Genomic DNA, 57,671 nt, shown 5'->3' with positions numbered 1-57,671 from the left:
CGTTAATTCGTCAGGATGGGGCGAGGCTACCTGCATGGTACATATGTACCATTCAGATCATAACGAGTCCGTTAGGTCGTCAGGATGGTATGAGGCTACCTGCATGGTACATATGTACCATTCAGATCATAACGAGTCTGTTAATTCGTCATGATGGTGTGAAGCGACCTGCATGGTACATATGTACCATTCAGATAAAAACGAGTCCCTTTGTCATTAGGCTCCTCGACGAGTAGCTTTAACATATGTAGTAAACAGATTATCTCTGGCCCTTTATGGGCATCTAAAAACCCTTGCGGGCCCTCCATCGCGGAGCGGCCCGTTTTCATTTGTATCACTGGCACAGGTCAATAGACCAAGCCCGTGTGACGCGAGCGAAAGTGCCACTTTTTGCCGGTCATATGGGTTCCTTTCGACCTTCTGACCGGTCGCGTCAGTGTACCTTGCCCTATTGACCAGGAGGAGACCATGGCACTGGTGGGATATGCACGTGTCAGCACTGTGGGGCAGAGCCTGGATGCCCAGCTTCAGGCGCTGGCCGAGTGCAGCAAGATTTTTCAGGAGAAGGTGAGCGGGGCCAAGGATGATCGCCCGCAGCTCGCGTTGATGCTGGATTTTGTTCGTGAGGGAGACGTAGTGATGGTGACCAAGCTGGATCGCTTGGCTCGCAACACTCGCCACCTGTTGGAGATCTCGGAGTACCTACACGCTAAGCGGGTTGCTCTGAGGATTTTGAATCTGGGTATCGATACCTCGACACCTACCGGAAAACTGATGTTAACCATGATCGGTGCCATCGCCACGTTTGAGCGGGAGCTGATGCTGGAGCGTCAGGCAGAAGGGATTGCTATGGCAAAACAGCGTGGGGTCTACAAAGGTCGCAAGCCGACCGCCATGGCTAAAGGGGAGGAGGTGCTGTCACTCGCTGAACGGGGACTAGCCAAGGCCGAAATCGCACGTCGAACGGGGATCAGTCTCTCCAGTGTGCAGCGGATCTTGCGAGGACTGTCTGGCGAATGAATAGTTTTGACAACAAGGAAAACAACATGGAACAAGAGAAGACGAAACAAGAGTCCGGCCGGTTCTTCGAGCAGCGGGAAACTGCATCGGCACAGGTCGCAGGTAAGTGGGCCCGCTATCGCGATTGGCTAAAGCAATCTGTGCGACTAGAACTTCCGTCCAATTCAAGCGAGGTCAACAACAACCCTTATCTGCGGGGCGGGATCTGCAGTTATAACGCCTATCTCTCGGGCATGCTGAGGGCTCACCTGTGGGGGTTGTGGCTGACGGCACTTCTCGTGCTCGCTTGGCAGTTTCTACTGCCTCGAATGGGATTAAGCATTAACTACAAAGCAGGGCTATGGCTCATCATGAGCACAGTTGTCGTTGGGACATTGCACTGGGCCATTCTGGTCTTTATTGGCTACGAGAAACGCCTCCAGGCAGCCGCACTCACAGACCCACTGAGCCGCTTGATTGGTGTAGCGATCGTAGCGATGACAGCTGCAGGGGTGATCCTTGGGTGGTTCCTAAGCATTGAGCGGTCAGCGTGGTTCACAATGTTTGCCGAACATTCGAGAATTAATGCAGAGGTCTATGGGCGGGGCTTTGATGTGAAAGCCAAGACAGCAGAGCAGCTGTCCTCAATGGGTTACGATTCATGGATATTGGCAGGCCAAGTGATGGTCTACATTGGCTTGGCTTTGCTCTTCCTGATTCCCAGTTACCGCAACAGCGATAACCTTGCAGAAGAGGCGAAAGAGGCGCTAGGGAAGGCACAGGGCTATCCTACTCCGATCCTGTTGGTGTTCCATTTGCTTCTGCTGTTTCCGGCAGTGGCGATTCTGGCCTAAGGCATCGAATAAAAGGAGTTCAAAATGGGCTCCTTTTTTGCTTTAACTCTCACAAGTCGATACTGTTTGCGTGTTTAACTAACACTTGCTCTCTTGATTCAACTACGCTGGCGATTTTTAAACAGGAGGCATGGTGGTGGCCGATCAAGAGTGGCGTTGGGTGGTACAGCAACTGACTCTCTCTATGGGGAGTGATGTCATCATTTTGGGGGATTTCAACTGGTTATGTGATGACTTGCTTAGGCTAGTCGAGGGGGCGGCGCTGTGTGCGGAGGATAGCAGTGCATCACTGCAGTTGTGGGGGGAAAGCCTTTCACTGCTGGGACTAGATTGGTGTGCTCAGTGGCACGTATCTGACCTCGGGCTTACGATCAACTTTCTCCCGCTCAGTGAGGAACCAAATCATGGATCTTTATGGTGGTTGATCCAGCTATGGTATTTGAGTCTTCGATATTGTTATCCCGATCTTGAGTGGCGCTTACTCTGGCCGAAAGTCCGTGGTATATCTCAAGAACTTCCTTCGTTTCTTCTTTCTTGCCGTTATCACCGAACACCTACATTACACATTGATACTGTACAGGTGAATCGCATGCCTTCTGGGCCATTAATGGCAATGAAGGGGGCGTTGAGATATATGCTTCATCGTCTGTCACATTTTACGACCAAACCACAGGGAATGTTAGAGCAGGTCAAGAGTCAGCTGCTTCAGTCTCTACCTTATCCTCTTCCTCTTGCCGAGTTAGCCAGGGTTCGTCAAACCCCAGTCAGAACGTTGCAACGGCAATTGGGGGACCAAGGCACTACCTATAACCAGTTGCTCGAAGAAGTTCGGCGTAGCCAAGCTCAGAGCTTGCTCTCGGACAGGCGACTTACTACGAGCGAAATAAGCCTGCGCTTAGGTTATAAGGATGCCCCCAGTTTTCAACGAGTGTTTAGAAAGTGGTTTGGGGTTACTCCGGGTCACTATCGTCAGTGTTATTATGAGCCGCTCTCCCTAATTCAGGAACAGCATGCCGTTAGCCTCTACTACGCAATCAGTCATTCAGACATGAGAGTACAACACCATAGTCAAGGAAGCAGAGTGTGGATTTGCCTGAAAAACCTTGCCTTTGGAAAGTTGGTAACCATTCACGGGGAGGATAAGGATGGGGTATGGCGGCCCTATGAAGCGACCTTCGAACGAACCTTAGGGGATGGTTTTGAAATATGGTCTACTTCATGCTTGCCAGTGCATGATCCTTTTCGCTTCTACATAAATTATCGGGTGGACGGACAGACGTATGTTGATAACAACGGCGGTAAGGGCTATTGCCTTGATGGTCCAATATTACTCGGTTTGCACCAAGTTGTGTGCCATCAACTAATTAGTGTTGTGGCCCCTAATGGGGATGCATGTGTTTTGGTTCGTTTGTTTAGCCGATCAGGTTGGGATCGAGTGAGAGTAGTCGGATTGCCCACTCAATCTCTAGTTGGTCTAGAGCATCCTCATGGCTGGGAATGGCAAGGACTTATCAATTGGTCTGATGGGAATAAACCAATGAGCTTTGAGTTCGAAAGTAGCAATGGCCACCGCCTAATATTCGATAATGCTGGAGTAGGTTTTTTCCCAAAAAGATTGTGATTTGAGCTATATCACAAAATTTATGTTTGGCATTACATGCTAGTTTTGTGGCGTGTAATGCTAGCACCCTTTGTTTTGTACTCTGAAATACTTAATGAGGCTCCCAGTGTGTATAACTGCGGACGAGTATTTTAATAATATCACAGAGGGAAAATGATGAAACGAGCAATACTCTTGTCTTTATCGGTGTTATTGACAGGTTGTTTGAATGATAATACATCACAGCCTAATTATGAGAACCAACTCAGAAAGATGAGGTTTTGTATTGACTCTTTGCCAGACAATACACCTAGCGGCGATCTCCCTTATTTAGCTGGTACAATGAATAGCTGGAATGGTGGTGATGACAGCAGCGATCTTCAGAATAAACCACCAATGCCATTAGTTCGCGGTGATGCTGCTTGTCCCTATTTTATCGATGTTAACTTTAATCGTGTTGGAGATGTTCACCAATTCAAATTTACTCGCGGAAGTTGGGATTCCGAAGAGTTGGATGATGAGGGCTACACGATTCATACACGTAGAGTCACTTATGAGGGGCAGTCGAAAACCCTGCATTTCTCCGTCAAAAAGTGGAAAGACTTAGAAGGCGGAGCTAAGCCAAAGCCTTCAACTCAAGTCGGTATTGTTGAGACTCATGTATTCCCTACGCCACAATTGACCACAGCCAGCCGAACAATTCGAGTCTACTTGCCTGAGGGGTATCAAGATAGCAACAAGCTTTATCCTGTTCTCTATATGTTTGATGGGCAAAAATTGTTTGATGAGACCACTTCAGAGTTTGGTATGGAGTGGCAAATTGATGAATCTATGCAGCGACTCATTCGTGAGGGAAGAGCTAAAGGATCCATCGTCGTTGGGATTGACTCACCAAATCTGTGGGATGATACAGACAGTGATTCGGATTTTAGTAAAAATAAGAATACAGCTCGTTATCGAGAATATACAGCATGGGATTGGACCTTACCTGGAGAGGGGGAAATAAAATCTCTTGGCGATAAAACAAGTGATTTCATTGCAAATCAAGTAATGCCATATATAGAGAACAATTATCGTGTCGATACTTCCAGAGAGAATACATCGTTGTCGGGGAGCTCTATGGGTGGTTATATGACTCTCTATGTTGGTACTCGCCTCAAGGAGAAAATATTTAATTTGATGGCTTTTTCTCCGGTTGCACAAGATGATCCAATGAGAGGATATATGCTTAGGGATTACTTGATTCAGCAAGCTGATCCAGATATTTATCCGCAGCGGATATACATGGATATGGGTGGTCAAGAACGGCTAGGTTATGCACCAGAACCTGAAATGCTAATCGATGGTATGCAGAAGCTATGCGAAAGTGTAAAAACAGCTGGGCATAAAGATATAACTTGCAAAGTCATTTCGGGAGGACTGCATGATGAAATATCTTGGTCTCATCGCTTTGCTGAGGTTTATATGGCAACTGTAGGAAAATAAAAACGCAGCCCGGCAGATGCCGGGCCTATGCATCGGGAGCGTGAAGTTAGTCACAGAGTTGTAATTTGGCGTGGAGAGCTATGATTTTGGCACCAAATGATAATTCTACACAAGGATGAGTTGGTAACAATGCTGACGGTTTTTAACTGAGAACAGAAATAAAATGAATAAGATAAAAAAAGCCCGCCTGGGGCTGCTGGCTACTGCGATTTCTTTCGCCATAACCGGTTGCTTCAGCAGTAACGAAAGCAGCGAATCATCTTCATATCGTCATGTTTCTTCACCGGACTGGCGTGATCAAATAGTCTATTTCCTAATGATAGACCGTTTTAATGATGGGGATCCGTCCAACAATGACCAAGGAACCGGTGAATTTGATCCCACCAGTGATAAGAGGTTTAGTGGGGGAGATATCAGTGGTGTCCGTGAGAAGTTGGATTACATATCTGAACTTGGGGCCACGGCTGTATGGATGACACCTCCAGTGGCTAATCAATGGTGGGATCCAGCCCAGAACTACGGGGGTTATCATGGCTATTGGGCTCGTGATATGCAGAAGATCGATGAGCACTTCGGAGATTTGGCGACCTATCAGGCTCTTGCAGAGGATCTGCATAAGCGAGGGATGTATCTAATCCAAGACATAGTAGTCAATCATGTTGGCAACTTTTTCACATACTCAGGAACTTATGATCCATCTAAACCTTGTGAGGGCTTCGAGCTGATACCTGGGGCATTAGCTGCGGGGCAATCGCTACCATCGCCTTTGGCGCTTAATGACTGTAATTCTTCTGAGGCACAGCAGGCTGCTATATATCACTGGACTCCCCAGATCATCGATCACAATGAGCAGGAACAACAGCTGACTTACCAGCTTTCTGACCTTGATGATCTCAATACATCTACCCCTGCAGTTCGTGATTACCTCAAGCAAAGTTATCGCTACTGGATTGACAAGGTAGGGGTAGATGCTTTTCGAGTTGATACTGTCAAATTTGTTGAGCATGATTTTTATCATGATTTCTTTCACGCTCAGGATGGCATCTTGAATCAAGCCAAAGAAACAGGCCGTGATGATTTTCTAAGCTTGGGTGAGATTTTTGAGAGCTCTAGCCCTTACAAGACCGAGGGGGAGGAAAAGTTGATCTCCTATCTTGGTACAAAAGAGAAGCCAGAGCTAGAATCACTGCTCAACTTTCCGTTACAAGCGACCATGACTCAGGTATTTGCTGGTGGCCGTCCTACTGCGGAGCTAGGTTTTCGGCTGCGTAAAATGATGGAAATGTATCCCAACCCCTATCGTCTTGGTAATTTTATCGAGAATCACGATATGGCTCGCTTCCTCGCTCAGGGCAATTTGGACGACTTAAAACAAGCACTATTCACTATGTTAACTCTCCCTGGTATTCCCGTACTTTATCAGGGAACCGAGCAAGCTTTTAGCGCTCACCGTGATGCCATGTTTGAGGGGGGATATCGAGAAGATGGCCGTCAAATCGATTCGTTCAACCCTGATTCTGACATGTATCGATTTATTCAGACTCTGACAAATCTACGTAAACAGAACAAGGTTTTATCCAGAGGTGACCTAAGCATATTAGCTGAGGAGAAAAGCGGAGCGGGTGCATTTGCGTACCGTCGTCATATGGAAGGAAGCGATTTACTCGTTATCCTTAACACAGCTCCCGACCAGATTCTTCTCAACAAAATGAGCACAGGGCTGCCTGCTGGCACACGTCTACGTATCCTAAGTGCTCTCAATGTGTCTGAACAACATGAAATTGTGATCGCTGAAGATGGAACTTTGACTCAAGCCTTGCCTCCCAAGTCTGCTGTTATGGTCATTGCCGATGGGACAGCCGCAGTTCCTCCTCAGGAGCATGTTATGACATTGACTACGCCGCTTGAGGGGAGTGTGCTGAATGCCGATTTATCTTTGAACGGGACAGGTACACCTGGGACTCAACTCCAGCTAGTAATTGATGGGCAGTTAGATACTGCGTCGCGTGTCACAGTTGATGAAGCTGGGCAGTGGCAAGGGCAGCTGAGTGTTCGTCATTTCCAAGTGGGTGAGCAAAGTCACCGTTTGGCGCTTTTTGAGGAGCGAACAGGTAACTCGACCGCCGATATCCATTTCAAGAGCCTTCTCAGCTTCCCTTCAGTACCTAGTCAGACACTGGATGACAGTGGTGATGCCATGGATGGAAACGGTGGTCCAAACGGGGGATATGCTTTACCTGGTGATGCTAGCTATGAAAAAGCCGCACCGCAGATGGCGATCGAGAAGGCGAGTGTTTACCAGGTTGGTAGCAATGTTCGTCTAAGCCTGCAGATGGCTAGTGTGACGGATACCTGGTTGCCTACACTGGGCTTCGATCATGTTGGTTTCAGTATTTTCATCCATCTTCCTGGTCTCAAAGATGGCTTGCAAGTATTACCGAAGCTAAATGCCACCATGCCAGATGGACAAACTTGGGAACGACAATTGTTGGTGTTCGGTTGGCAGAATAGTCTCTATAGCAGCAAGGGAGCGACTGCCACTCGTTATGGTGATGCTGTGACGCCTGCACCGACTATCATGGTTGACAAGGCATCTCGCACTATAAACTTGGATTTTCCCAGTGCTTCGTTGGGGCGGCCTGATTCCCTAGATGGTATTGCATTCTATGTAACAACGTGGGATTTGGATGGTCTATCAAGTACTTATCGTCCCTTGCAGCCAACATTTGGTCTTTGGAATTTTTCGGGCGGAACTGAGCAAGACCCTTTGATTTGGGATGAGCTTCCTGTACTTCGTCTGCAAGAGTGACATCTATTTAGAAAACTGAACAGGTGCCAGCAAATGAGCTGGCACCGATTTAACCCTGAGTTCTGACTCCACAGTTTTGGTTGATTACTAGCTTGTTCACTTACGGCGGTTGTCGATTTCTTTGGCTACCCCTTTGAATGGCTCCCCACCTTGTTTCTGCTCGATAAACTTGCCGCTATCCGTATCGCGTTTCGTCCAGTTCCCATTAACCGGGTTCTGAACTTGGGTACGGTCGTTGACGGAACCTTGTCGATAGCCTTTGCCTGTGTTCGTAGCCATATGTAACCTCGGGTTTAAGTGAGACCCAAAGCTGCCGTTAGATTTCATTTTGCCCAATATTGGGTTGATTGTTGAGCTATTGAGGGAGGGGATGGGGCCTGTAATGAGGTGCTTGCAGTGTACGGGAGAGGGCGAGTAGGATTGGCCTGTTTGTTACCAATTTAAGCATGTCCACTTGATGTGGATGACCGTACTTCCGGCGGATTCTCGCTTGTTGAGGTTTCAGAACACTGTGATGGCAATCAGTTCCATCCCTAAGTGCCTGATTTATTTGGGCTCGCATTGATAACCCGTCGACCTGGTCAGGACCGGAAGGTAGCAGCCAAGGCGGGGGACTCGAGTGCCGGGATGTGGCTGGTAGGGCCACCACTTGTTTCTGCCATTCAATAAGTTACAGCTAATTTCCCCCTTCAGACCTCTTGGTAATCCACTTTGTGTGGACGACGAGGAGCTCATCGATGAATCTCTGGCTCAGTCCCCACGGCATCTGGTATTACCGGCAAGTCACCACGCTCCCCTGTGGTCGTCGTAAAGAGATCAATAAATCCCTGCGTCCCCGAGACAAGCAGACGGCCCGTGCAGCTGTTGTGAAACTGCGTGCGTTCGAGACCCAAGCCCATTCAGTTGCCTGCAGACGTCAATGTTGCCCCACATGAGCAATCAGTAGCCCGGAATCAGGGGGGCGATTATTGCTTGGTGACACGCAGGGTGGCGTTGTATTTGAGCCGCCCATGGGAAATATGTCTGTTTATCTCGCTCAGTAGCGTCTCTTTATTGATGGGCTTGGTGATATACCCGTTCATGCCATGGGAAAGATAGTATTGCTTGGATTCCGGCATCGCATCCGCCGTCAGGGCGATGATGGGGATATCTGCCCAAGGCATCTGGGAGGTGCGGATCCGGGTGGTGGCCACCAGGCCATCCATCACTGGCATCTGGACATCCATCAACACCAGATCAAATTCGGTGTGCCCCAGTTTCTCCAGCGCCTCTTCTCCCTGAACGGCCAATGTGACCTGATGGCCCACGGAGTCGAGCATGGCGCCGATCACCTTGCGGTTGGTGGCATTGTCATCAACCAGCAAGATGCGATAGCTCTCCTGATCCAGCGGCTTGGACGGCAGGCAAACAATCGAGGGGGTCGTGGCTCTGGCGGGCCAGATGTAGGTAAAAGTACTGCCATGTCCCTCGCTGCTCTCTACCGAGATATCGCCACCCATCAGGCGTGCGAGGTTACGTGATATTTCAAGACCCAGGCCCGATCCGCCATATTGGCGGGTGATCGAGACATCTGCCTGGGCGAAACGTTGAAACAGGTTTTTCAGCTGACTTTTGCTCATGCCGATCCCGGTGTCCTGGATCGAGATGCGTATCGAGTGGCGATCCTGCTCCAACAGGGTGCTATCAACATGGATCTTTACTTCCCCCTGATGGGTGAACTTGATGGCATTGCTCACCAGATTGAAGAGGATCTGGCGCACTCTCAGCGGGTCGATCATCAACCACTCCGGCGTATCGGGGGCAACAGTCAGGGTCAGCTTGATCCCTTTTGCATCGCAGTTGCTCTGCATCAGGGCCCGGATATCCTCCAGCAGCTGGGGCAAGTGATGGGGGGCCAGTTGCAGCTCGATCTTGCCCTCTTCCAGCTTGGATACATCCAGAATGTCGTTGAGCAGACCGAGCAGATGGTTTGCCGATTCGCGTGCCGTCTCCAGATAGTCTCGCTCCCTCGGGTCCATATCCCGGTCGGCCAGCAGTGAGAGCATGCCGAGAATGCCATTCATGGGGGTGCGAATTTCATGGCTCATGTTGGCCAAAAAGCTGCTTTTGGCTCTTGTGCCGGCCTCTGCCGCCTGATTTGCCCGCAGCAGTTTGTCATTGAGCTGCTGCATCAGTTTGTGCTGCAGAAACGAGATATTCATTTGCCGCCAGATCAGCAGGGCGAGCACAAAGAGCAGCGCAAATTGCAGGGTTGCGATGAGTGTCGTCGTGATGATCTGCTCCCTCACGCTGTCGCGGCGTGCCACATCAAACAGGGTTGCCTGCTGGTTCACCTCCAGAGTCAGCTGATGGAGCAGGGGAAGCAGGGAGGCGAGCTGTTGGCGCAGCTCCTGATGGGCAAGATTGTCCAGCGGCTTGGTGGCTTCCGGGCCGAGCCAGATATCCGCCAGAGAGATGTAGGAGCGAATGGCTTTGCTTGCCTGCTGGTAGATCTCTGTTTGCTGAAGCAGGCTGCGATCCTTGCTCTCCAGCACCAGATCCATGCGGCTGACCAGAATATCGTATCTGAGCTGGAAGGTCGGTTGCGACTCATGGAGCAGCGAGCTTTGAAAACGCAGCGCTTCGTTATAGAGCTGGAAATAGTTCCACATCACGTTGTCTTCGCCCTGACTGGTACTGCGCTGCAGATCCTGAAATTGCCGGTACTGGATGGTACCAATACCGGCAAAGGCTAGGAGCAACACACAAAGCACCACAAACAAGAAACGTTGACTGGCCGCCATGGAACGCATGATGGGATCTACTCCACTTTTATCGCACTGATCTGCCAGATAGCCCGACCGTAATAGAGCTTGTTTTGCAGTTCGGGATATTGATCGAACGGATAGACAAGGAACAGCGGCCCTTTGTCACGCACCGACAGTGGCTTGCCATTGATCGTGCGGGCGAGGATGACCCGATACTGCTCGGCATCGCTTGTCGGCACCTGTACCGAGTAGTCATTGAGCGCGGTAATGGTGAGCTGTTTGCCGGTTGCCCCGACCTTGGCCAATACATCTTGCAGCAGCGGGCCGCGAAAGGTCTTGGCTTCGTCATACCAAGGGGTATGGGTTTTGATTTCGTGTACCGGCAGTTGATCCAGCATAGCGCTGTCCCACAGGGCCAGAGCCTGATGAGTGGGGCTGCTGATGGCGCCTTCAACCTTCAACACGGCGCTGTCAGGGGAGGGGGCTGCGTATGCGGTGCCGCAAAGGGCTGCTAGTAGTGGTGCGATGTAAAGGCCTGCTTTCATGATCTCTCCTTCCTGGAAAATGGCGGCATGGGGGCCGAGCCAACGGTGGCTTGTGAACTGTGTCCAAGGGCAAGCAATAATCGGGCCCGGTCTAATGGGCTTGAATTATCAGTCATTTAGCCTGTTATCGGGCGATCTCGGCCAAGGTGAATTGCAGTTTGCAATGAGTGGGGGAGGTTAATTGCAATTTGGCAATCAAAACGAGGAGTGGGTGTCGGCGAATAAGGCGCAAAGAGTATCATTTGGGGAACAAGTGCCGTGGCACTGCCCGGCATAACATTTGCAGCGTGCTGAATGCCGTGACAGCAAATAGTCTGAGAATCGACAAGGAGCTAGCGATGGAAAGCATGACTTACACCCTTAATGATATCCAGGTAGTGGTACTGGAAAATGAGTTTGACGCGATGGCCGTCAGTGAGCTCCGCCCGTTGTTTGAAACCCTCTCGACCCACCCGGGAGATATCCTGGCCGATATCAGCGATGTTCATTTTATCGACTCGTCGGGGATCGGAGCCTTGGTATTTCTCTATAAAAGATTGATTATGAACGGGCATCAGATGGCCCTTGTCTGTGGACCCGGTCAACCTCATGACCTGCTGGAGATGTTGCATATCGACCGGGTGATCCCCTGCCATGAGAGCATCAAGGCCTATATGCGTTCACGTGGCATGATGGCCGCTGCATCATGAAACGCTTTGGTATCCTGCTCTCGTCCATTCTGCTGTCGGGTTGCGCGCAGTGGCCGCCGGAGGGATATGGCGGCATGGCCGAGGCAAGACCCACCCGTATTCCGGTCAATGAGGATGAACGGCGGGTCTGGTCTCGTTATGATGAGCGTCAGAAGGAACTCGACTTGCAGCTGACGGAATTAAAGCAAGCGAGTCTGCAGGGGTGTATGCCTGCCGAGTTGAAACGACTACAATCTCAACGTATTGATATCGAACGGGATATGCACGGACGGCTCTGGTCGGATGTAGCCTGGCGTCAGACCGTGTTGGCACAATCACTACAACAAGTACGTTTGCGGCTGCAACAGACAACAGCGGATGGCTGTCGTGCTGATTGGTCAGGGCTCCCCTTACGCCAATGGGGGCAGACGTAACAGACGAAAAGGATGTCTATGAAACGGGGCGCTCTCGAAGGATTGATCTGTGTTCTCTTGCTGTTGTTCACCTGCCCGTTACTGGCCTCCACCTTGTTGGCTCCCGGTGATCGGTTGGCCATAGTGCAACCCGGTGAGCCTGCTTTTGATCAGCCTTTCCAGATCAACAAGCAGGGGGAGATTGCACTGCCTGAAGTTGGAAACGTCGTGGTGGGGGGGAAGACCCTGCAACAGGCGGATGAGCTGATCCGCACCGCCCTCAAACCTGTTTACAACAACCTCTCTCAATTGACCGTCACCTTGCTGGAGAAGCGGCTGCTGATCAGCGTGATGGGCTATGTCAAAAAACCCGGCAGTTATGATCTGGCGCCCGATGGCAACGTGCAGATGGCCCTCGATGCCGCTGGCGGGTTGGTGCCCGGTGCCCAGCTCAACAACATGCAGGTGCGGCGCGGCAGCACGGTATCTAGCTTCGACTACAAGCGTTATCTCGATACCGGCGATGCCAGCGTGTTGCCGCCATTGCAATCCCTCGATGTGGTGTTCGTACCCGCCTCTCCGCTGATCGGCAACGTGCAAATAGATTTTGATGCGGCAACCCTGGCGGCAGGCGGGGATGGCGATACCGGCAAGGCGATCAAGGTGTTTGGCGAGGTCAACAGCCCGGGCGCTTTCAGTTTCAAGAGCGGCAACTCCATCGTGGATCTGCTGATGCGAGCCGGTGGGGTGACCCGTTTTGCCGGGGTGGAGCGGATCCGGGTGATCAATGGTGATGCCCCCGAGCTGTTCGATCTCAAAGCCTATCTCGACTCCGGCAACAACAAGCTGCTGCCCAATCTGGCGCCGGGCGCCACCATCTTCGTGCCCAAGGATGAAGAGCAGATAAAACGGGGGGCACGCACCATCTACATCATGGGCGAGGTGTTCAAACCCGGCGCCTATGAGGGGCGGGAAGGGGACTCCTTCCTCGATATTCTGGCCAATGCCGGTGGCCCGACCCGCTATGCCGAGAGTCGCCAGATCCGTTTGCTGCGCACCGATGGCACGATCGAACCCATCGACTTGCAGGCCTATACCGAAGGGATGCAAAAGGCGCTGCCCCAAGTCAAACCCGGTGACGCCATCTTTGTGCCGGAAAAAACCGATATCAACGAGAAGTCCTGGTTGAAAGTGGCACCCGGGCGGGCGGTGATGGTGATGGGGGCGGTGCGGATCCCGGGCCGCTATGAATGGTCTGACGAAATGTCGCTGCTGGATCTGATCGCCCACGCCGGTGGCCCCAACGAGCGGGCCGATATCGCCAAGGTGCAGATCCTGACCGCCGAAGGGGGGCAGGCCACGCCGACCCTGTTTGATCTCGACAAGTTTCTCCATCAGGGGGGGGCGCTCGCCAGCCTGCCAAAGATCCGGGCCGGATTCACCATCATGATCCCCGAGCTGCCCACCGATCCCAGTGACAACAAGTCCCAGTGGGTGCGCCAGTCACCGGACAGTTCCATCTATATCTTCGGTCAGGTCGGGGCCCCCGGTCGCTATGCCTTCAATGAGCAGATGGGCTTTATCGACATCCTGTCGGCTGCCGATGGTCCGACTGCGGCGGCGGATCTGCGCAATGTGCGCATCGCCCATCGCAGTGGCAGCACCGCGCGGGTCAGCAAGCTCGACCTTGCCCTCTACTTTGAAACCGGCGATGAAACCTTGCTGCCCAAGGTGCTGCCCGGCGACTCCATCTACCTGCCGGAGAAGAATCGCCCCTGGCTCGACGAGCCGAAGGAGAACACCATTCGGGTGCTGGGGGCGATCGCCCGCCCCGGTCGCTACCGTTTTGACTCCTCCATGACCCTGCTGGATCTGCTGGCCGAGGCGGGGGGCCCGACCAGCAGCGCCTATATCAAGAAGATTGTGGTGATCAACATGGCTACCAGTGGTCAGGGGGATCAGGCCCGCAGCTTCGATCTCGACGGCTTTGCCAAAGAGCCCGACTTTAGCCAGTTACCGGTGCTGCGCGCAGGGGACACCGTCTTTATCCCTGATAGCAAAAGCAGCAACTGGGCCATTTTCATGGATGGCATGCGCGACATTCTGACCACGATCTCGGTGGTGGCCCTGGTCGGGACGCTTTGATATGAGCATCCCCATTCAATATCTGGAGCTCGAATCCCTCTACGCGGCGACGGTCGCCCGGGGGATCCGCTCGCTGGCGGTCACCTCGTCGGAAGGGGGAGAGGGGGTGAGCTCCATCTGCGATGCGCTGGCAAGGCGCTCGGAGGCGGATGGGCTGCGCACCCTGCTGGTGGATCTCAATCTCTATCACCCCGGCCGCGCCACGGCGGTTGCCTGGGGTCCCAATGATGTGCCCGAGCCTGTGGCCACTGGCCGCTCCTTGTCCTTGCTCCCGGCGCCGGGCAAGGATCTGATGGCTTTTCGCAACAAGGATACCTTGCGCCAATTGCTGGTTCGTTGGCTGGAGCATTACGATGTGGTGATCTTCGATACCTCGCCGCTCACCGCCCTCAATCGGGGCAATATTCCGGCCGATCAGGTGTGTGGGGCCTGTGAAGGGGCACTGCTGGTGGTGCTGGCGGGAGTGACCCCGACGACCGTGGTACAAAGTGCGGTGGATAAACTGACCCGTGCCGAGGCCAATCTGATTGGCGCAGTCTATAACGACAAACTCAACCCGGGGCTGGCCAGCGAGATCCTGCGCGAGCTCAACCGGCTGCCCAGCAACCGGGTGACCGAATGGCTCAAGCGCTGGTGCCGGCGCAGTGCCTTGCTCAATTTCCGGATCTGATCGCCCGCTGATGGAGGCCCGATATGGATGACTGGTTGCGATCTGCTCCGGCAACCCTGCAGTCGGTGCGCGAACTGCGCAACCGGCTGGCGCAGGGACTCTCCCTGTTTCAGGTCTCCCCAAAGGATCAAGCCAACTGGCTGCTCTGTTTCAGTGAGCTGGCCACCAATAGCGTCAAACACACAGCGCCTCCCGCGACCCGGCTCTGGCTCACTCTGAAAGAGGATGAAACGGGCTTGAGTTTGATACTGGAGGATGATGGCGGCCCGCAACCCGGTCTTGCCAGCGCGCCGTTACCCGATGAGCTGCAGGAGGGGGGATACGGGCTGGCGCTGGTGCACCAGCTGTTTGCCGAGGTGCACTTCTCTCGCGACAATGATCGCAATCGCGTGACCCTTCGCCAGCAGGGCCCGGTCAACCAGCTGCCGGTGATCGCGGTGATCGACGATGACAAGGTGATGCGTGCCCTGCTCACCGCCTATCTCCATGAGCACTACCGGGTTGAAAGTTATGCCGACTCCCATGCCGCCCTGCTGGCGCTTGGAAAGCAGCCCCCCGCGCTGGTGCTCTCCGATATCGAGATGGAGGGGATCGATGGCTTTGGGCTGCGCCAGCAGTTGATGAAGGATCCCAAGATGAAGGGGGTGTCCTTTATCTTCCTGACCGGTCATCAGGATCAGTGGACCCAGAGTCGGGCGGGGGCGCTGGGGATCGATGACTTTCTGGTCAAGCCCATCACCAAGCAGGACCTGTTGCTGGCGGTTTCGCGGGTGCTGCAACGCTCGGAGCAGCTCAAGTCGCAATGGGGCGAACAGCTGGATCAGCGCATGACCTCGGCGCTGCGCCCGTTATTGCCCGCCACCTCCATAGGGGGATACCAGCTGGCGTTGCAAACCCGCGCGGCCACCGTGGGGGGCGGGGACTTTCTGCTGGTCAAGGATCGGGTGCTGTGGCTCGGGGATGTGATGGGCCACGATGCGGAAGCCAAGTTCTTTGCCCATGCCTATGCCGGTTATCTGCGCGGTTTGCTGACGGCGCACGATCTGGAGCGCGCCCCCGCCCGTTTGCTGACCATCTTGTCCAATGCGGTTCACAGTGATCCGCTCCTTGGTGCTACCCTGCTCACCACCCTCTGTATTGAGCTCGGCAACGAGGGGCGGGTGCAGTGGGCCAGCGCGGGCCACCCGGCGCCCTGGCTGGTTGGGCCCGGCACCATCCGTCAGGTCGGCGTGACCGGCCCCTTGCCTGGTTTGCGCCCGGATCCCCACTTCGTGACCAATGAGCGTCAGCTCAAGCCCGGCGAGATCCTGCTGTTCTGGACCGACGGCCTGCTCGATAGCCGTGATGCCGCAGAGCGCCAGCGCTGGGAGTCGCAGCTCAAGGCGATCTGCCTGACTTCGGGGCCCGGTCTTGAGCAACTGGCTCATCGCATCGCCCGCTGGTTTGATGAGCGCGTCAATGATGCCGCCCTCGATGACATGACCCTCCTGCTGGTCGCCTGTCCCGGCACCTGATCCAGCCCCTCTTTGCCTGACTGGCCCGCTCTATGCAGCGCCTCATTTCAGGTGGCATGGAGCCACGGGAGGAGGTGCCTATGTTACCCATGCAGCAGATCTGGCTGGCCATCGATGCGCGTCAGGTCGGTGGAATAGAAGTTCACATTATCCACTTGGCCAACGATCTGCTGGCCAGGGGATTTCGCCCCACCATAGTGCTGGTGAGCAACCACGGTATGACCCCCTTTACGACCCTGCTCAAACAACAGGGCTTGCCCTACGAGGTGTGCCAAAACAGCCGCGATTTTATGCGCCGTCTGGCCCGCCAGCCAGCCTCTGTGCTGATCCATACCCACGGCTACAAGGCCGGGGTGCTGGGGCGGCTGACAGCCTGGTTCACCGGTAAATCGGTGGTCTCGACTTTTCACAGCGGGGATGACGGGGAGGGATTGCTGAAGTTTTACAGCTGGCTGGATCGCACCACAGCGCGTTTTGCGAAGTGTATTGCAGTAAGCGAGCCCATCGCTCGCAAATTGCCTGTGCCAAGCACGGTGATCAGCAACTTTGTCCCCATGCCTGCGACGTCGGCAGCGGTAACTGGCAACCGGATTGCCTTTGTCGGCCGCCTCTCGCCGGAAAAGGGGCCGGAGGCGTTCTGCCAGCTGGCCGCCTTCTGCCCGGATGGGGCGTTTCATCTCTACGGGGATGGCCCCATGAAAAGTGCCTTGTTGCAGCAGTATGGTGATCGCGTCCAGCTTCATGGTTTCCAGAACATGGCCAATGAGTGGCACAACATCGACCTGCTCTGCATCACCTCCCGCTTTGAAGGGTTGCCGCTGGTGGCCCTGGAGGCGATGGCTCACGGTATACCGGTTTGTACCTTTGCGGTGGGGGGCCTGGTCAATCTGATCGACCATAAATCCAATGGCTGGCTGGTGGAGCCCGGCCATGTGCGGGATATGGCGGAGCTGGTCAATTACTGGCTGCGCAGCGATGGGGTGGTGCGCAGCAAAATGAGTCAGGCGGCCCGCAACACCATAGCCCGCGGGTACAGCGTGAGCAACAGAGTGACCGATATTCTGGCTGTCTACGGCGCCTGAATCCCCAAGGGGAAACCCGCCAAAAACGAGTGGCCGCTGGCTACTCGTTTTTTTATGTGCCGGTGTTAGGGGGAGCAGGGGGCGGATTGCTTCTGTGATCACAATTGATGTGCCACAAAGATGCGCCATAAAAAAGGCCATTGCAGTGACAATGGCCTGATGGGCGTTGAGATGTGATTGAGGTTGGTGCGGCGGGATTAGCGCCCCTTCTTGCCAACCATGATGGCGATCGTCTTGCCGATGATATGCACATCCTGCACCAGCCAGCGCCAGGGGTGGAGCAGGGCGACCGAGTAGGCCAGGTCGAACGCCAACTTGCTGCGCACATCATCGAGCGACTCGTCGTAACCCTGATTGACCTGCGCCAGACCGGTAATGCCGGGGGCCACTTCATAGGTGCGTTCGATAAAGTACGGCACCGCATCTTCCAGCCGGTTGGCGATCCCGGGTCGCTCCGGGCGGGGGCCGATCAGCGACATCTCCCCTTTGAGCACATTGATAAACTGCGGCAGCTCATCGAGCCGGGTTTTGCGCAGAAAGTCGCCGCTGCGGGTGATCCGGCTGTCCCCCTTGCCACACCAGACCGGCCCGGTAGCCGCCTCGGCGTCGGCGCGCATGGTGCGAAACTTGATCATGAAAAAGAGCTCGGTATGGGTGGCGTGGCTGCGCCCGATCCGCAGCTGACGAAAGAACACAGGCCCCGGGCTATCGAGCCGGATGGCCAGCATGATCAGCGGCCACAGTGGCAGCGTCAGCAGCAGGCCAAGAGCGGCGCCGAGCAGATCCATGCTGCGTTTGACCACCAGGGTCAATCTTGGAATGGGGTGTGTCATACGGCTTTCTCCTGTGACATGAAACGTATGGGGGCGCGCAGGCAGTAGCGCAGGGTGCCCATGCCGTTGTACCAGTGTCCGAGTACCAGATAGTGGATCTTGCGAAACAGATTGGGCCAGGGGTGCACAGGGGTCAGCTGGATCAGGATGACCAGCAGATACCCCAGCAGTTGCAGCCCCAGCAGCAACTGAAACAGCAGGGATTGGGTGGCCAGCGGGATGGCGCAGAGCCACAGCAGGGTCAGGCAGAGCGGCATCAACACCCGCAGCCCCTTGCCACTGGCAAAGTTGAAGGCAACCCAGCCGAACTTGGGGTGCAGCAGGGGCAGCAACCGCAGCAGCTGCTGGGTGTTGCCGGCCCCGATCCGCTTGCGCCGTGTCGCCTCCAGCGCGGCATCCGAAATTTCCAGCTCCAGTGCGGCGCAGCGATTGTCATAGACAGCGCGATACCCCTTGGCGATGGCCTGCATCGGCAAGATGAAATCGTCGTTGATGGTATCGGCAGCCAGCGGGGTGAGGCACTCCCGGCGCATCATGTAAAAGGCCCCGTGAGCCCCCAGCATGCCGCCAAGGGCCGACTCGCAGAGTTTGATCTGGCTTTGATAGTGCCAGTAACTCTCCTCGCCCTGAGAGCCCGGTTGCCAGAAGCGGTATGCTTCCCCGACCACCCCTACCTTGGGATCGGCAAAATGGGCGACCGCCAGCAGCAGGCTGTCGATGGGCAGCAGGGCCGAGACATCGGTGAGGGCCACCAGATCGCTGTGCACCCGGGTCATGGCCTCGTTGAGCACGGCGACCTTGCCGCGATTGCGGGGGTGATCAAACAGCCTGATCTGCAACTGCTGCAGGGCGGGATCACCGAGCTGACTTAGCGCTATGGGGTAACTGTTGTCGCTGCAGCCGTCGAAATGCACATGCACCCACAGCTTGTCGGCGGGGTAATCGAGGCTGGCGAGGTTTTGCAGCTTGGCCGCGATGGTCGCCGCCTCGTTGTAGACCGGCATCAGCAAAGTGATGGTCGGCAGCGCCTCATCGGCGGCCTCTGCTTTGAATCCCCGATCCAGAGGGCGGGGCGGATTGGCTACCTTGCGTGCCTGCCGACCACCGAATTTGAGCAGCAGGGGATAGCCGACATGGTGGTAGACCACCAGTACAGCACACAGCCAGAACACGATCATGATCCATTCCATGGGATGCTCCTCTGGTCATCGGGTCGCTTGATCAGCGGCTGTAAAGCTGCTGATAGGCCTGAGCCATCCGGCTCAAGCTGCTTTGCTGGCACACAAACTCACGGGTGACGGCACGCAGGCTATGGCACTGCAGCAACCCTTGTGCCAGAAGCTGGGCAAGGCGGCCGGGATCCCGCTCCGACAGGATATGGCCGCTGGCCTGACAGACGATCTCTCTTGCCGCCCCCACGTCGCTCATCACCACCGGCACCCCGCACGCCTGTGCTTCCAGCACGCAAAGCGGCATCCCCTCCGCCAGTGAGGGGAGGCAGAAGAGATCCAGCCCCTGATAGAAGCGCGGCATGTTTTCGACCAGCCCCAGAAAATGGACCCGATGGGCGATCCCCAGCTGCTGACACTGTTGTTGCAACGCATTTTGCAAACTGCCGACCCCTGCCAACGCAAGATGCACCTCCTGCGGCAGGGCGCGGATCGCCTCCAGTAGCAAGGTGTGACCCTTGACCGACTCAAGGCGGGCGGCGCAGCCAATCAGTTTGACCCCTTGCGGCAATCCCATCTCCTGACGGGCGAGGGCGGCGGCGCCCGGGGCAAAGCGCTGCTCATCGATGCCGTTGGGGATCACGGTTGGCGACAGCTGGCCCAGCTTGGCCAGCAGCTGGTTGGCCACCGGCGTGGCATCGGCCACCAGAATGGGTTTGAAGGCGCGCAGCCCCCACAGGGCCAGCGTGCGCTGATGGGGATCATCGAGATACCAGGCATCGTGCTCTGTGTGTACCAGGGTGGGCACCCAGGCCAGCCGACTGGCCAGACCGCCATAGAGCATGGGCCCCAGATGGTGGGTATGTACCGCGGCGGGCTTGAGTTGGCGCAGCAGCCGAGTGAGCCGCCAGAGGGTTGCCAGCGACCAGCCCGCGGGCTTTTCCAGACAGTGAATATTGCCAGCAAAGGGATGCAGGGCGGGCCACGCCCTTAGCACATCCCCTTTGCGCCCTTCGAGGGAGATGATATGCACCGGTTGATCGGCAGGGCTTGCCTGAGTGAGGTTGAGCACCATGGTCTCCAGCCCGCCGGGGTGCAGGTGCTGCACGATTTGTACGACAGGTTGCATGACAGGCTGAACGATAGGCTGGGCGCTGGCGCCCCTGTGGGGATGGGCTCTGTGCGACGGGGTTGATGACAACATGGTTCGCGCTCCGGCAAGGGAAGGGGTGACACCCCGGATAGCGGGAGAATGCGAATCTTGTACCACTCTTGCGATCTGCCCACAGAGGCGATCATCTCCTCTGGTGGCACTGCCTTTGCATCGTGCGGGGGGAGGGCTTTTCTCAGGGAGTGATGCCATGCCTGTCCAGTTCTATTACAACCTCTACATCATTCTCTTTGCCGCCTGGCGCCGTCGTTATCTGCTGGTGATCCCGGTGCTGGTGATGCCGCTGGTGGGCGTGACGGTCGGCCTGCTCACCCCCAAGGAGTATGAGAGCCGCACCACCTTTATGGTGCCGCAAGATGCCAACCAGACCCCGACCCTCAAGGATCTGATCACTCAGGAGAGCCTGAAAGATCGCTTTGCGGTGCTCGAAGCCCTGCTGCGCAGCCGTTATGTGCTGGACGGGGTAGCGCGGGATCGTGGCCTGGTCAATGACGAGACCCCCCCAGCTCAGCGCGATGCCATCATGGACTGGCTCTCGAGTGCCGTCTCGCTGCGGCTGATCGGCGATGAGGTGATCGAGATAAAGGTAAAAGCGGATTCGGCGGCCAACAGCGCCGGTTTGCTCGAAGCCATTTCACGGCGCTTTTTCTTCAACCTGCTCAGCAAGGGGCGCCAGTCGGCGGAATCGTCCGAACGTTTCTTGCAAAGCCAGCTCGACAGCCGCCGCAGCGAACTGCAAGAGGCCGAGCAGCTGCTCGCCGACTTCAAACGGGAGCATGCCAGCGCCTTACCCCAGCAGCAGAGTACCAACGTCGCCCGTCTTTATGGTTTGCAGGAGCGCTATGCCGAGAGCCTGATCACCTTGCAGCAGGCCAAGGCCCGGGTAGATCAGCTATCGCTGGGGCAGGAGAGCCAGCTGGCCCGCCAACTGGATGAGAAGCTGCAACTGATGCGCACCGAGCTGGTGTTGCTGCGAGCCCGCTACAGCGACGAGCATAGCAAGGTGCAGAGTCTGCGCTATCAGATTGATCAGTTGCAGCAGGAGTTCGAGCAGCTCAAATCCCAACCGGATATGGCCCGCGGGCCCGAGTGGCAACTGGCCCAGACGCAGCTGACGGAGGCGGAGCAAAACGCCGCCGGCCTGAAGAACCAGCTCGATGGGCTGGACAAGGTGGTCGACTCCCAGGGCGATACCGAGCGCCAGCTCGCCGAGCTGGAACGGGATCTGGCGGTCAAGCGCACCCTCTATCAGGATTTGCTGCTGCGCTATGAAAAGGCCAAGGTGACCGGCGATCTGGGCAACTTCGAGCAGGGAGAGCGGATCAAGGTGATCGACAAACCCTTTGCCCCCAGCAAGCCGAGCAACTACCCGCTCTGGCTGTTTCTGTTGGCAGGCATTGTTGGCGGGCTGGGGCTCGGCTGCGGTCTGGCACTGGTGGCCGAATTGGCGGATGCCAGCCTGCGCCGCTCCGATCAACTGGCCGCCCTGGTCAAGGCGCCGGTGCTAAGCCGCATTCCCTACTGCGAGCCGGTGCCGGACTATCCATCCCACAGTGATCAGGCGCTCGATGGGCAGGTGCTGCCCTTGTCACCAGAACCGGGTTGATTGCCACAAAAGCTGGCTATCAGCCGGAATCTGAATATTTCTGATTAGGCCTCTTAATGAGGCCTTTTTTATATCATGCAAATAGCGGAGTAAACATCGCGGCAAGCCCCATAAAAGAGGAGATAGACTTCATTTTCTGTTTGCGTTTCTTGACGGTGGTTTTACCCAGTGGTACAAGTGGAGCCGACTCAAATCTATTGATAATGGACTCATAAATTAGTCGCTGGTTGGTAATACAGTGATTTTAATATTATCTATTGGTTGTGATGACGAGTGGTAGAGCGGAGTTAGATGGAAGGCGTTACTAACACATTAATAGCGCTTTCCATCTAATTACTGTTATGTGAATTATTGGAATCCTACGTAAGAGATTGAAATATGATTTCTGAAGACAACTGGCAAGATCACTATTGGAACTATCTGGCTCGCCTCGAAGTCAGTGCAATCGACCGAAGTTTTGAAGACTTAAAGCCTTGGGATTCTTTAGCTGAAGATTGTATGAACTTAGCTATTAAAGCTCCATTTCTCAAAGGTAAAAACTCAGGTTCAAAATCCATCAAACTTTCTGCTGCATTTTTGAAGCGTACCATGAGTGATTTTAGAGGTGCGTGGTTATTGATTAATTGGGGTTATCCTTACCAAGCTGCATGTGTCGCTGCTTCGCTTTATGAAAATGCACTTGTTGTTAATTGCCTTGTTGAGTGTCAAGACTTGGCTGATGAAGTTCTACTTAACAAGAATGGTGATGTTCCTTGGGGGGCTCAAAAACTTTGCAAAATGGCAGCATACAAAGATTTATACGGGAGCGTTCCGGATGAATTTCCAAATAATGATGAATTTAATACGGCTTGGAAAATGTGTTATCACAACTACAAGCTATTGTGCAAAATGAAGCACCCTACGTTACAACAGGTAGCAGATGAGACAAGGTCTGCCTTGAATCATAAAGGAGAGTTTGCAGTTATCCCATTACCGGACACTCGTAACGAAAGCCTCGCTTTGAAGCATATGTTGATGATTATCTGTATTTCCAAGCTGTTCTCTGCCACCAAATGTTTTGCAAAGGCTGTCGATTGTGCTTCTGATGATCCTGAATATGAGCAATTTTACAGTGAAGCACTAAAAGTGTACTCAAATTTAAAAAGATGTATCGGTGAAAGTAAAATTAAGAATATTTCGATCAAAGCATATGGGTTTAAATTCACATAACAAACTGTTTAAGAGTGGTGAAATTACATGTCAATATGGCAATAACGTCACGACCGGAGCCAGTTCGAGAGTAAGTGTTTTTGGGGAGGGGCGAAGTGGCAACCTGGGAGGGTTTTGATGAGTTTAATAGAAATATTGTAAAAAGACCGCGAACGTCCGATTACGCTTCGCTAATCGAACCTACAGCCCTTGCTTCCGGAAAATATCGAATGCTGCAAGGCAGCTTATTTTAAACGTGAGGATCGATGAATCAACCCATGGCGCTCACTGATGGTTACACGTTTTGCATCGCAGGCACCGGTACGGAATACCGCTTGTGCGCTCCCTATCTGCTCCCCGAAGCGGTAGACCCAATAGCTATGCTGGCAGTTGCCAATCAGTCCCTCGCCCTGCATCCCTATGCTGCATTATCACAAGATGCTTCAAAAGCTCGGAGCGCTGCCGCCTTTATGTTGCTATGTGTGGGACGAGCCGCTCAGGCAGAAGCCATTCTCCGAGAGGTGATCTCCGCGCAGATGGTTTCAGAGGACGATGTTGCTCGCGTTAGCTCAGAACTACGCCTGGTGCAGGTTTTGCAGCGGCTCGACCGTTTGGACGAAGCTGTCAGCTTGGCCTCCCAAGTAGTTGAACGGTTGCAACCAAACTCCCTTATGCTGCATTTCGCATTGCATCATCTTGGCAAGGCTCTCGTACAGACCGGCGCCTATGATAACGCTCGCGCCGTGCTCTCAGAGGCGCTCTCTCTACGCCGGGCTCTTGGCAAGAGTGAACTTATTGCATCCACTCAGGAGGCGTTATCGTTGTTGCCCTCAGAAGAACAAGCGGCGCAGCATCCATATGGTCAGACTTGGCATATTGGTCAATCGGGCTAATTTCGTCAGGGCGACTAGCCTTTTCGCGCTGTATTCAGGTCATCACCGCCACAAAAAAATCAGGGAGCTATAGCTCCCTAATCGCGACACACGGGGTGATAAATCAGCCGATGGCGGGGGTCTGTTGCCAGTTGGCTTGCAGCAGGCGTCCTTGGTTACGGCGCTGATAGCGCCAGGCCAGCAGTAGCGGCATACCGAGCAGCAGCTGGGCGGCCAGCGGGATCTCCTCTATGGGGGCGGCCAGTGCACCTTCCGGAATAATGCCCCCCTCAATTTCGGCAGCCAGTTTGAGCTCCAGCGCATTGCCAAAGTCGGCAAAGGTGGTGGCATTGATGACAAATGCATCCTGACCGCCCGCCACGTTCTCCACATACCACTCTTGCAGCACCCCATCGGCATAGTCCTGACCTATGGTGATGCCGTTGATGGTATCGATGCCGGAGGCGAGCAGTTGATCCCGCACGGTGGCGGTATCCAGCCCTGCGTTCTGGATCCCGTCACCCGACACATCCATCACCTGGCGGGCGGCGGTGAAGTTGTTGGTATCAAACTGCTGGGCACCAAAGGCCATGGCCGAACCGGGGGCCGTCATCCCCGCATAGGGGCGAACCAGGGCATCCAGGGTGGCGGCGAAGTTGTTGATGGAGGTCATGTCGTAGAGGTGGAACCAGTCGGTCATCACGCTCTGCTGGTTGCTGCTGCTCCACATGATCATCTGTACGGCGATGGACCCGAGTTTGCCGCCACTGGTGTCGAGGATGGCGCTTTGTACATCCTGACTGTAAAAGGCGTCCACATACCCCTGTAATTGCAGATTGAATTCCGATGAACTGACGCTGCCCGACACATCCATCAGCAGTTGCAGTTCGGTATCGACTTCGGTCAAGGCGTATGCGGGGGAGGTTACCAACAACATCCCCAGCAGCCCTGCCAACGGTTTGAGTTTCATTGCTCACTCCTTCTCCCTGGCGCTAGTGCCAGCAGGGGGAATGAATAAAGCGTGCCAGCTTTGGCGAATCCTCTGACTTGGCTTGATCCGGGTGAGGTTGGGCAGGCATGGAACTTGCGAGAACTTGCGTCAGCGGTCAAAAGCGCTGATAACCGGCAGGAGTTGCGATGGAGATCCGTCCCTGGCAGTGGGCACCCAACTGGCTGCTACTTGGTTTGGCCAATCAGTGGGGCATGGTGTGGCTCAATATGGGTCACTTCAACCTGCTGGTGGTGTTGCTGATTGCTATCTGGTGGCAAATTGCATTGCGGGTTGCACCGAGCTGGCGCCCGCATCCACTGGCGCTCGCCCTCTTTATCCTGCTGATCCTGATCCCCAGCGCCAGTTGCAAGGCGCTGGCCTGTCTGCAGTTGGTGGCCTCGCTATGGCGCCGTCATCAGAGTGGCGATGAGCGGGCGGTGTTGCAGATTGTGCTCGCCTTTACCGTGGCGGTGTTGTGGGGGCAGCAGGTGTTTGCCCTGCTCTCTGGCCCTGTGCTGGCCCTCGATGCCTGGGGGGTAGGCCAGTGGTTGCAGCTGCTGGGCTGGGAGACTCGCCTTGATGGCAATCGCATCGAGCGGTTGGGGGGCCATGCCCTGATTGTGCTCAAGGGGTGCTCCTCGTTTTCTCAACTCTATCTGGTGGTGCTCTCCTGGCTGGTCTCCTGCTGCTGGCTGGCGCCGGATCGGCCCCTCTACCGGCAGTGGCCCATGTTGCTGCTGGTTTGCCTGCTCTATATCGGGGCCAATCAGCTGCGGCTGGTGCTGATGAGCCTGGATCTGCGCTGGTATGGCTGGCTGCATACCGGCTCGCTGGCCCAGCTCTACCAGTGGGCCATCATGCTGCTGGTGATGACCATTCTCTTTATCCGGGGGCGCCGTGATACGTCTATCTAGGGGATATCTACGGTTGGTGGCGTTATCAGAGCCGGGTGGTCAATATGATGCTGCTGGTGATGACCATCCTGTTTCTAAGGGGGCGCCATGATGCGTCTATCTAGGGGATATCTGTTGCTGTTGCTGGTGGCGCTGCTCAGTGCTGCCGCCATGGGCTGGCGTTATCAGAACCGGGCAGTTAACGAGGGAGCCAAGCCGATGCTGCGGGAGCTGGTCCAGATGGGCTGGCGCTTGCGGGTGGCTACGCCGGTATTGGGCGGCACCTATGTCAGCTATCAGCTGGCCCATCCCCGCTGTGATGGTCTGCTGCAGGCCATGCTGGTGGCGCCGGATAGCGAGGCGATGTCAGTGACGCTGGCGGGTGAAGGGATGAGTCAGGGGGTGATGTTTTTAGGCGAGCTGCACCAGAGTCCGCCGCTGATCTCGTACCGTCTGACCCAGGGTTGGCGCAAATTGTGGGGGCTGGCACCTTATCCCCTCTATCGGGTGGCCTTGCCGACTTCTTGCGTTGACATTATTGCGCCGCCGCTGGGGTGACCGACCCCGATTCACCGTTTGGCAGAATGCGGATCAGCAAGGTATTGGGGGCCAGCATGGGGTCATAGCGGGGCTCCAGTTCAATGGCGCGAGCTCCCAGCAAGCGGGTGAGGGCTGTCAGTCGCACGCTCGCCATCCGCGCACTCTCCAGCATGTCGGTTTGCAGCCCGGGGCCGCTTACCAGCGCAATTCGGGCCGGATCCTTGCGTCCTAAAAACTGATGCAGCAGCTGCTCCTGATCCGCTGGCAGTTGTGTCTCCGCTTGCTGGTACTGCAGTTGCAGCTGGGGCTGTTCGGCCATTTGCTGTTCCCGCAACTGGTTGAGGATTGGCAGGGTCTCATTGACCGGCTCCTGACGGGCGCAACCGGTGAGGATCAGCAGCGGCAACATAAGGGGCAACAGGCGGCGTAGGGCGCTGTCTTTGGCTGTGGAGCGGGGAGTCTGGTTGGCCATACGCAGTCACTTCAGGAGGATGAGTTGGCACCAGTTTGCAATGTTTTCAATCCCTTGGCCAGTTGTTCAATCTCGCGGCGCCACTGGATCCAGGCGGCAGAGGGCAGTTGCTCTGCCACCTGCCAGCGGGTCGGCAGCTGATCGCGCAGGCGCTCCAGCAGCAGGGCGGCCTCCACCTGATAGCGGGCCTCCTGCTCCAGCCAGGCGAGCCAGCGCAGATCTTCGATGGCTTGCTGCAACAGCAGCAGATCGTGAGAGAGGCGGTGCGCCTCGCAGGCTTGCGGGCCGAGCAGCATAAAGTCGCTCTCCCGCCCGTCGGTGGGGTCATAGGGCAGGGCGGTGGGCATGCGGCCATGCCACTGCAAATAGCCTTCGGCGCCGCTTTGCCACAGATAGAACCCGGCGGCTCTCGGGGTGCCCAGATTGTAAAACCAGGGGGTGACCTTGTGCTGGCGCACTCGCGCCACATCGGTTTTGTCGGCGCCAAAGCCTGCGTTGATCAGGGCAATCTCCACCTCTGCCAACAGACCAACCTGACCCGGATGATTGAAGTGGCCCGCGCGGATCACCGCCGGATCCCGCCGTTTCATCTCCCGCGCCAGGGTGGTGATGGCGGGCAGGGTGGCGAGATCCGGCTCATCAAACAGGCTCCATGCCAGCGGGGGCAAGCCGCTGGCGGTCAGCCCCTGTTGCCGCGCCTGCCACTGTTCGAGCTGGCTGGCAGGGTCGCCCCCCCAGCGTTTGAGCGGGGTATAGGCCAGCAGGGGCGGCACAAAGCCGAGCCCGGCCGCTTCTCCCATGATCTCCCGCATCCCCGCTTCATCCTGTGGCAGGGCAGGCGAGAGGCCGCTGATCCCGAGCTTGGCGAGCCGCTGCAGATCGCAGCGACTGGCCTCGGCGATCTGCTCTTTTAACGCCTCGGGATTGGGGCTCAGCCAATTCAGATAAGGGGGCGCTTCGACATAGATGCCGACCGGCTTGCTGGCCGCGGGCAGAGTCAGCGGCAGCACCTCGATAGTCAGTGGCAACTGCACCAGTTGCTGTTGGCTAAGCAGCTGAATATTGCCCAGATAGCGCCCCGCCGGCGCATCGCGGGGGATGGTGATCTGCAACACCAGACGCCGAGGTACGTCTGCCAGCAGAGTGAGCCCGGCGATCCCCTCGACCAGCTCCTGATCCGAGGGCGCCAGCAGGGTGCCGCTCGCCTGCGGGCGAACCAGATGCCACTTGCCGTAATAGGGGGTCAGCGCCAGCGGCGATCCTGCCTGCTCGGGGGGCTGGATCACCAGCAAGGGGGCCGGATCGTCGGTGGCGGCGTGGATGGCAAATTCCAGCAGCAGCTGGCTGCCACGGGCGGCCAGCACCGGTTGAGCAGCCTGCTTCAACGCATCGACCGCAGATGCCGGGGCGATCTGCAGGGTTGGGGCGGCATCCGTAATCGGCGTGAGGCTCAGTTGCTGCGCAGCTGGGGCTGGGGTGGGGGAATAGGGGGCCAGAGTCCACTTTTCCAAAAACAGCTGGCGCTGCTTGGTCAGCACGAGTGCGGTAGCGTCAGCCAATACGGAGAGATCTTTTCCACTATTCGGGAGAGCCTCTTTGCTGGTGGGGGCCGGAGAGGGGGCAAGCAGCAGCCCTGCCAGGTATTTGGCATCCGGTGAGTGGCCCACCAGTGTAATAGTGAGCGAGCCGCCGGGGTGGTTCAGGGTGACATGGACCGGGCCGCCTTGACGCGCCCCGAACAGCTGCCAGGGATCCGGATTTGGCAGTGCCTCGCGGGATTGTCCCGCCAGATAGCGCTGCGTGAGCCACTCCTGTGGTTGCCACTGTTCGGCCCAGATGGGCTCGCCATTGACCAGCACGCTGCGCTCGAAGGGATGGGGCAGGTACTCCCATTCACCTGGGTCATCCAGCCAGAGGGTGAGCTGGTAGCGACCCTTGGCGACCTCCAGCCGTACGCCATCCAGATTGCGCAGTCCATCGCGAACCAGGGCATCGCCGGAGGGGCGCAAGATGGGGGTGGGATGGCCAATCAGCCGGGGATCCCCCGGGCTCAGGGGCTCAAAGCCGGTAAAGCGGGGGGCGGTGGAGGCCCCCAGATCCAGCGCAATGGTGCCCTTAGGCAGGGTCAGACCGGGCACCCAGTACCAGCGGTGAATGGTCATGGAGGGGGCGTTATCGGCCATAAAGAGATAGAGCTTGGTGAGTTTGTCCAACGCCAGCGCTCTGGGTTGGCTGGTGCGCCACTCGCTCAAGGCAAAGCGCTGGGTGAAGGGGCCGGGTGCGACAATCCGCTCCAGATTGACCCGGCTGCGGTAGTTGACCGAGGCCTCGTCGTCGATACGCAGGATCAGGGTTTGCGGGTGGGCGCTGGGGTTATGGCCCTCGATCACCAGTTCATCATCGCTGCCTATTGGCCAGTTGTGGGTGCTCAGATCGAGCCGCTGGGGTGTCTGGTTGCCTGTCAGGGGCAGCGGGGTCTGCCCCTCCAGCCGGGTAGTGGCCATTGCTGCATTGGCGCAGAGCAGGGTAACCAGCCAGAGCCCTCTGCTCATCCGGCCAGCCCCTTCAACCAGTTGTTCAGCTCGGCAGCCTTGTGATCCCAGCTTTGCAGGGCCACCTGCTGTTGGCGCGTGTGGCGCCCTTCGCTGCGGGTGAGCCCCTCCCAGCCACTCTCCTGAAACCAGCCCGGATTGGATTGATCAAAGGCGGCCCGATTGATGGCCTGGGCCAGGCTCTCCCCATCGTGGGGGAGCTGGATCTGATCCCGATAGCCATCGAGGGCCGGAAAATCGGTGCTGACGATGGGTCGCCCTGCGGCCAGATACTCGCGCAATTTCAATGGATTGCAGGCACGGATCTGGGCGTTGTCGACAAAGGGCAGCAGACTCACCTGCCAGTGCTGGGCATAGGCCGCCAGCGTGTGATGGGGACGGGGCCCCAGCAGATGGATATTGGGGAGCCCCTTGAGGGGGGAGATATCGGTCTGGACCGGGCCAATCAGCACCAGATCCCAATGGGGCAGGGCGGCGGCCGTCTCTGCCAGCAGGGGGATATCAATCCAGTCGCTCAGGCTGCCGTAAAATCCGGCAATGGGGCGGCCGGAGGGGAGATCCGCTGGCCGCTCTCTGGGGGGCATAAACAGTTCGAGATCCACGCCGTGGCTGAGGAGCCGGGTTTTATGGGGGGGGAAGCGGCTGGCCAACGCGGGGCTGGCGGCCAGAATGAGATCCGCTTTTTCCACCAGTCGGGCCTCGCAGTGGGCGATGGCCTGATGATCCACCCCCGCCAGCGCCGAGAAGTCATCGCCGCAGTAGTAGATCACCGCCCGCTCTTCGAGCTTGCCAATCAGATCGACGGCGCTGGGCAGGGAGATCCAGAGCAAGGGGCGATCCAGCTCGGGCAACTGGCGCCGGATCTGCGCCGCCAGCCAGTGGCCATTGATCTTGCCCGCCAGCCGACTGCCCGGCAGCGGCAAGGCGAGCGGCGGCAGAACCCGGGGGCTGCTGACCTCTGATGGCGCAACCGACTGGCCGCCAGCATGGCGCGCACCGCGCAGCACGGCCCCCAGTTTGCGGACGATACGGGTGAGATCATGAAGGGTAAAGCGGGGGCAACGCATGCCGATGGAGTTGACCCAGAGCACTTGATAATCGGGCAACAGACGTTTGATCAAGTGTTGGGTGCTGGAGGGGTGCTGGCCCCAATCCTCGCCCAGCACCACCAGTTGCGGCAGTGTGTGTGGTTTCATGCAAAGGTCTCCGAAGCGTGTGCGGGGTCGCGGTGATCTTGTGGCTGCAAGGGGCGCAGTACGGTGGCCGGTACACCCGCTGCCAGCACGCCGGCGGGCAGATCCCGGGTGACGACACTGCCAGCGGCGACAATGGTGCCAGCGCCTATGGTGACGCCGGCCATCACCATCACCCCTGTGCCAAGCCAGACATCCTGCTCCAGCATAATGGCCCCCACCTGTTCATCGCGATCCGGCAGGCCCCGGGCGCGATCGCGGGCATTTACCGGGTGCCCCGGGTAGCCCGCCAGAAAGGCACGCCCTGCAATCCTGACGTTATCCCCCAGCACTATCTTGCTTCCCACCGCCAGGGTGGTCTGCCAGCCAATCCCGACATTGCGGCCAATGACCAGCCTTGGTGTCTGGCTCGATGCCCGGCCGCTTATGGTCATGGCGGCGCTGAGACGGCAGTCGGCGCCGATCTCGATGGTGACCGGACCGCTGATATAGGGGATGCCGCCATAGAGGTAGAGGCGCGGGGCGGGGGCCGTGAGGCGAGATTGAAACAAGGGGGTCCACCAGAGGGTGCGGGTCAGGGTCGCCAGCGCGTTGCTGATCAGCAGATAGAGCCGATAAAGCAGCCGATGCAGGGGAGGGATCACGGGGAATGACCAGTGGCGGGCACTTTTGGCCAGGCTCCATACCCGGCGGGCCAGTGGCGTTTCCCCCTGTTTGGCCCAGCTTTTCATCCGGTGCAGGTTGATGGTGTTCATGGCGACCTCTCCCTCTGGTGCAGTCCGTTGCTCGCTAAGCAGAAAGCAGGGATCGGGCCAACAGGACGACCCCTGTTAGAACGAGCTAAATGGGGCTAAGAGGAGGGGCAGATTGCGCCGGTCGGTGCAATTTGCAGCCCGCGTTGTGCAAAACGCAAATGCCAGTCTCATTCTGGGCTTGTTCAGACCGGTTAAGCCGCGCAGAGGGGCTATCGCTTCTGGGCGGGAGTGAGTGGCGTGGGCTTTGCATTAGCGGTAGCTGACCCGAAGCGGGATGCTTCGGGAGGCTGGGAGGCCCTATGAAACTTGGTGTGAACCAGATTGCCATGCTCTATTACGCCGGTGGCTTGCTCCTGATGAAGGGGATCTCCCTGCTGATGCTGCCGGTGTTGACCCATCAGCTGCTGCCTCGCGAATACGGCCAGCTGGAGGTGCTGCTGACCCTCATCAATCTGGGTTCCCTTATTTTGGGCTTCGGGCTGGTGGATGCCCTCTACCGCTTTGCCGGATTGGCGAAAGATGAGCAGGAGCGCCAGCAGGTGGTGGCCCGCATGTTTGGTCTGGTCTGGATGATCGCCCTGGCCAGTCTGGTGCTGCTCTGGCTGCTGGCGCCTGTGGTGCAAGCCTGGCTGCCGGTTGAAACCCGCCTTGCGGATGTGCGCTGGGTGCTCTGCGCCCTGCCGTTTGAAGGGGTGATCGGCGTGCCGCTGGCATGGCTGCGGATGCGCAATCAGGCCCGGCTCTTTTTCGTGGCGACCGCAGGCAAGGCGGTGATCCAGTCGGTGCTGACCGGCTGGTGGCTCTGGCTCGGTTGGGGCGTGAGCGGGGTGCTGGCCTCCGGCACCCTGACCTGCGTTGCACTGGCGCTGCTGCTGAGTCTCTGGCAGTGGCGAGATAGCGGGATCCGCTTTGACTGGCAACACTATCGGCCGCTGCTGCGCTATGGATTGCCCCTGGTGGTGAGCGGGCTGGCAGGCTTTGCCCTGAGCGGACTGGATCGCTGGTTGCTGGCCGATGTGGTGGGGGAGGCGCTGCTTGCCTACTACGCCGTTGCGGGCAAGCTGGCGCTGGCGGTGGGGTTGTTGCTGCAACCCTTTGCCCTCTGGTGGTATCCCCGCCGTTTCATGCTGCTGCGTGAGCCGGATGGACTGCGGCTCAATGCCCACTACAGCGTGATGGGGTCGGTACTGGGGTTTGTCACCGCGGGGATTGTTGGGCTCACTGCTCCCTTGCTTATTCGCTGGCTGACCCCGGAGAGCTATCACGGGGCGATCGCCTATATTCCGCTGCTGGTGCTGGGCATGGCGGTACGTAATGTCTCGGACTTGCTCAATGTCGGCTGCTTTAGCGGCGAGAAGAGCAATGCCCAGATGGTGATCAATCTGGGCTGCAGCGCCCTTGGGGTCGCAGGCTTTCTGCTCGCCATCCCCCCCTTCGGGGTTGCCGGGGTGATCTGGACCCTGCTGCTGGTCTATCTGGTGCGGGCGCTGGCCTTTTATCTGGTGAGCCAGCGGTTGCTGCCGCTGCCGTATCGCCTCTCGACCCTCTGGGCCAGTTCGCTTGGGGCGCTGGCGATGGTCTGGCTCGGCCAATGGTGGGCAGGATCATGGCTCGTCTAACGCCAGCCATCTGGGCAAGCGCCATCTGTCTGGTGCTGGCCCTGCTCTGGTGGCGGCTGCCCCATCCCTTGCTGCTACCGGTGCTCGGCCTTGCCATTCCCGCCATCTGGTTTGCCCTGCGCTGGCCCTTCTTGATGGTGCTGGGGTTTGTTACTTTCTCCTTCTTTCGGCTGCATGAAGTGTTCCCCCAGCTCTATCCCCTCAAGATCCCGCTGCTCTTCTCGCTGGCCGCCATCGGCGCGCTGGTCTGGCACATTTTGCTGACCGGCCGGATCAAGCCCTACTGGAGTCCAGCCCTGAGCTGGCTGACGGCCTTCTTTGTGATGGTCTCCATCGGTGTGCTGTTTGCCAGCAACCGGGGCGAGGCGATCGCCACCTGGACCGGCAGCTACAGCAAGATCTATCTGATGACCCTGGCCACCGCCTGGCTGGTGCGCACTCCGGGGGATTTTGCGCTGGCGGTGCGCACCTTCGTGGTGGCGGGCTGTCTGGTGGCGCTGGTGGCCCTCTACAACAAGGCGAGCGGAATTGGGCTGGTGGAGGGGACCCGGGTAACCATAGGGCGCGAGCTGGGCTCTGTGCTGGGGGATCCCAACGATCTGGCGCTGGTGCTGCTCTTTCCTGCCGGCTTTTCGCTGAGCTTGCTGCTCAATCAGGGCAATGGGGTGGGGGGGCGTTTACTGGGGGGGCTCGGCTTTGCGCTGACTGCGGCCGCCATTATCGCCACCCAGAGCCGCGGTGGCTTGCTTGGCGTGTGTGCGGTCAGCGGCCTGTTTGCCTGGCAGCGGGTGAAGTCGAAAACCCTGTTGATCTCGATGGGGATGGTCGCGCTGGTGGTGCTGTTTGCCGCCGCCGGGATCAGCGATCGGGCATCTGGCGGCGCCGCCGAGAGCGGGGTCGATGCCTCGGCCATGGGGCGGATCTACGCCTGGCAAGCGGCCTGGGGCATGGCGCTGGGCCATCCGCTGGTGGGGGTGGGCTTGTCCAATTTCTATTACAACTACTTCTTCTACAGCCCCCATTGGGACGGGCTCAATCATGCGGTGCACTCCACCTGGTTCGGGGTGCTGGCTGAAACCGGTTTTGTCGGGCTGGCGCTGTTTATCGGCATGGTGACGGTGACCCTGCGCAGTTGCTGGCGTTGCCAGCTTGCTGGCATGCCTCCTGCAGTGATCACGGCTATGCAGGGGGTGATGGCCAGCATGGTGGGGTTTGTGATTTCGGGATCCTTCCTGACCCAGGGCTTTACCTGGCCCATCTATCTGGAGCTGGCGCTGGCCGTCGCCGCCATCAAGTACGTGCAGCAGGCGGCCACAGAGGTGAAGGCCACCGCTGCGGATCATCAGGAGGCAACCCGGTTGCCGGCAGTGCCACCAAAGGGAGCAAGAGGATGAACGCAACCCCTGTTTTGCTGGTTCACTACGGAGAGGACTGGATCCGCGGCAGCGAACGCTGCCTGCTGGATCTGCTGGCCCACCTCGATCGCAGCCGGTTTACGCCCCTGCTCTGGTGCAATAGCCCGACGCTGGCGGCAGAGGCGGCCACCCTCGGGGTAGAAACCATGGTCGAGCCGTTCAGCCTGCTGCTGGGATGGCAGGCGCCCCGTTTTGATCTTGCAGCCCATCGGCGCCTCTCCGGGCGAGCCAGAGAGCTCATCACCGAGCGGCAGATTGGGCTGGTACATGCAAACAGCGCGGCCCCTTGTCAGTGGCTGGTGGGTGTCTGTCGAGTGTTGCAGGTACCGCTGGTGTGCCACCTCCATGCCCGTTATCAGCCCAGAGACAGATTCAGCCTGCGGGTTCATCAGGCAAGCGTGCTGATCGGGGTGAGCGAGCCGGTGTTGACCGGTTGGCGCCAGGATGGCTGCGCGGCCGAGCGGTTGATCCGGGTACCCAACGGGGTGGATGCCGCTCGCCTGAATGGCGGTGCTCACTGGCCGGTCGTCGGCATGTTGGGCTTACCCCCGGGGGATATGATCATCGCCACCGTCGGCTCATTGATCAAACGCAAGGGGATTGATCTGCTGATCCGCTCGCTGGCTGCCCTGATGGCATCGGGGGAGGAGGCTCAGTTGCTGATTATTGGCAGCGGTCCGGAGCGGGAAGCATTGATGGCGTTGGCTGTCGAGCTCGGGGTGGCCGAGCAGGTCCACTTTCTCGGCGAGCGACCAGACAGTGCCGCTATCTTGCGGGGCGGGGTGGATCTGCTGGTCTCCGGAGCCCGTGAGGAGGTGTTTGGTCTGACGTTGGCGGAGGCGGGCATGTTGGGGCTCCCGGTCAGTGCCTACCGAGTGGGCGGTATCCCCGAAGTAGTGGAGGAGGGGGTGACCGGCTTGCTGGCAACCCCGGGGGATTGGGCCGAGATGGCTGATCACTGGCGGCAATTGAGTAATCCTCAACCCCGATGTGCGATGGGGCGGGCAGCTCAGCTGCATGCCGCACAGTTGTTCACGGTGGCGCGCTACGTTGACGGGGTCACGGCGGTGTGGGACGCCGCGCTGGCTGGTCGTTGGCACGCCACGGCCCCCACACCCTTCCGACCGCTCATTCACTGGGCGGGGCAACGACTCCTTGCCAGAGGTCGCAATATGCTGGCGAGTGGGATGGCAAAAGTGGCGCAAAGAGTGCAACTGGGGTTTGGTCGCCGCAAGGTGCCAGAGTAAGGGAGCAGCAAGATGAGCATGCAAACTGAGCCGGTGTTTGGAAAGATCATCGTCGTGGATCCCATCCCGTTTCGCGGTGGCTCCAAGGTTGCGACCGAAGTGCTGCTCGATGAGTTGGCCAAGCGGATGCCCGGGCTCACATGCCATGTGTTGACCCAGGATCCCGACTCCTGGCCCCGCTGTGAGCATCATTCCCTTTGGCTGCCCCACATATTGAAGGGGCGGGAGTCCGGCATCGGCTATCTGCTCAAACAGGGGTGGCAAACCTTGCTGATCCTCTGGCTGGTGTTGCGTCTGGGGGAGGTGAAGTGCCTGGTGGCGGCGTCAGGGCCTGGGGTGGATCTCTGTTGTTACTGGGCGGCCCGCTGGTTGCGGTGCCGGGTGGTTCAGCTGATCCATGGCCCTGTGGGGTGCTCGGGGCTCTCTGCCAGAGCATTGCAACGGGCGAGTTTTGTGTTTTATCTGGAATCAACCCGCAGCTCCCTGGCGGCATTGCTGGCCCGGCTTGGCGAGACCGAGTTCCCGTCACACTGGCAGCCATTTACCAATGGTTTGAGCGAGATTGATTGGCCCAAAGCGACTCTGGGGGGGCCTCGTATTTTGTGGGCGGCCTCGTTGCTGCGCTGGAAGGGACTGGAGACCATGCTGGCCGCCCATCAACTGATCCCTGACGCTCGCCCCGAGCTGATGGTGTGCTATCTGCAGCCCAAGGGCACACTGCAACCCTGCAGCCAGCCCCAGCCACAACTGCCAGACACCTATTGGTATGCCAACCCCGCCAATCTTGACGAGATCCGAGCTCAATGCGGCATTTTTGTCTCCACCAGTCATCAGGAGCCCTTTGGCCTCTCCATTCTGGAGGCCATGGCGGCAGGATTATGCGTAGTGATCCCGGCCGATGGGGCCTGGTGGGATCGACACCTCACCGATGACGTGAATTGCCGCAAATATCAGCCAAACGATCCCGGCGATCTGGCGCAGGTGCTGGCCAGCCTCAACACCATGCCCGACGTGGTCAAGCGACTTGGCCATCATGCCCGCCTGCATGCCATGGTCCATTACAACGCGGCAGATACCTATCAAAGCACACTGGATCAGTGGGAAGGCATGTTGCGATGGGATGCGTTGAGCCTTGCCGTGCATGGTTAGCGCGCAGTGATTCCCCACGGGAAGGATGGTGGCGTATGAGGGACTTATGGTCAGACTGGTTGCGGGAGGCTGGGTGACTCCGCCACTCTGATGCAGTTACGGCCGGATGATTTGGCGGTGTAGAGCGCAGCATCAGCCAGTTTGACCAGTTCAGATGGCTGCCAGTGACTCGATGGTCTGAGGCAGGCAACACCCATGCTAACTGTCACCAGACCGTTGGCATTTTGTGCGTGTGGCTGCGCCAGTGCAAAAATCAGCCGCTGGATATGTTGGGCAATTTCATAGGCGGATTGACGCTCGACATGTGGCAGCAGGATGACAAATTCCTCTCCGCCGTAGCGGGCCACCAACTCCTCCGAGCGGCGCCCGGATTGCGCCAGGGTATGGGCCAGCAATCGAAGGCACTCGTCACCGGCAACGTGGCCATAGAGGTCGTTGAACTGCTTGAAATGATCGATGTCGAGCATGATGAGCGCAATCGGCATCTCTGTCTGAATGCAGCGCTTCCAGGCCTGGTTCAATGAGTTGTCGAACAGACGACGGTTGCCGATATTGGTTAGCCCGTCGGTATTGCTGAGCGCTTCCAGTTTCCGGTTCGCTTCCGCCAGCTCCTTGGTTCTGAGCTCGATAATGAGCTCCAGCTCATGTTGGCGCTCCTCCAGACTGGTCATCGGGTAAATTTCGCTTTCCCGAGCCGCACTGTAAGGGATGGAGATACTGCTGTGCGCAATTTTCCACGCCATGGCTTCGTGTCGAAAAATCAATACCAGTCTGGCGGTTCTGCGGGAGAGGATAGGTTCTGATTTCGGTAGATGGATATGAAAGAAGGCGGTGACTGCTACCACATCAGCGGCCAGATCTTGCAGGGTTACATCGAGTGTTTCCAGGCGGATCTCGTTCGGGATCTGGGCAAAATCGCGGCGGGTTATCCGGATCCACTCATCCCTATCGGTAACCAGAACATCACTGCTGCCGGCAAAACCGCTGAAATTGTCGCTAAACCGCGTGGTGAGCCGATCATCCCGTGATGAATACATCTCGATGTACTCATCAAACAGTGAGCGGATCAACTGTTCCCGTTCAGTGGTCATTGCGCTGGGCCCATGTGAAGTGGTCACGTTTTTCAAACGTTCGATTGAACTATAGTCAATTATGTCATTTTAATTGGCTATCTATCTTGATTTTTCTCGTTTTTTTGTTCGATCACCGTTATTGGCAAGTGTCCGTAAGGTCAGTCAGAACAAGGTGCCATGGAGAGGATTAGCATGGCTGTCCGGTGCATATCCTCCCCATCTCTATTACGCATCGGGGTGACCACCGGTGACAAGACGGCGGGTCTGCATGCAGATCCCCAGACTGCAGGCATCAGGTAACCCAGAGTGCCTCGCGGCGATCAATGGCTGGCGAGATAGGGGCTGATATCCACCTCGTCAATGAGCTCCGGGCTCATGTAACGCTTGGCATAGCGCAGGAAGACGCCAGAGCGGAGAAAGAGCGCAAACAGCTCGGGGTCGATATGGTGATCCTGTTGCATGAATCCCATGATGCGGATGGCCTCCGAGAGAGATTTGGCTTTCTTGTAGGGGCGATCGCCGGCGGTCAGCGCCTCGAAGATATCGGCGATGGCCATCATCCGGGCAGGGATGCTCATCTCGTCCCGTTTCAGCCGCTTGGGATAACCAGTGCCATCCATCTTCTCATGGTGTCCCCCTGCGATTTCCGGCACCTGTTTCAGGTTGGCGGGGAAGGGGAGTTTTTCGAGCATGATGATGGTCTGGATCATGTGCTCGTTGATCTTGTAGCGCTCCTCATCTGTGAGGGTGCCCCGGCGGATGGCGAGGTTGTAGAGCTCGCCGCGGTTATAGAGGTATTCAGGGGTGTTGACCTGAAATCCCCAAGGGTTGTCAGGGGCAAGGCGGTCGCGGTTGCTGCGGGTGAAGAGGTGATCCGGGCGATCGGCCAACAAGGGTTCGGTGACCGGCAGCGGTGACTCCGCGGCCCGCTGTTTGCGCGCCAGTTCATCCTGAGAGATCCCAATCCGATCGGAGAGCGTGCGCTGCCAGGTGCGGCCCGCGATCTGCAGCAGCCTTGCAATATCCTCTGTGGCCATAAATTCGCCCCCTTCGTTGCAACGGGCGATAAAGGCAAACTCCTCATCCAGCTGTTGCCACTGCTGTTGCAGCGTGGCCTGTAACGTGGCCTCATCACCCCCATGGAGACGTGCCTGCCAGTAGGCAATCTCGGCATCCCGTTTCAGCACTTCAAAGCGCATCCTGACCTCGTGAATGCGATCGCACAGGGTTTCCAGCTTGGTGGCCTTGTCGACCACAAACTCCGGAGTGGTGACTTTGCCGCAATCGTGCAGCCAAGCCGCGATATGTATTGCTTCCCACTGTTTTTCATCGAGCGAAAAGTGTTGGAAGGGGCCCTCCTTGGCCTCACATGCCGCTTCTGCCAGCATCTTGGTCAGTTCGGGAACTCGCTGACAGTGGCCACCGGTATAGGGGCTCTTGGCATCGATGGCCCCTGCGATGAGCTGGATAAAGGCCTCCAGCAGATTGCGCTGCTCCTCCAGCAGCCGCTGGGTGGTGAGTGCCACGGCGGCGGTGGAAGAGAGCGCGTTGACAAATGCCATCCGCTGCGGGGTCAGGGACTTCTTCCGTTCATCGATCAGAAAAACCAGGGTGCCGAGCAGTTGGCCATCACGGTTTTTCAGGGCAATCGGCCAGAAGGTCAGCGGCGTGTCGCTCTCCTCAATGTAGGGAAACAGGATCTGCAATTCGCTGGTGACCAACGCAACGGGTTCCAGTTCTACTCCTTGCAAGCTCTGGAACAGTGGATGTTTTGGCTGATTGAGCGTTCCGATACTGTGGATCGGCGTTTGCTCCTGCACCTCGCCATTCCAGCACAACCCTGCCAGATCCAGCGTCTTGTTGCCGCTATCGGAGAGGTAGAGCATGCAGCCTGTTGCACCGGTCAGTTGCTGCATTTCGGTGAGCAGCCGCACCAGCAAGCGGGGGAAACTGGTCTCGCTGGAGAGGGAGGTGGAAAGCTGCAAAAAGCGCTGGATGGTCGATTTCATGTCGCCCATGGCTCGGGAGAGATCGATGATTTCGGCAATATAGGTGTTGACCCTGACCGGGTCGTTGAAGTCGAAGCTGGCAATTTTCTCCGTCTCTTGCGTCAGGGCATCAAGGGGCCTGGCGGCGGTTCTGGCCAGCTTGATGGCCGCGAACAGGGCAAAGATCAGGAAGATGCCCGACAGAAGGAAGGTCTGATTGCGAATGGTGAAGGCGGTGGCCAGCAACTCATCGACAGGTGCTGCAATCCAGAGGGTTAATTTTGACCCATCGGCTTCCGGTAAAGTGATACGCATTCCTTGCCAATCATTGCCCTCTGACTCAAAGGAAAGACTATCTGCCTTCTGATTCTGACTGGCATTCATCAAGTGTTGGATCATAGGCAGGTCGGCTTCGGTCACTCTTGCAAGTCGATAAGCGCCATGTTCATGAATCAGCATCCCACCTTTATGACTTGTCATTAGCTCGCCCTGCTCATTGACGATGGCTAGACGCATATTGGGGGTTATCTTGGCGGATTTGAGCAGGCGCTCGATAGCTCGGAGGTTCAGGCTCATCCCTATGACGCCAGCCCCATTTTGCATTGGTTCGGCAAAACTCAGGTACATCTCCTGAGTATCGTGCGAGATATAGAGAGGAGATTGCACCAACTGTCCACTCTGCTTGGCCTGAATAAACCATGGATGCTCTATTGGATCAAAAAATTGTCCTGATTCCTCTTGCCGTTCAATGATGGTGAGATTGTCGGCCAGCGCGAAGGTCTCCGTAAGAGTGGTTGCCTCTTGATGCCGGATGCTCTTCACGATCCAGCGGGTATTGGCGGGCGGCGTTAGGTGTTGTACCTCGGTGTCGGCAGGCCAGCGCATGAGCCAGAATAGATCGCCGTTGTTGTAACCGGCATACACCGCGTTGGCAGAAGGTTGTCCTTTGAGCAGGGTTGTCATGTAGGGAAGGCTGGCCATTCGCTCTGACAGGGTCTTGGCTTCGGTCAGGCGCTGTTGGGCGAGCAGATTGACGCTTAAAGCTGAGGTGCTGAACAGCCCTTCTAAAGCCTGAGTGGTGATTTGGTCAATCAGGGTGAATCTGTCTTCAGCCTCTTTCATCAGCATGGTTTTGGTTTGCCGATATTGGTGACCAAGAGTGATCAAGGCAAACACCAGCAATAAACCCAGAAACAGATGGGCAATATGAACATACAAGGGGATAACGCGGCGAATGAGACTCATGTTATCTCCTTAAATGGATGGGTTTGTTGAGTGGGGTATAAATGAGATAACCCAACAGGATAATGGGTAGCTTCATGGTGTTCGCCCTTGCTGCTTGCATTAAAGAGACCCCGTTGCGTAAACCACCAGATGACGATAAATGGAAAGGGGTGATAAATCCTTTTTTTATTCACCCATCGTAGTAGCCAAAAATGATCCACGGCGATGTTACCGCAGAGTTCTGTGATCGTGATTCTTTTCACTCTGGATATGGATTGAAACCCTCTTTTTGCGGGAAGTGCGCCGAGATATTCAGCAGCCTGGTTTCTTCATCCAGCGACACAGTAACGGTGGCGCCATGGGCTTCCAGCATGATTTTGCCATGATAGCCATTGTGACTGTGTGCTTCTTTGTTGTTATTAGAGGATGGGAATCTGTCGAACAGAGAGAGGACATTGTTGATATCCAGCAAGGTCGAGCTATCAATATTTAAAATAATGCTGTCGGGGTATTTCAGACAGACAATTTCCACGCAGGAGGAGGTTGCCGCATGCTCACAAGCGAGCCGTGTCAATATTTGAAACGCGGAATAACAGAGAAATTCGTCACCTGCGATGAATAGCTCGTCATAGAGGTAATTTTTGGGTTTGGTCAGCTTGATATCGAGCTTTTTCTCGGCATAGAGATTTTTGAATTGCACCGAAAGCCGGTTGAAAATATTAAAGAGCTGGACTTTACCCGCTTTCAAAACAAAGGTGCCGGTTTCAATCTGGTAAATCTCGCTGGCCAGCCGGGTCAATGCCAGTGCATCGCCTACAGATTTTCTGGTGATGGATAGCTGGGTTTTTTGGAGCATGTTGAGCGATGAGTCGGCCGCCAGCTCTTCCAGCAGGTGTAGCGCGTTGAGCAGGGGCTCCCGAATTTCATAGCGGATATTGAACTCGAGGCTCTCTTTGAGCGTATTGAGCTCAAGCATCTGATCGAACTCTTTTTGCAGATCTCTTCTGGCATGCACCAGCCGCATCAGATTGGCAATGCGAAAACGCAGCATCTCGATGTCGATCGGCTTGGTGATAAAATCGACGGCTCCCAGTTTCATCGCCCGTTTACGGGAATAGATATCATCCAGTGCCGTCATAAAGACGATGGGGATGTGCTCTGAGTGGGGATGTTCACGCAAAATTCTGGCGACATCGAATCCGTTCAGGTTGGGCATCATGATATCGAGCAGCACCAGATCGGGTGGATTATCCGATTGGCAGATCCTGATCGCTTTTTCGCCATCCTTGACCAACTTGAGATGAAACTCTTTGCGAAATACCGAGGTGATCAGCATCAAATTATCTGGAACATCGTCAACCACCAGAATGGTGGGGCTGTCCTGATTGCTGGCGACCAGATCGCTGTTGGAAAAACGGTGCAAACGACCGAATTCGAATTGCGAGAGTGGGGGTTGCGATTGGCTGGTTGCCAACAGCAGCCGAGTGATCCTGGTTTTAAGGGTATCGGGCTTGAGCGGGGTCAAGATAATGTCAGAGACTTTCGCCTGGACAAATTGTTCGATCAATGGGCGATCTGTCCCTGAGGTCAGGGTCAAAAATGGCAGTGTGTGATGAGGTGCCCTACTGCGAATATTTTTCAGCAGCGTGAGCAAGTTTGCCGAATCGAGATCGATATTGCAGATGATCATGGCGGCAGGGCCATCAGACAAGCAACGTTCCAGCGCCTCGACACTCTCCACCACCGTAATCTGGCTTATGCCAATGGCTCGTAACTGATTGCATAGCGCATCGCTGTGCACATTATCTTTTTCCAGTACCAGCGTGGGCCCGGAAATTATTTTTGCTATGTCCATATGGCTATCTGATGTGCCCATCTGTCGCTGTATCCTGCCAGCTCATTTTGAGCATGATAATATAGGGTGCATGACCCTGGTCAACCGATACCTCTGCTACCTTGCGCTGGAAATATAAATCTGCAAGCGGGCTCATCACCCAACGTGATAAAGAGAGCAATCCGATATCATCATACCGTTGGTGCTGACCCATCTTCTGATGGTGTACAACCGCCATTACCCCATATCCACTTTTTTCTTGTATCCGATTTATCCCTTGTGAGTTGCTGGCTCCTGTCGGGTTGTGCGCACATTTCAACCGGGTTGTCATGGCTGCCTGTCGGGGGATCCGTTATGGTGTGAGAAAGGTTGGCAGGGGTCGCCATCCTCCATCTTGGCAGGGAGAATCACGAGATATGGAACATCTTGCCCCGAGCGCGGCTCATCCTATGGTGCTGCTGGTTGATGATAAGAGTGGCTGCCACAATTTGATGAATGCGCTGCTCGGTGAGTGCCTTTTATTGCACGTCTTCTCCTGTGAGGCGGTGCTGATGATGGTCAGGCAGAACGATGGAGCATGCTGTCAACCATGAAATCGCGTCTCTGGCACATTACTGCCGTGCTGTTGCTCTCCCTGATGTTGGCCACGCTGGTCGATGCCTTCTATCTGGAGCTGGAGCGGCAGGAGTATCGCCAGTCGCTGGATACCCGCATTCAGCGCGAGGGCGACAATCTGCAGCAACTGACCCTCTCAAGCAAGGGGATGGGGGCGGTGCAACTGGCTGGCCGCCTCAACCGCGAGATCCAGCAATCGTCACTGCTCGAGCGGGGGGAGCTGAGCCCGAGCGAAGCTCTGCAGGTGTTGGCGCAGGGGGTGAAGGCCAATCATGCCTTTGTTACCAATAAAGCAGGGGTGATTGTCCGTGATTGGGATGCGCTTGGCCGCCATGTCGTCGGGCAGGATGTGTCGTTTCGCTCTTACTTCAGGCAAGGGCTCAAGGGGCTGGAAACAGTAGATGCCGGGGTTAGCCTCAATACCGGCAAGAGGATGATCTATGTGGCGGCGCCAGTCTCTCACGATCGGGCGCAAGGAAGCGACATTACCGGGGTGGTGGTAGCGCGTTACGAGATGGCGCTGCTCGATACCTTTCTGGCCGGGTGGGGCGATACCATCGGTTTGCTGGTCTCGCCAGATGGAGTGGTGATGGCCAGCAACAAGAGCGATTGGCAAATGGCGGTGGTGGGACCGAACTCTGCCGCCAGGCAACAGCAGCTCTTTGCCTCTCGCCTATATGGACACTACTTTGCCCCGGATCGCAAACCGGTGATCCTGCCTGCACTCGATGGCAGTGAAGTTCGGATAGGGAAAGATAGCTATCTGGTGAGCCGCATGCATATCGAGTGGCACGATGCCAAAGGGCTGTGGACGCTGCTGCTGTTGGGCAATGTGGAACAGGCCGTGTCAGGATGGCGGCGAGTGGCCTTGTTCGGCACCGCCCTGTTGATATGTCTGAGCTCGGCCCTGCTCTGGCAGGGGCGGATGTTGCGTCGCCGCAGCATTCGCGAGCGCAACGAGCAGTTTGCCTTCCAGCAGGCGTTGATCGATACCCTGCCACATCCTCTCTTCTATACCGACAATCAGGGGCGCCTGCTGGGGGTGAATCGCGCCTTTACCAGCGCATTTGGTGGCGCCCGGCCGGTCGAAGGCAAGCGGCTGGCGGAGTTGCCGCAACTGGCCGGACTGGATGCGGTGGATGAGGGTAACACCTTGCAAAGGGTGGCTGGCAGCCAGGCCAGAACGCAGCATGAGGTGCGCCTGTTTTCGCCGGATGGCCGTCCTCTGGACATGCTCTATTTTCTCTCGGGGATCGAGCTTGCCGAGAGCGAGCGAAGCGGTGCGGTCGGCAGCCTGGTCGACATCACCCCGATCCGTGCTGCCGAGCAGGCCATGCGGGAGGCTCATGACCGGATAGCGGCAGATCGCCAGCGGCTGCACGAGAGCGAGCAGCGGATCCAGTCCATGGTGCGCAACGTACCGGGTATGGTCTATCGCTGCTTGCCTCATCATCCCTGGACCATGTTGTTCGTCAGCGACGAGGCGGAAAAATTAACCGGCTATCCCGCCAGCGATTTTGTCGATAACAGCCGCGATTTTGGTGACTTGATCCATCCTGATGACCTTGAACTGAGCAACCGCAACACCATCGATGCCATTGCCGAACATCGGCAATACATCAACGAGTACCGCATCTTCGATCGCTGGGGTCAGCTCCGCTGGGTCTACTCCATCGGACTCGCCACCTATGATGCCGAGGGTAAGGCCATCTATCTGGACGGGATCATCTTCGATTTCAGCGACCGCAAGCAGGCTGAGGCCACCATGCTAGAAGCTAGGCAGATCGCCGAAGATGCCACCCGAACCAAGAGCGAATTTTTGGCCAACATGAGCCATGAGATCCGCACGCCAATGAATGCCATCATCGGCATGGCCCATCTGGTGCTGCAAACCAGCCTCTCCCCCGAGCAGCACAACTATGTGAGCAAGATAGACAGAGCGGCGAACAACCTGCTCGGGATCCTCAACGACATCCTTGACTTCTCCAAGATGGAGGCGGGCAAGCTGCAACTGGAACAGGTGGATTTCCGGCTCAACGAGGTGTTCGAGTGGCTGGCGGATCTTACGGCGTTTCGGGCGCGGGAAAAGGGGCTGGCGCTGCTGTTCGATCTGGCCGGTGATCTGCCTGACCGTTTACGCGGTGATCCCCTGCGACTTGGCCAGATCCTGCTCAACCTGACCAGCAATGCCATCAAGTTCACCGAGCAGGGAGAGGTGATTGTCCGGCTGGCACGCAGTAACGAGCGAGATGGCAAGATTTGGCTGCAGGGCAGTGTGCAGGATAGCGGTATCGGCATGACGGCCGAGCAGTGCCAGCGTCTCTTCCACTCCTTTGAACAGGCTGACAGCTCGACCACCCGCAAATATGGTGGCACCGGTCTTGGTTTGGCCATCACGCACAATCTGGTGCAACTGATGGACGGTGAGATCCGGGTGGAGAGCGCCCCGGGGCAGGGCAGCGAGTTCCACTTCCGTATCTGTCTCGCCACCCTGGCGGATCAGGGTAAGGAGAAAGAGCAACGTGTAGCCATGCCGCTGGCGCCGCAGCGTCTGCTGTTGCTGGAGTCGTGTCCTGCTTCGCGAGCGGCCATTCTCCACCAGTTGGCGGCGCTGCCTGTTGAGCTTGTCTGCGCGGACGAGCCCGCCGCGCTGCTGGCACTGCTGCATCAAGGCATCGCGGCGTGCAAGCCCTGTGATCGAGTTGTGCTGGGCTGGCTGGAGGGGGAGAGCTGGTTGTCAGAGGTGCTGCAGGAGGTTGGCACGCTGGCAGCGCCGCCCGCGATCTTGCTGATCACCTCGGGCGATCCCGCACCGCTTGCCAGCTATGTTGCTGCGCTGGGGTTGGCGCCGTGTGATGTGCTGGCCCATCCGTTTACCCCGCAGGCACTGTGTCAGGCATTGTGTAAGGCGCATGGGGGCGATGCCGTGGGACGAGAGGCGTTATCGGATGCAAGCCCCCATCATCAGGTTGCGCTGCCCGCTCATGGGCTGGCGGGGGCTCGTCTGCTGTTGGTGGATGATAACGACATGAACCGGGAGGTGGCGCTGGCCCTGCTGGGCAAGGAGCAGATCTCCCTGGTCTGTGCTTGCGATGGGGCACAGGCGCTCGCCCTGCTTGCGCAAGATCGCGGGTTTGACGGTATCCTGATGGATTGCCAGATGCCGGTGATGGACGGGTACACCGCGACCCGGTTGATCCGCGCCGATCCAGCGCTGGCCCGGATCCCCATTATCGCCATGACCGCCAGCACCATGGCCGGGGATAAAGAGAAGGCGCTGGCGGCAGGCATGAATGACCACATCGCCAAACCCTTGAATATGCCGCTGTTGCTGGCGACCCTCTCGCACTGGATCAAGCCTGCCAGACCACTGGCTGCCGCCAGTAAGTTGCAGGTGACTGACGATGTGGCCCCTTGGCAAGAAGTGCCCGGCCTTGACGTGCCGCGGGGCATGGCCGTGATGGGGGGCGACAGTGCGCTCTACCGCAATATGTTGCAGCGCTTCTGTAACGGGCAGCAGGGGTTTGAAGCCAGTTTCCACTCGGTGTGGGTATCGGATGACAAAGTCACGGCTCGGCGTCTGGCTCACACCCTCAAGGGCAGTGCCAGCACCATAGGGGCTACCGGTGTGGCGGATCAGGCGGCGCTGCTCGAGCAAGCCTGTGAAGAGGGAGATGATGCAGGGGTCGCAACCCGCTTGCCATCCCTGATGGCCGAGCTGAAGCCCCTGCTGTCTGGGCTGGAAGCCGCGCTGGCAGTGTCCCCTGTGACGATGGGCGCTTCCCGAGGCATCGATGCCGGGATGCTGGCGGCGCAACTCCAGCAGTTGGGGGCCTTGCTGGCACAGAGCGATGCCCAGGCGTTGGCGCTTTGTCAGCAGATTGAGGCTGATCTGGCTGGCAGTGCATTGCCGCTGCGTGCTGCATTTCAAGAGGTGAGCCGGGCGGTCAACGAGTTCGAGTTCGATAAGGCGCTGCAGTTGCTGGCACCACTGCTTGGGTGATGGTTAACACCCTTATCGTTTGTCATGTTTATCGTCATCCCAACTCATTTTTTGGGGTTGCCATTGAACAAGAATAATTATCATCTATATCGATGGGAATGGATATTTACGCTCTGGTTAATTACGCAGGGTGACGTGAAGGTAAATAGTATGAAGGTGGACGGTAACATCTGTAACCGGATGAGCGAATGCATCGCGAGTTAAATATGATGTCTATGTTGCAGGCAGTCTTCCACCTTGTCTTTTCTCTTACCATTAATTTGAATGCAGATTCACGATGATGCGTAAACATATCCGTGATCGCGATATTTTACTCACCAGCATCCAAGACAATAAAGAATGGGGGAGGTCATACTGATATGCATACCTCGGCGGCATCTTTTCACTAAGCTGTGTTAAACATCAGGGAGGCCAAGCGGGGTTGTACTGTGTGGGTTAGCAGAAGCAATCATCGCCGTCCAGTGCAGGCTAAATGCAAACTGAAACCAAGCGACATGCAGGTAAATCGTGCCGTGCAGGCCGTGCTTGCTACCGGTGGCTGCTGGCCGTGAGACAGTTCTGGTGTGGGGAGGCAAGTCAGGAGGTTGTCCCGTGGATGACTGTATGGAATATGCAATGAGATGAGTAAAGATATATTCAATGGATCATTTATTGGTGGGTATCAGTATTGTGAAATGAGCGGTATAGCCAAGATTTCAATCATGTTAATTTGGCTCACAGTGAAAGAGAGGATATGCGGTGATTAATTATTTAATATCCAATTAAGTTCATAAAATTTACGGGGATGCCAAATATCTCTTTGGGGGTAATTAATTTAATTTGTGATGTGGCTCGCTATGAAAATAGGGGTAAGCCGGTCGAAATTGATAGAGATCAATACTGCAGGGTGGGTGAGTCCTTAGCATTTCCGCTATTAAGCATTTATCAAACAAGTGCTCACTACGGGAATAAGAAGAATGGTCGAGGATAATTTTTTATCGGCTCATGGGATTAATCGCCGTGATTTTATGAAATTGTGTGCCGGGATGGCCGCAACCCTGGGATTAAGTCAGCATGCCGTCGCCAAGATGGCCACTGCGCTCACCAGCCCCGAACGGCCGCCGGTGATCTGGATTGGGGCGCAGGAGTGCACCGGCTGTACCGAGTCACTGCTGCGGGCCACTCACCCCACCATCGAGAACCTGATCCTCAACACCATTTCGCTGGAGTACCACGAGGTACTCTCGGCGGCCTTTGGTCATCAGGCGGAAGAGAACAAGCACAACGCCATCAAGCGCTATAAAGGCAAGTATGTGCTGGTGGTGGATGGCTCCATTCCGCTCAAAGATGGTGGCGTCTACTGCATGGTGGCCGGTGAACCCATCGTCGACCATATTCGCCGTGCTGCCAGTGACGCGGCTGCGGTCATCGCCATCGGCTCCTGCGCCGCCTGGGGCGGTGTGCCTGCCAGCGGCGGCAACCCGACCGGTGCCGTCAGTCTGGAAGAGGCGCTCGGCAATATCGGCACCCCCATCATCAATATCCCGGGTTGCCCACCCAATCCCCACAACTTCCTCACCACGGTTGCCTACTACATCACCTACGGCAAGCTGCCGGCGCTGGATAGCAAGAAGCGTCCGCTGTTTGCCTATGAGCGGCTCATCCACGAGAACTGCGAGCGTCGTCCGCACTTCGACGCAGGCCGTTTTGCCAAGGAGTTTGGCGATGAGGGCCACCGGCAGGGCTGGTGTCTCTACCATCTGGGCTGCAAGGGGCCGGAGACCTACGGCAACTGCTCGACCCTGGAGTTCTGCGATGTGGGCGGCGGCATCTGGCCGGTCGGCATCGGTCACCCCTGTTATGGCTGCAACGAGCAGGGGGTCGGTTTTAGCAAGGGGATCTTCCAGCTCGCCAAGGTCGAGAACCCGACTCCGAGGGTGGATAAACCAGATGTGAAGATCCAGGAGGGGGGCTATACCTCGCCCACCGCGACCGGCCTTATCGGTGGCGCCCTCGGGGTGCTGGTGGGGGTGAGTCTGATGACGGTGCGTGAACTCGGTCGCCAGCAGAAACGCCACGAAGCCGGGCAGTCCCCATCACGGGAGGAGTAACCGTGAACAGACGCAACTTCCTCAAATTTGCCTCCGTCGGCGCGCTGGCGGCGGGCACAGCCGTACCCGACACCGCACTGGCGGCGGCCAAGAACAAGCCGCCCATTCCCGGCGCACTCGGCATGTTGTATGACTCTACCCTCTGCGTCGGCTGTCAGGCCTGTGTGGCGGAGTGTCAGCGCCTCAACGGCAACCCGGCCAATCCAGCCGGGGCGCAAACCTGGTCCAACAACGATAAGCTGACCCCCTACACCAACAACATCATTCAGGTGTGGAAGAGCGGCACTGGCGAGCACAAGGATCAGCTGGTGGATGGCTATGCCTACATCAAGAAGCAGTGCATGCACTGCGTCGATCCCAACTGCGTCTCTGTCTGTCCGGTGCAGGCTCTTAAAAAAGATCCCAAGACCGGCATCGTTCACTACGACCCGAGCGTCTGCACCGGTTGCCGCTACTGCATGGTGGGTTGCCCGTTCGATGTACCCAAATATGACTATGACAATCCGCTGGGGGCGATCCACAAGTGCGAGCTCTGCAACCAGAAGGGGCTTGAGCGAATTGATCAGGGCAAGTTGCCCGGCTGTGTCGAGGTGTGCCCCACCGGTGCCGTGATCTTCGGTACCCGCGAGGAGCTGATGGCTGAAGCCAAGCATCGTCTGCTGGCGACTCCGGGCAGCGAATATGCCTATCCGCGCCAGACCCTCTCTGCCAACGACCCCTACCTGCACGAGGTGCCCAACTACCAGCCTTACGTCTATGGCGAGAAGGAGGGGGGCGGCACCCAGGTGCTGGTGCTGGCCGGGGTGCCCTATACCAAGCTCGACATGCCCGATCTGCCGGAGCTCTCATCCGGTGCCCGCTCCGAGCATATCCAGCACACCCTCTACAAGGGGATGGTGCTGCCCATGGTGGTGCTGACCGGCCTTTCGGTGCTCATTCGCCGCAACACCAAGAATGGTCACGATCACCATCACGATGATGGCCATGATCAGGGGAGTGCGCAGATCAAGGATCAGGGCACCACAAAGGGAGGCAAGGATCATGAGTAACCACAAGGCGTATCCCCTCGGCGGCAAGCTGGTCAGCTGGCCTGTGCTGGTGCTGGCCCCCTTTGCCGTGCTGTGCGGCATGTTGATTTTAAAACGCCTCGTCTTCGGTCTGGGTTCGGTCACCGATCTGAATGGCGGTTATCCCTGGGGACTCTGGATCTCGTTCGATCTATTGATCGGTACCGGTTTCGCCTGCGGCGGCTGGGCACTGGCCTGGGCGGTCTATGTGTTCAACCGGGGCGAGTATCACCCGCTGGTGCGACCGGCCCTGTTGGCGAGCCTGTTCGGCTACTCGCTGGGCGGCCTCTCCATCACCATCGACGTGGGGCGTTACTGGAACCTTCCGTACTTCTACCTGCCCGGTCACTTCAACACCTCCTCAGTGCTGTTCGAGACGGCGGTCTGCATGACCATCTATATCGGGGTGATGGCGCTGGAGTTTGCTCCCGTGCTGCTGGAGAAGTTCGGCTGGAAGGCGTCACTCATTCGCCTCAACAAGATCATGTTCTTCGTGCTGGCGCTGGGGGCTCTGCTGCCCACCATGCACCAATCCTCCATGGGCTCGTTGATGATCGTCGCGGGGGAGAAGATCCATCCGCTCTGGCAAAGCTACGAGTTGCTGCCGGTCTTTTCGCTGCTGACCGCATTTATCATGGGCTTCTCCATCGTGGTATTTGAGGGCTCCTTGGTGCAGGCCGGATTGGCGGGACGGGGCCCCAACGAGAAGTCGCTCTTCTACAAACTGACCCAGGTGATCGACATCTTCCTGATCCTGTTTGTGGCGCTGCGCTTTGCCGAGATCGTCATCCACGACAAGTCGGAATACCTCTCCGAGTTCAACCGCTACTCCATTCTGTTCTGGAGCGAGATCGCGCTGATGATCTTCCCGCTGCTGGTGTTCCACTGGGACAAGAGCCGCAGGGACTCGCGCATGTTGTTCCTGGGGGCCCTCAGCATGCTGCTGGGCGCCGCCCTCTGGCGACTGGATTACTCCCTGCTCGCCTTCAACCCCGGCAATGGCTACCACTACTTCCCCTCTGCGGAGGAGGTGCTGATCTCTCTGGGCTTTGTTGCCATCGAGGTGTGTGCCTATTTGCTGTTGATCCGGCTCTTGCCGGTACTGCCATCACTTGAACGTGTTCACCAAGATTATCAGGCCCGAGGGAAAGCCAACGTATGAGCCAACGTATCACCATAGACCCCATCACCCGCATTGAGGGGCACCTGCGTATCGACTGCGAAATCGAAGGCGGTAAAGTGACCAAAGCCTGGTCGTCCGGCACCATGTGGCGCGGGATGGAGGAGATCGTCAAGGGCAACGACCCGCGCGATGCCTGGATGATTGTGCAGCGCATCTGCGGGGTATGTACCTCCATTCACGCCATCGCCTCGGTGCGGGCGGTGGAGAACGCCATTGGCGCCAAGGTGCCGGTCAACGCCCAGTTTATCCGCAACCTCATCATCGCGGCCCACAACATCCACGATCACATCGTCCACTTCTATCAGCTCTCCGCGCTGGACTGGGTGGACATCACCGCGGCCCTTGAAGCCAATCCGCAAAAAGCGGCGGACATGCTCAAGGGGATATCGACCTGGTCTCTCAACAGTGCCGACGAGTTGACCAAGGTGCAGGACAAGATCCGCGTGCTGGTGGCGAGCGGCCAGCTTGGCATCTTTGCCAACGGTTACTGGGGTCACAAGGAGATGAAGCTGAGCCCGGAGGTAAACCTCATCGCCGTGGCCCACTACCTGCAGGCACTGGAGTGTCAGCGCGATGCCAACCGTATTGTCGCCATCCTCGGTGGCAAGAGCCCGCACATCCAGAATCTGGCGGTGGGCGGCGTGGCCAATCCCATCAATCTGGATGCACCGAGCGTGCTCAACCTGGAGCGGCTGCTCTATGTGAAGAGCTTTATCGACCGGCTTGGCGAGTTTATCGAGCAGGTCTACAAGGTGGATGCTGCCATCATCGCTGCCCACTACCCCGAGTGGCTGAACCTGGGGCAGGGGGCCAAGCACTACCTGAGCGTGCCGGAGCTCCCCACCGACGCCAACGGCGGCAGCTTCCTGATGCCGGGCGGCTATATCGAGAATGGCAATCTGGCAGGTTATCGCCCCATCGAGAGTCATCAGGATGCTTGGCTGATGGATGGCATCGCCGAGAGCAACAAGCACGCCTGGTACAAGGATGACGCCCCCCTCAAGCCCTGGGAGGGCAAGACCGAGCCCGATTACACCGGCTGGCAGGATGACGGCAAATACTCCTGGGTCAAATCCCCCACCTTCTACGGCAAGGTGGTGGAGGTGGGGCCGCTTGCAGACCTCTTGGTCAAGCTGGCCGCCAAACACCCGGAGACGGTAGCGCACTTCGATCAGCTGAACGGCATCTACAAGGCGCTCACCGGCTCTGCCATCAAGACCGAGCAGCTGCACTCCACCATGGGTCGCATTATCGGTCGCGCGGTGCGCTGCTGCGTGCTCAAAGAAACCCTGGCGCACCAGTGGAAGGCGCTGGTGGACAACATCGGCAAGGGGGATACCACCGCCTATATCAAGGCGGAGATCCCGGCGGATAAAGAGTTTCGCGGAGTGGGCTTTGAAGAGGCGCCGCGCGGCATGCTCTCCCACTGGATCGTCATCAAGGGCGGCAAGATCGAGAACTATCAGGCGGTGGTACCATCGACCTGGAACTCGGGCCCGCGCAACTTCAACGATGAACCCGGCCCCTACGAGCAATCGCTGGTAGGCACCCCCGTAGCCGATCCGGCCAAGCCGCTGGAAGTGGTGCGCACCATCCACTCGTTCGACCCCTGCATGTCCTGCGCTGTGCATGTGGTGGATACCCAAAATGGCGAAACGACTCAGGTGAAGGTGCTGTGATGAACACCTTGATCCTGGGCGTGGGCAACCTGCTCTTGAGTGACGAGGCCGTCGGCGTGCGCATCGTTGAGGGGCTGGGGCGCAACTACCGTTTCGCCCCCGGCATCGAGCTGCTCGACGGCGGTACCGCCGGCATGGAGTTGCTCGAAGCGATGGCCAGTCGCGATCACATCATTCTGGTTGATGCGGTGCGCAGCGGTAATCCGCCGGGCACAGTGGTGACTCTGAAGGATGAGGAGATCCCGACCCTGTTTGGCCGCAAGATCTCCCCGCACCAACTGGGGCTGGCGGACGTGCTCTCGGCGCTGCACATGACAGGGGAGTCGCCCAAGCGGCTCACCCTGATCGGGGTCGAGCCCGAATCCCTCGAGCCCCGTATCGGCCTCACCCCCGTGGTGGCGGCTGCCATGGGGGAGGCGACGGATCGGATTTTGACCCTGCTGGCTGCCGTTGGCGCGCCCGCGATTGCGCTCTCTGAGCAGGAGAAAGCTGAACAAGCACGGGAGGGCCTATGGCGCAGTCCTATTTAAGCGAGGCTGAGAGAGTGCTGGAGAGAGTACCGGAGACAGCGCAGGAGTTTGCCGGTTTTGCCAGCAATCCCGCGCCTCTGCTGGTAGCCCAGTACGAGCGGATCGCTCGCGAAGAGATGCAGGCGTTGCCCTTCTATCACCCGGACATGCCAATCGTTGCGGAGTGCGTGTTGTTTGAAGACCAGTGGCTTGGCTGCGTGCTCACCCCCTGGATGCTGAGCGTGGTGGTGCTGCCGGGGCCGGATCAGCTTTGGCCGGTGCGCAGCAGCAGCGATCGGCTCGCCCTGCAGCTCCCCTGCGGCAACATGACCTTTATGGTGGGTGAATTGCCCGAGACGGGACAGCTGCTGGCTTGCTCCCTGATGTCGCCGCTCGATCCCCATCTCGTTACCGGGGAGGGGCGAGCACTGGTGAGCAGCACCCTCAAAATGCTGCTCTCCTTGCCGGTACAACAAGGGGCTGTCGGCGTGGATCTGGGCCGCAGACGGCTATTCGGTGCCCGGCGCGGTCAACCGGCATAGTCGCTAGGTTTCACGCGAAATCAAGTTTAGAATAGGGGGCCATTTTGGCCCCTCACTCCCATGTTCAGACACGCATTCCACCTCTTTTTTGAGTGATGATCCGTGAGTGGTACAAAACAAGAAGGATCCCCATGACTGTTCCACGCAATTCTCTTCGCCATTACGCCAGATCCAGCGCTACCGCTCTGTTGACCCTGCTGCTGGGCACCGCTTCTCACGCGGTGCTGGCCGCCGCCCAATCTGTGCCTGCCGAGCTCAAGCTCGCCATCGGAGCCGAACCCACCGAAGGGTTTGACCCTCTGCTTGGCTGGAGCCACGGCAGCTACCTGCTGCTGCACAGCCCGTTGCTCAAGCAGAACGCCGATCTCAGCTGGCAGAATGTGCTCACCCAATCGGTGACCCCGAGCAAGGATGGCAAGGAGTGGCTCATTACCCTCAAGCCTGACCTGAAATTCTCCAACGGCGCGCCGCTCACCGCCGAGGATGTGGCCTTTACCTACAACAGCGCCGCCAAGGGTGGCGGCAAGATCGACATGGGCAACTTTGTCTCGGCCAAGGTGCTCTCGCCCACCGAGGTGGCCATCACTCTTAGCGCCCCTCAGAGCACCTTCGTCAACGTGCTGGGATCTTTGGGGATAGTGTCGAAGCGGGATTACGACGCAAAAGCCTATGCCCAAAAGCCGGTCGGTGCCGGCCCCTACCGGTTGGTGAGCTTCCTGCCCGGGCAGCAACTGGTGGTGGAGGCGAACCCCTATTACGCTGGTGGCAACAATGACTTCAAACGGCTGGTCTTTGTCTTTATCGATGAAGAGAGCGCCTATGCTGCCGCCCAGAGCAGCCAGCTCGATGTGGTGCGCATTGCCCCGTCGCTGGCGCCCACCGTGCCTGCTTCCCTCAAGCTGTGGGTGCGGCCGAGTGTAGAGAACCGCGGCATCGTCTTCCCCATTCCTGCTGCTGGTAAAAAAGATGCCAAGGGTTATCCCATCGGCAACGACGTGACCTCGGATGTGGCGGTGCGCCGCGCCATCAACTACGCCATCGACCGCAAGCTGCTGGCCGATCAACTGCTGGAAGGGCACGCTATCCCCGCCTACAGCGCGGTAGAAGGCTTGCCCTGGCTAAACAAAGCCACCGCCTTCAAGGATGGAGATGCCGCCCACGCCAACGCCCTGCTCGACGAGGCGGGTTGGAAGATGGGCAGTGACGGCATTCGCCACAAGGGCGACCTGAGAGCCGCCTTTACCCTCTGGTACACCAGTGGCGACAGCACCCGCCGGGATCTGGCGGAAGCGGTGCGGGCCATGCTCAAACCCATCGGCCTCGAAGTGAGCCTCAAGTCCGGCAGCTGGGAGCAGGTGGAGCGGGAGATGCACGCCAATCCGGTGCTGATGGGGTGGGGGAGTCTGGATCCCATGGAGCTCTATCACCACTACCAGAGCGGCTCCGGTGGCGTGGAGTTCTACAACCCGGGCTACTACAGCAACCCTGTTGTGGATGGCCACCTCAAGCAGGCGCTGGATGCTCCGAACTGGCAGGCGGCCGTGCCGTTCTGGCAGCAGGTGGAGTGGGATGGCAAAACCGGCGCCGGGGTACAGGGGGATGCCGCCTGGGCCTGGCTGCTCAATGTGCAGCACACCTATCTCGCCAACCGTTGCATCGATCTTGGCAAGGGGGCGCCGGAAATCCACGGTAGCTGGTCCCTGCTCAACAACCTGCAGGATTGGCGGTGGACGTGCCGGTAAGTTCGCCCTTGAGTCATTCAGGTTATCTGTTGCTAAAAGCCCTGCTGCGTCTGGCAGGGCTGTTATGTCTGGTCTCGGTCGCCACCTTTGTGCTGCTGAGTTACTCCCCCATTGATCCCATCAAGGCCTATATCGGCAACGATCTGCTCCATGTGCCGCCAGAGCAATACGCCCGCATCGCCGCTCGCTGGGGGTTGGATCAGCCGCTCTGGCTGCGCTACTGGCACTGGTTTAGCCAGGTGCTGCAGGGGGATCTCGGTTACTCCATGCTCTACAACGCGCCTGTGGGTGAGGTCATAGGCCAGCGCTTTGCCGCCTCCTTCCTGCTGCTGGCGGGCGCCTGGCTGCTCTCCGGTTTTTTCGGGATTCTGCTGGGCCTCTGCGCCGGTCGCTATCTCAACCGCTGGCCCGATCGCCTGATTTGCCGTTTTGCCTACCTGCTCGCCTCCTTGCCCACCTTCTGGGTCGGCCTCTTGCTGCTCGCCCTGTTTGCGGTGCACTGGCCGCTACTGCCAGTCTGCTGCGCCTGGTCGCCGGGGCTTGTGGCCGATGAGGCGGATTGGGCCATGCGGTTGCGTCATCTGTCGTTGCCGGTCACAACCCTGGCCCTGCTGGGGCTTGGCAATATTGCGCTGCACACCCGGGGTCGGGTGGCCGAGGTGTTGGAGAGTGACTTTATCCGCTACGCCCGCGCTCAGGGGGATGGCGGCTGGCCCATGCTGCGTTTTCATGTGCTGCGCCACGCCCTGACCCCGGCGCTCTGCCTGCAGTTTGCCTCCCTTGGCGAGCTGATTGGCGGGTCGCTCTTGGCCGAGAAGGTCTTCTCCTATCCGGGGCTCGGCCAGGCCACCGTGGATGCGGGGCTGCGGGGGGATATTCCCCTGCTGATGGGAATCGTGCTTTTCTGCACCCTGCTGGTCTTTATT

At 57.5% G+C, this 57,671-nt stretch carries 44 protein-coding genes and 1 other RNA gene (1 of these 45 running past the window's edge); 31 read left to right on the top strand and 14 right to left on the bottom strand.

Annotation, left to right across the window (positions count from 1 at the left end; translation table 11 throughout):
- Positions 1 to 468: 468 nt before the first annotated feature.
- The 5 genes from G5195_RS03365 to G5195_RS03345 all read left to right on the top strand — a co-directional run bounded on the left by G5195_RS03365 (position 469) and on the right by G5195_RS03345 (position 7,747).
- Complete coding sequence (locus tag G5195_RS03365) at positions 469 to 1,020, top strand: recombinase family protein (protein WP_216962396.1); 552 nt, start codon at positions 469 to 471, stop codon at positions 1,018 to 1,020.
- Between the two features lie 26 nt (positions 1,021 to 1,046).
- Positions 1,047 to 1,853, top strand: coding sequence for a hypothetical protein (locus G5195_RS03360; protein WP_421235847.1), 807 nt, complete (start codon positions 1,047 to 1,049; stop codon positions 1,851 to 1,853).
- A 136-nt stretch (positions 1,854 to 1,989) separates the two neighbouring features.
- A complete protein-coding gene (locus G5195_RS03355; protein ID WP_216962401.1) occupies positions 1,990 to 3,474 on the top strand; it encodes a helix-turn-helix transcriptional regulator in 1,485 nt (494 codons plus the stop codon).
- Positions 3,475 to 3,630: 156 nt separating this feature from the next.
- Positions 3,631 to 4,938: an alpha/beta hydrolase gene (locus G5195_RS03350; protein WP_421235846.1), complete on the top strand. Its 1,308-nt coding sequence runs from the start codon at positions 3,631 to 3,633 to the stop codon at positions 4,936 to 4,938.
- Positions 4,939 to 5,101: 163 nt separating this feature from the next.
- Complete coding sequence (locus tag G5195_RS03345) at positions 5,102 to 7,747, top strand: alpha-amylase family glycosyl hydrolase (protein ID WP_421235845.1); 2,646 nt, start codon at positions 5,102 to 5,104, stop codon at positions 7,745 to 7,747.
- Positions 7,748 to 7,843: 96 nt separating this feature from the next.
- Here the strand turns inward: G5195_RS03345 and G5195_RS03340 are convergent, their stop codons facing one another.
- Positions 7,844 to 8,026, bottom strand: a complete 183-nt coding sequence (locus G5195_RS03340; protein WP_216962410.1) for a hypothetical protein — start codon at positions 8,024 to 8,026, stop codon at positions 7,844 to 7,846.
- A gap of 269 nt (positions 8,027 to 8,295) precedes the next feature.
- Between G5195_RS03340 and ffs the strand changes: the two genes are divergently transcribed.
- An RNA gene (gene ffs / locus G5195_RS03335) (signal recognition particle sRNA small type) lies at positions 8,296 to 8,389 on the top strand.
- 323 nt (positions 8,390 to 8,712) lie between these two features.
- On the opposite strand, the gene G5195_RS03330 is transcribed toward ffs, so the two are convergent.
- Together G5195_RS03330 and G5195_RS03325 are read right to left on the bottom strand one after the other, a co-directional pair.
- Positions 8,713 to 10,539, bottom strand: coding sequence for an ATP-binding protein (locus G5195_RS03330; protein WP_139731413.1), 1,827 nt, complete (start codon positions 10,537 to 10,539; stop codon positions 8,713 to 8,715).
- Positions 10,540 to 10,547: 8 nt separating this feature from the next.
- Positions 10,548 to 11,039 carry a molybdopterin-dependent oxidoreductase gene (locus G5195_RS03325; RefSeq protein ID WP_005351410.1) on the bottom strand — a complete coding sequence of 164 codons (492 nt, stop codon included), beginning with the start codon at positions 11,037 to 11,039 and terminating at the stop codon, positions 10,548 to 10,550.
- Between the two features lie 338 nt (positions 11,040 to 11,377).
- Between G5195_RS03325 and G5195_RS03320 the strand changes: the two genes are divergently transcribed.
- From G5195_RS03320 to G5195_RS03295, 6 genes are all read left to right on the top strand, one after another.
- Positions 11,378 to 11,728: an STAS domain-containing protein gene (locus tag G5195_RS03320; RefSeq protein WP_005333409.1), complete on the top strand. Its 351-nt coding sequence runs from the start codon at positions 11,378 to 11,380 to the stop codon at positions 11,726 to 11,728.
- Positions 11,725 to 12,141, top strand: coding sequence for a hypothetical protein (locus tag G5195_RS03315; protein WP_005351415.1), 417 nt, complete (start codon positions 11,725 to 11,727; stop codon positions 12,139 to 12,141). The genes G5195_RS03320 and G5195_RS03315 overlap by 4 nt, the downstream gene beginning before the upstream one ends.
- Before the next feature lie 18 nt (positions 12,142 to 12,159).
- Positions 12,160 to 14,265, top strand: a complete 2,106-nt coding sequence (locus G5195_RS03310) for an SLBB domain-containing protein (RefSeq protein ID WP_005360128.1) — start codon at positions 12,160 to 12,162, stop codon at positions 14,263 to 14,265.
- Position 14,266: 1 nt separating this feature from the next.
- A complete protein-coding gene (locus G5195_RS03305; protein ID WP_005360129.1) occupies positions 14,267 to 14,935 on the top strand; it encodes a tyrosine-protein kinase family protein in 669 nt (222 codons plus the stop codon).
- A 23-nt stretch (positions 14,936 to 14,958) separates the two neighbouring features.
- Entirely contained in the window at positions 14,959 to 16,449 is a 1,491-nt protein-coding gene (locus tag G5195_RS03300) for a SpoIIE family protein phosphatase (RefSeq protein ID WP_421235844.1), read from the top strand.
- A gap of 80 nt (positions 16,450 to 16,529) precedes the next feature.
- Positions 16,530 to 17,531: a glycosyltransferase family 4 protein gene (locus G5195_RS03295; protein WP_421235843.1), complete on the top strand. Its 1,002-nt coding sequence runs from the start codon at positions 16,530 to 16,532 to the stop codon at positions 17,529 to 17,531.
- A gap of 197 nt (positions 17,532 to 17,728) precedes the next feature.
- On the opposite strand, the gene G5195_RS03290 is transcribed toward G5195_RS03295, so the two are convergent.
- The 3 genes from G5195_RS03290 to G5195_RS03280 are packed head-to-tail and all read right to left on the bottom strand — an operon-like array spanning position 17,729 to position 20,737.
- Positions 17,729 to 18,364, bottom strand: a complete 636-nt coding sequence (locus tag G5195_RS03290; protein ID WP_421235842.1) for a sugar transferase — start codon at positions 18,362 to 18,364, stop codon at positions 17,729 to 17,731.
- A complete protein-coding gene (locus G5195_RS03285) occupies positions 18,361 to 19,554 on the bottom strand; it encodes a glycosyltransferase family 2 protein (RefSeq protein ID WP_216978652.1) in 1,194 nt (397 codons plus the stop codon). Before G5195_RS03285 ends, G5195_RS03290 begins: the two co-directional genes overlap by 4 nt.
- Before the next feature lie 31 nt (positions 19,555 to 19,585).
- On the bottom strand, positions 19,586 to 20,737 hold the full coding sequence (locus tag G5195_RS03280; RefSeq protein WP_216978653.1) for a glycosyltransferase: 1,152 nt from the start codon (positions 20,735 to 20,737) through the stop codon (positions 19,586 to 19,588).
- A 157-nt stretch (positions 20,738 to 20,894) separates the two neighbouring features.
- Between G5195_RS03280 and G5195_RS03275 the strand changes: the two genes are divergently transcribed.
- From G5195_RS03275 to G5195_RS03265, 3 genes are all read left to right on the top strand, one after another.
- Positions 20,895 to 22,310: a GumC family protein gene (locus G5195_RS03275; RefSeq protein ID WP_368194806.1), complete on the top strand. Its 1,416-nt coding sequence runs from the start codon at positions 20,895 to 20,897 to the stop codon at positions 22,308 to 22,310.
- Between the two features lie 378 nt (positions 22,311 to 22,688).
- Complete coding sequence (locus G5195_RS03270; protein ID WP_421235841.1) at positions 22,689 to 23,519, top strand: hypothetical protein; 831 nt, start codon at positions 22,689 to 22,691, stop codon at positions 23,517 to 23,519.
- A 245-nt stretch (positions 23,520 to 23,764) separates the two neighbouring features.
- Positions 23,765 to 24,391: a hypothetical protein gene (locus G5195_RS03265; RefSeq protein WP_421235840.1), complete on the top strand. Its 627-nt coding sequence runs from the start codon at positions 23,765 to 23,767 to the stop codon at positions 24,389 to 24,391.
- A gap of 103 nt (positions 24,392 to 24,494) precedes the next feature.
- On the opposite strand, the gene G5195_RS03260 is transcribed toward G5195_RS03265, so the two are convergent.
- Positions 24,495 to 25,340, bottom strand: a complete 846-nt coding sequence (locus tag G5195_RS03260; RefSeq protein ID WP_421235839.1) for a DUF1194 domain-containing protein — start codon at positions 25,338 to 25,340, stop codon at positions 24,495 to 24,497.
- A 167-nt stretch (positions 25,341 to 25,507) separates the two neighbouring features.
- Here G5195_RS03260 and G5195_RS03255 point away from each other — a divergent pair, with 167 nt between their 5' ends.
- Both G5195_RS03255 and G5195_RS03250 read left to right on the top strand, forming a co-directional pair.
- A complete protein-coding gene (locus G5195_RS03255) occupies positions 25,508 to 26,275 on the top strand; it encodes a hypothetical protein (RefSeq protein WP_421235838.1) in 768 nt (255 codons plus the stop codon).
- Positions 26,276 to 26,365: 90 nt separating this feature from the next.
- Entirely contained in the window at positions 26,366 to 26,812 is a 447-nt protein-coding gene (locus tag G5195_RS03250) for a hypothetical protein (protein ID WP_421235857.1), read from the top strand.
- On the opposite strand, the gene G5195_RS03245 is transcribed toward G5195_RS03250, so the two are convergent.
- Genes G5195_RS03245 through G5195_RS03230 form a run of 4 tightly spaced genes read right to left on the bottom strand, consistent with a single transcriptional unit; the run spans position 26,790 to position 31,766 of the window.
- Entirely contained in the window at positions 26,790 to 27,266 is a 477-nt protein-coding gene (locus tag G5195_RS03245) for a hypothetical protein (RefSeq protein WP_421235837.1), read from the bottom strand. The genes G5195_RS03250 and G5195_RS03245 overlap by 23 nt on opposite strands.
- 11 nt (positions 27,267 to 27,277) lie before the next feature.
- Positions 27,278 to 29,818: a hypothetical protein gene (locus G5195_RS03240; RefSeq protein ID WP_421235836.1), complete on the bottom strand. Its 2,541-nt coding sequence runs from the start codon at positions 29,816 to 29,818 to the stop codon at positions 27,278 to 27,280.
- Positions 29,815 to 31,014 (bottom strand): glycosyltransferase, encoded by a 1,200-nt coding sequence (locus G5195_RS03235; protein WP_421235835.1) that lies wholly within the window; start codon positions 31,012 to 31,014, stop codon positions 29,815 to 29,817. Before G5195_RS03235 ends, G5195_RS03240 begins: the two co-directional genes overlap by 4 nt.
- Complete coding sequence (locus G5195_RS03230) at positions 31,011 to 31,766, bottom strand: acyltransferase (RefSeq protein ID WP_421235834.1); 756 nt, start codon at positions 31,764 to 31,766, stop codon at positions 31,011 to 31,013. Before G5195_RS03230 ends, G5195_RS03235 begins: the two co-directional genes overlap by 4 nt.
- A gap of 299 nt (positions 31,767 to 32,065) precedes the next feature.
- Between G5195_RS03230 and G5195_RS03225 the strand changes: the two genes are divergently transcribed.
- From G5195_RS03225 to G5195_RS03210, 4 genes are read left to right on the top strand one after another with little or no spacing between them, the layout of a single operon-like run.
- Positions 32,066 to 33,385 carry a lipopolysaccharide biosynthesis protein gene (locus G5195_RS03225; protein ID WP_042052315.1) on the top strand — a complete coding sequence of 440 codons (1,320 nt, stop codon included), beginning with the start codon at positions 32,066 to 32,068 and terminating at the stop codon, positions 33,383 to 33,385.
- The gene (locus G5195_RS03220) at positions 33,373 to 34,779 is read left to right on the top strand and encodes an O-antigen ligase family protein (RefSeq protein WP_374811213.1); all 1,407 of its coding nucleotides are present in this window, start codon (positions 33,373 to 33,375) and stop codon (positions 34,777 to 34,779) included. The genes G5195_RS03225 and G5195_RS03220 overlap by 13 nt, the downstream gene beginning before the upstream one ends.
- Positions 34,776 to 36,047: a glycosyltransferase gene (locus G5195_RS03215; protein WP_421235833.1), complete on the top strand. Its 1,272-nt coding sequence runs from the start codon at positions 34,776 to 34,778 to the stop codon at positions 36,045 to 36,047. Before G5195_RS03220 ends, G5195_RS03215 begins: the two co-directional genes overlap by 4 nt.
- 12 nt (positions 36,048 to 36,059) lie before the next feature.
- A complete protein-coding gene (locus G5195_RS03210) occupies positions 36,060 to 37,196 on the top strand; it encodes a glycosyltransferase family 4 protein (RefSeq protein ID WP_421235832.1) in 1,137 nt (378 codons plus the stop codon).
- 50 nt (positions 37,197 to 37,246) lie between these two features.
- Here G5195_RS03210 and G5195_RS03205 read toward each other — a convergent pair whose 3' ends face one another.
- The 3 genes from G5195_RS03205 to G5195_RS03195 form a co-directional block, all read right to left on the bottom strand.
- Complete coding sequence (locus G5195_RS03205; RefSeq protein WP_421235856.1) at positions 37,247 to 38,314, bottom strand: diguanylate cyclase domain-containing protein; 1,068 nt, start codon at positions 38,312 to 38,314, stop codon at positions 37,247 to 37,249.
- 275 nt (positions 38,315 to 38,589) lie between these two features.
- The gene (locus G5195_RS03200) at positions 38,590 to 41,502 is read right to left on the bottom strand and encodes an HD domain-containing phosphohydrolase (protein ID WP_421235831.1); all 2,913 of its coding nucleotides are present in this window, start codon (positions 41,500 to 41,502) and stop codon (positions 38,590 to 38,592) included.
- Between the two features lie 238 nt (positions 41,503 to 41,740).
- A complete protein-coding gene (locus G5195_RS03195; RefSeq protein ID WP_421235830.1) occupies positions 41,741 to 43,357 on the bottom strand; it encodes a response regulator in 1,617 nt (538 codons plus the stop codon).
- 374 nt (positions 43,358 to 43,731) lie between these two features.
- Between G5195_RS03195 and G5195_RS03190 the strand changes: the two genes are divergently transcribed.
- From G5195_RS03190 to G5195_RS03145, 10 genes are all read left to right on the top strand, one after another.
- The gene (locus G5195_RS03190; protein ID WP_421235829.1) at positions 43,732 to 43,908 is read left to right on the top strand and encodes a hypothetical protein; all 177 of its coding nucleotides are present in this window, start codon (positions 43,732 to 43,734) and stop codon (positions 43,906 to 43,908) included.
- Positions 43,905 to 47,933: an ATP-binding protein gene (locus G5195_RS03185; protein ID WP_421235828.1), complete on the top strand. Its 4,029-nt coding sequence runs from the start codon at positions 43,905 to 43,907 to the stop codon at positions 47,931 to 47,933. The genes G5195_RS03190 and G5195_RS03185 overlap by 4 nt, the downstream gene beginning before the upstream one ends.
- Before the next feature lie 956 nt (positions 47,934 to 48,889).
- Positions 48,890 to 50,023: a hydrogenase 2 small subunit gene (hybO, locus tag G5195_RS03180; RefSeq protein WP_267516527.1), complete on the top strand. Its 1,134-nt coding sequence runs from the start codon at positions 48,890 to 48,892 to the stop codon at positions 50,021 to 50,023.
- Positions 50,024 to 50,025: 2 nt separating this feature from the next.
- Complete coding sequence (gene hybA / locus G5195_RS03175; RefSeq protein WP_421235827.1) at positions 50,026 to 51,072, top strand: hydrogenase 2 operon protein HybA; 1,047 nt, start codon at positions 50,026 to 50,028, stop codon at positions 51,070 to 51,072.
- Positions 51,065 to 52,252: a Ni/Fe-hydrogenase cytochrome b subunit gene (gene hybB / locus G5195_RS03170; protein WP_257725435.1), complete on the top strand. Its 1,188-nt coding sequence runs from the start codon at positions 51,065 to 51,067 to the stop codon at positions 52,250 to 52,252. The genes hybA and hybB overlap by 8 nt, the downstream gene beginning before the upstream one ends.
- On the top strand, positions 52,249 to 53,952 hold the full coding sequence (gene hybC / locus G5195_RS03165; protein WP_421235826.1) for a hydrogenase 2 large subunit: 1,704 nt from the start codon (positions 52,249 to 52,251) through the stop codon (positions 53,950 to 53,952). The genes hybB and hybC overlap by 4 nt, the downstream gene beginning before the upstream one ends.
- On the top strand, positions 53,952 to 54,482 hold the full coding sequence (locus tag G5195_RS03160) for a HyaD/HybD family hydrogenase maturation endopeptidase (protein ID WP_421235825.1): 531 nt from the start codon (positions 53,952 to 53,954) through the stop codon (positions 54,480 to 54,482). The genes hybC and G5195_RS03160 overlap by 1 nt, the downstream gene beginning before the upstream one ends.
- Positions 54,464 to 55,003 (top strand): hydrogenase-2 assembly chaperone, encoded by a 540-nt coding sequence (hybE, locus tag G5195_RS03155; RefSeq protein WP_421235824.1) that lies wholly within the window; start codon positions 54,464 to 54,466, stop codon positions 55,001 to 55,003. Before G5195_RS03160 ends, hybE begins: the two co-directional genes overlap by 19 nt.
- Before the next feature lie 131 nt (positions 55,004 to 55,134).
- A complete protein-coding gene (locus tag G5195_RS03150) occupies positions 55,135 to 56,745 on the top strand; it encodes an ABC transporter substrate-binding protein (RefSeq protein WP_421235823.1) in 1,611 nt (536 codons plus the stop codon).
- Positions 56,730 to 57,671, top strand: partial view of an ABC transporter permease gene (locus tag G5195_RS03145; RefSeq protein WP_421235822.1) — the 5' portion only. 69 nt of this gene lie beyond the right edge of the window; only the first 942 of its 1,011 coding nucleotides appear in the window; the start codon lies at positions 56,730 to 56,732; its stop codon lies off the right edge, out of view. Before G5195_RS03150 ends, G5195_RS03145 begins: the two co-directional genes overlap by 16 nt.

This window comes from Aeromonas sp. 601039 (assembly GCF_049174415.1).
Lineage (GTDB): Bacteria > Pseudomonadota > Gammaproteobacteria > Enterobacterales > Aeromonadaceae > Aeromonas > Aeromonas veronii_A.
Note: the sequence above shows the minus strand (reverse complement) of the source record. Positions and strands in the feature narration are given on the sequence as shown.

What these genes read in the sequence shown, in the direction of transcription:
- G5195_RS03365 (WP_216962396.1), top strand. Translation starts at nt 469, where the DNA reads ATGGCACTGGTGGGATATGCACGTGTCAGCACTGTGGGGCAGAGCCTG.
- G5195_RS03360 (WP_421235847.1), top strand. Translation starts at nt 1,047, where the DNA reads ATGGAACAAGAGAAGACGAAACAAGAGTCCGGCCGGTTCTTCGAGCAG.
- G5195_RS03350 (WP_421235846.1), top strand. Translation starts at nt 3,631, where the DNA reads ATGAAACGAGCAATACTCTTGTCTTTATCGGTGTTATTGACAGGTTGT.
- G5195_RS03345 (WP_421235845.1), top strand. Translation starts at nt 5,102, where the DNA reads ATGAATAAGATAAAAAAAGCCCGCCTGGGGCTGCTGGCTACTGCGATT.
- G5195_RS03340 (WP_216962410.1), bottom strand. Translation starts at nt 8,026, where the DNA reads ATGGCTACGAACACAGGCAAAGGCTATCGACAAGGTTCCGTCAACGAC.
- G5195_RS03330 (WP_139731413.1), bottom strand. Translation starts at nt 10,539, where the DNA reads ATGCGTTCCATGGCGGCCAGTCAACGTTTCTTGTTTGTGGTGCTTTGT.
- G5195_RS03325 (WP_005351410.1), bottom strand. Translation starts at nt 11,039, where the DNA reads ATGAAAGCAGGCCTTTACATCGCACCACTACTAGCAGCCCTTTGCGGC.
- G5195_RS03320 (WP_005333409.1), top strand. Translation starts at nt 11,378, where the DNA reads ATGGAAAGCATGACTTACACCCTTAATGATATCCAGGTAGTGGTACTG.
- G5195_RS03315 (WP_005351415.1), top strand. Translation starts at nt 11,725, where the DNA reads ATGAAACGCTTTGGTATCCTGCTCTCGTCCATTCTGCTGTCGGGTTGC.
- G5195_RS03310 (WP_005360128.1), top strand. Translation starts at nt 12,160, where the DNA reads ATGAAACGGGGCGCTCTCGAAGGATTGATCTGTGTTCTCTTGCTGTTG.
- G5195_RS03305 (WP_005360129.1), top strand. Translation starts at nt 14,267, where the DNA reads ATGAGCATCCCCATTCAATATCTGGAGCTCGAATCCCTCTACGCGGCG.
- G5195_RS03300 (WP_421235844.1), top strand. Translation starts at nt 14,959, where the DNA reads ATGGATGACTGGTTGCGATCTGCTCCGGCAACCCTGCAGTCGGTGCGC.
- G5195_RS03295 (WP_421235843.1), top strand. Translation starts at nt 16,530, where the DNA reads ATGTTACCCATGCAGCAGATCTGGCTGGCCATCGATGCGCGTCAGGTC.
- G5195_RS03290 (WP_421235842.1), bottom strand. Translation starts at nt 18,364, where the DNA reads ATGACACACCCCATTCCAAGATTGACCCTGGTGGTCAAACGCAGCATG.
- G5195_RS03285 (WP_216978652.1), bottom strand. Translation starts at nt 19,554, where the DNA reads ATGGAATGGATCATGATCGTGTTCTGGCTGTGTGCTGTACTGGTGGTC.
- G5195_RS03280 (WP_216978653.1), bottom strand. Translation starts at nt 20,737, where the DNA reads ATGTTGTCATCAACCCCGTCGCACAGAGCCCATCCCCACAGGGGCGCC.
- G5195_RS03275 (WP_368194806.1), top strand. Translation starts at nt 20,895, where the DNA reads ATGCCTGTCCAGTTCTATTACAACCTCTACATCATTCTCTTTGCCGCC.
- G5195_RS03270 (WP_421235841.1), top strand. Translation starts at nt 22,689, where the DNA reads ATGATTTCTGAAGACAACTGGCAAGATCACTATTGGAACTATCTGGCT.
- G5195_RS03265 (WP_421235840.1), top strand. Translation starts at nt 23,765, where the DNA reads ATGAATCAACCCATGGCGCTCACTGATGGTTACACGTTTTGCATCGCA.
- G5195_RS03260 (WP_421235839.1), bottom strand. Translation starts at nt 25,340, where the DNA reads ATGAAACTCAAACCGTTGGCAGGGCTGCTGGGGATGTTGTTGGTAACC.
- G5195_RS03255 (WP_421235838.1), top strand. Translation starts at nt 25,508, where the DNA reads ATGGAGATCCGTCCCTGGCAGTGGGCACCCAACTGGCTGCTACTTGGT.
- G5195_RS03250 (WP_421235857.1), top strand. Translation starts at nt 26,366, where the DNA reads ATGCGTCTATCTAGGGGATATCTGTTGCTGTTGCTGGTGGCGCTGCTC.
- G5195_RS03245 (WP_421235837.1), bottom strand. Translation starts at nt 27,266, where the DNA reads ATGGCCAACCAGACTCCCCGCTCCACAGCCAAAGACAGCGCCCTACGC.
- G5195_RS03240 (WP_421235836.1), bottom strand. Translation starts at nt 29,818, where the DNA reads ATGAGCAGAGGGCTCTGGCTGGTTACCCTGCTCTGCGCCAATGCAGCA.
- G5195_RS03235 (WP_421235835.1), bottom strand. Translation starts at nt 31,014, where the DNA reads ATGAAACCACACACACTGCCGCAACTGGTGGTGCTGGGCGAGGATTGG.
- G5195_RS03230 (WP_421235834.1), bottom strand. Translation starts at nt 31,766, where the DNA reads ATGAACACCATCAACCTGCACCGGATGAAAAGCTGGGCCAAACAGGGG.
- G5195_RS03225 (WP_042052315.1), top strand. Translation starts at nt 32,066, where the DNA reads ATGAAACTTGGTGTGAACCAGATTGCCATGCTCTATTACGCCGGTGGC.
- G5195_RS03220 (WP_374811213.1), top strand. Translation starts at nt 33,373, where the DNA reads ATGGCTCGTCTAACGCCAGCCATCTGGGCAAGCGCCATCTGTCTGGTG.
- G5195_RS03215 (WP_421235833.1), top strand. Translation starts at nt 34,776, where the DNA reads ATGAACGCAACCCCTGTTTTGCTGGTTCACTACGGAGAGGACTGGATC.
- G5195_RS03210 (WP_421235832.1), top strand. Translation starts at nt 36,060, where the DNA reads ATGAGCATGCAAACTGAGCCGGTGTTTGGAAAGATCATCGTCGTGGAT.
- G5195_RS03200 (WP_421235831.1), bottom strand. Translation starts at nt 41,502, where the DNA reads ATGAGTCTCATTCGCCGCGTTATCCCCTTGTATGTTCATATTGCCCAT.
- G5195_RS03195 (WP_421235830.1), bottom strand. Translation starts at nt 43,357, where the DNA reads ATGGGCACATCAGATAGCCATATGGACATAGCAAAAATAATTTCCGGG.
- G5195_RS03190 (WP_421235829.1), top strand. Translation starts at nt 43,732, where the DNA reads ATGGAACATCTTGCCCCGAGCGCGGCTCATCCTATGGTGCTGCTGGTT.
- G5195_RS03185 (WP_421235828.1), top strand. Translation starts at nt 43,905, where the DNA reads ATGAAATCGCGTCTCTGGCACATTACTGCCGTGCTGTTGCTCTCCCTG.
- hybO (WP_267516527.1), top strand. Translation starts at nt 48,890, where the DNA reads ATGGTCGAGGATAATTTTTTATCGGCTCATGGGATTAATCGCCGTGAT.
- hybB (WP_257725435.1), top strand. Translation starts at nt 51,065, where the DNA reads ATGAGTAACCACAAGGCGTATCCCCTCGGCGGCAAGCTGGTCAGCTGG.
- hybC (WP_421235826.1), top strand. Translation starts at nt 52,249, where the DNA reads ATGAGCCAACGTATCACCATAGACCCCATCACCCGCATTGAGGGGCAC.
- G5195_RS03160 (WP_421235825.1), top strand. Translation starts at nt 53,952, where the DNA reads ATGAACACCTTGATCCTGGGCGTGGGCAACCTGCTCTTGAGTGACGAG.
- hybE (WP_421235824.1), top strand. Translation starts at nt 54,464, where the DNA reads ATGGCGCAGTCCTATTTAAGCGAGGCTGAGAGAGTGCTGGAGAGAGTA.
- G5195_RS03150 (WP_421235823.1), top strand. Translation starts at nt 55,135, where the DNA reads ATGACTGTTCCACGCAATTCTCTTCGCCATTACGCCAGATCCAGCGCT.